The 56,266-nt window shown below is 58.0% G+C and carries 52 protein-coding genes and 3 tRNA genes (2 of these 55 only partly in view); 26 read left to right on the top strand and 29 right to left on the bottom strand.

What is annotated here, in order from left to right:
• The 6 genes from ACR0NO_RS02265 to cobA all read right to left on the bottom strand — a co-directional run.
• Window positions 1-685, bottom strand: partial view of a ferredoxin--NADP reductase gene (locus ACR0NO_RS02265; RefSeq protein ID WP_480722824.1) — the 5' portion only. 167 nt of this gene lie to the left of the window's left edge; 685 of the gene's 852 nt are visible here — the first part of the coding sequence; it begins with the start codon at window positions 683-685; its stop codon lies off the left edge, out of view.
• Window positions 686-790: 105 nt separating this feature from the next.
• Window positions 791-1,198: a DUF934 domain-containing protein gene (locus ACR0NO_RS02260; RefSeq protein ID WP_480722823.1), complete on the bottom strand. Its 408-nt coding sequence runs from the start codon at window positions 1,196-1,198 to the stop codon at window positions 791-793.
• Window positions 1,195-1,956: a phosphoadenylyl-sulfate reductase gene (locus ACR0NO_RS02255; RefSeq protein ID WP_170467177.1), complete on the bottom strand. Its 762-nt coding sequence runs from the start codon at window positions 1,954-1,956 to the stop codon at window positions 1,195-1,197. The genes ACR0NO_RS02260 and ACR0NO_RS02255 overlap by 4 nt, the downstream gene beginning before the upstream one ends.
• Window positions 1,946-3,610: a nitrite/sulfite reductase gene (locus tag ACR0NO_RS02250; protein ID WP_480722822.1), complete on the bottom strand. Its 1,665-nt coding sequence runs from the start codon at window positions 3,608-3,610 to the stop codon at window positions 1,946-1,948. Before ACR0NO_RS02250 ends, ACR0NO_RS02255 begins: the two co-directional genes overlap by 11 nt.
• Window positions 3,611-3,675: 65 nt before the next feature.
• Window positions 3,676-3,990, bottom strand: a complete 315-nt coding sequence (locus ACR0NO_RS02245; RefSeq protein WP_170718074.1) for a DUF2849 domain-containing protein — start codon at window positions 3,988-3,990, stop codon at window positions 3,676-3,678.
• Window positions 3,990-4,766, bottom strand: coding sequence for a uroporphyrinogen-III C-methyltransferase (cobA, locus tag ACR0NO_RS02240; RefSeq protein ID WP_480722821.1), 777 nt, complete (start codon window positions 4,764-4,766; stop codon window positions 3,990-3,992). Before cobA ends, ACR0NO_RS02245 begins: the two co-directional genes overlap by 1 nt.
• 141 nt (window positions 4,767-4,907) lie before the next feature.
• On the opposite strand from cobA, the gene ACR0NO_RS02235 reads away from it, so the two are divergent.
• From ACR0NO_RS02235 to ACR0NO_RS02205, 7 genes are all read left to right on the top strand, one after another.
• The gene (locus ACR0NO_RS02235; protein ID WP_170373577.1) at window positions 4,908-5,387 is read left to right on the top strand and encodes an Lrp/AsnC family transcriptional regulator; all 480 of its coding nucleotides are present in this window, start codon (window positions 4,908-4,910) and stop codon (window positions 5,385-5,387) included.
• Between the two features lie 266 nt (window positions 5,388-5,653).
• Window positions 5,654-7,387 (top strand): sensor histidine kinase, encoded by a 1,734-nt coding sequence (locus ACR0NO_RS02230; protein ID WP_480722820.1) that lies wholly within the window; start codon window positions 5,654-5,656, stop codon window positions 7,385-7,387.
• Complete coding sequence (locus ACR0NO_RS02225) at window positions 7,384-8,613, top strand: sigma-54-dependent transcriptional regulator (protein WP_480722819.1); 1,230 nt, start codon at window positions 7,384-7,386, stop codon at window positions 8,611-8,613. Before ACR0NO_RS02230 ends, ACR0NO_RS02225 begins: the two co-directional genes overlap by 4 nt.
• A gap of 355 nt (window positions 8,614-8,968) precedes the next feature.
• Window positions 8,969-9,970, top strand: a complete 1,002-nt coding sequence (locus ACR0NO_RS02220) for a DctP family TRAP transporter solute-binding subunit (RefSeq protein WP_170458080.1) — start codon at window positions 8,969-8,971, stop codon at window positions 9,968-9,970.
• Window positions 9,971-10,085: 115 nt separating this feature from the next.
• Complete coding sequence (locus ACR0NO_RS02215; RefSeq protein WP_170373581.1) at window positions 10,086-10,763, top strand: TRAP transporter small permease; 678 nt, start codon at window positions 10,086-10,088, stop codon at window positions 10,761-10,763.
• A complete protein-coding gene (locus ACR0NO_RS02210) occupies window positions 10,763-12,139 on the top strand; it encodes a TRAP transporter large permease (RefSeq protein ID WP_170549035.1) in 1,377 nt (458 codons plus the stop codon). The genes ACR0NO_RS02215 and ACR0NO_RS02210 overlap by 1 nt, the downstream gene beginning before the upstream one ends.
• Window positions 12,140-12,293: 154 nt before the next feature.
• Window positions 12,294-12,605 (top strand): DMT family transporter, encoded by a 312-nt coding sequence (locus ACR0NO_RS02205; RefSeq protein ID WP_480722818.1) that lies wholly within the window; start codon window positions 12,294-12,296, stop codon window positions 12,603-12,605.
• A 6-nt stretch (window positions 12,606-12,611) separates the two neighbouring features.
• Here ACR0NO_RS02205 and tpiA read toward each other — a convergent pair whose 3' ends face one another.
• Entirely contained in the window at window positions 12,612-13,361 is a 750-nt protein-coding gene (gene tpiA, locus ACR0NO_RS02200) for a triose-phosphate isomerase (RefSeq protein ID WP_480722835.1), read from the bottom strand.
• Between the two features lie 127 nt (window positions 13,362-13,488).
• Here tpiA and ACR0NO_RS02195 point away from each other — a divergent pair, with 127 nt between their 5' ends.
• Complete coding sequence (locus tag ACR0NO_RS02195; protein WP_480722817.1) at window positions 13,489-14,400, top strand: isopenicillin N synthase family dioxygenase; 912 nt, start codon at window positions 13,489-13,491, stop codon at window positions 14,398-14,400.
• On the opposite strand, the gene ACR0NO_RS02190 is transcribed toward ACR0NO_RS02195, so the two are convergent.
• Complete coding sequence (locus ACR0NO_RS02190; protein ID WP_480722816.1) at window positions 14,397-14,762, bottom strand: HesB/IscA family protein; 366 nt, start codon at window positions 14,760-14,762, stop codon at window positions 14,397-14,399. The two genes, ACR0NO_RS02195 and ACR0NO_RS02190, sit on opposite strands and share 4 nt — an antisense overlap.
• Window positions 14,763-15,032: 270 nt before the next feature.
• Here ACR0NO_RS02190 and ACR0NO_RS02185 point away from each other — a divergent pair, with 270 nt between their 5' ends.
• The gene (locus tag ACR0NO_RS02185; RefSeq protein WP_480722815.1) at window positions 15,033-15,308 is read left to right on the top strand and encodes a hypothetical protein; all 276 of its coding nucleotides are present in this window, start codon (window positions 15,033-15,035) and stop codon (window positions 15,306-15,308) included.
• A 213-nt stretch (window positions 15,309-15,521) separates the two neighbouring features.
• Here ACR0NO_RS02185 and ACR0NO_RS02180 read toward each other — a convergent pair whose 3' ends face one another.
• The 3 genes from ACR0NO_RS02180 to ACR0NO_RS02170 all read right to left on the bottom strand — a co-directional run bounded on the left by ACR0NO_RS02180 (window position 15,522) and on the right by ACR0NO_RS02170 (window position 17,143).
• On the bottom strand, window positions 15,522-15,884 hold the full coding sequence (locus ACR0NO_RS02180; protein WP_480722814.1) for an SUF system Fe-S cluster assembly protein: 363 nt from the start codon (window positions 15,882-15,884) through the stop codon (window positions 15,522-15,524).
• A 90-nt stretch (window positions 15,885-15,974) separates the two neighbouring features.
• Window positions 15,975-16,253 carry an NfeD family protein gene (locus ACR0NO_RS02175; protein WP_480722813.1) on the bottom strand — a complete coding sequence of 93 codons (279 nt, stop codon included), beginning with the start codon at window positions 16,251-16,253 and terminating at the stop codon, window positions 15,975-15,977.
• On the bottom strand, window positions 16,253-17,143 hold the full coding sequence (locus tag ACR0NO_RS02170) for an SPFH domain-containing protein (protein ID WP_170373587.1): 891 nt from the start codon (window positions 17,141-17,143) through the stop codon (window positions 16,253-16,255). Before ACR0NO_RS02170 ends, ACR0NO_RS02175 begins: the two co-directional genes overlap by 1 nt.
• Before the next feature lie 175 nt (window positions 17,144-17,318).
• Between ACR0NO_RS02170 and ACR0NO_RS02165 the strand changes: the two genes are divergently transcribed.
• From ACR0NO_RS02165 to lon, 3 genes are all read left to right on the top strand, one after another.
• On the top strand, window positions 17,319-18,230 hold the full coding sequence (locus tag ACR0NO_RS02165) for a nucleoside hydrolase (protein ID WP_480722812.1): 912 nt from the start codon (window positions 17,319-17,321) through the stop codon (window positions 18,228-18,230).
• 63 nt (window positions 18,231-18,293) lie between these two features.
• A complete protein-coding gene (tgt, locus tag ACR0NO_RS02160) occupies window positions 18,294-19,424 on the top strand; it encodes a tRNA guanosine(34) transglycosylase Tgt (protein WP_480722811.1) in 1,131 nt (376 codons plus the stop codon).
• A gap of 203 nt (window positions 19,425-19,627) precedes the next feature.
• Window positions 19,628-22,036, top strand: a complete 2,409-nt coding sequence (gene lon, locus ACR0NO_RS02155) for an endopeptidase La (RefSeq protein ID WP_480722810.1) — start codon at window positions 19,628-19,630, stop codon at window positions 22,034-22,036.
• A gap of 39 nt (window positions 22,037-22,075) precedes the next feature.
• Here the strand turns inward: lon and ACR0NO_RS02150 are convergent, their stop codons facing one another.
• The 3 genes from ACR0NO_RS02150 to ACR0NO_RS02140 form a co-directional block, all read right to left on the bottom strand.
• Window positions 22,076-23,662 (bottom strand): APC family permease, encoded by a 1,587-nt coding sequence (locus tag ACR0NO_RS02150; RefSeq protein WP_480722809.1) that lies wholly within the window; start codon window positions 23,660-23,662, stop codon window positions 22,076-22,078.
• 90 nt (window positions 23,663-23,752) lie between these two features.
• Window positions 23,753-23,827: transfer RNA gene (locus tag ACR0NO_RS02145), tRNA-Val, on the bottom strand.
• A gap of 91 nt (window positions 23,828-23,918) precedes the next feature.
• The gene (locus ACR0NO_RS02140) at window positions 23,919-24,638 is read right to left on the bottom strand and encodes a porin (protein WP_480722808.1); all 720 of its coding nucleotides are present in this window, start codon (window positions 24,636-24,638) and stop codon (window positions 23,919-23,921) included.
• Between the two features lie 289 nt (window positions 24,639-24,927).
• On the opposite strand from ACR0NO_RS02140, the gene ACR0NO_RS02135 reads away from it, so the two are divergent.
• From ACR0NO_RS02135 to uvrA, 3 genes are all read left to right on the top strand, one after another.
• Window positions 24,928-25,004, top strand: a tRNA-Asp gene (locus tag ACR0NO_RS02135).
• Window positions 25,005-25,049: 45 nt separating this feature from the next.
• A tRNA-Asp gene (locus tag ACR0NO_RS02130) sits at window positions 25,050-25,126 on the top strand.
• A gap of 175 nt (window positions 25,127-25,301) precedes the next feature.
• Complete coding sequence (gene uvrA, locus ACR0NO_RS02125; protein ID WP_480722807.1) at window positions 25,302-28,160, top strand: excinuclease ABC subunit UvrA; 2,859 nt, start codon at window positions 25,302-25,304, stop codon at window positions 28,158-28,160.
• Window positions 28,161-28,240: 80 nt separating this feature from the next.
• On the opposite strand, the gene mmsB is transcribed toward uvrA, so the two are convergent.
• The 4 genes from mmsB to ACR0NO_RS02105 all read right to left on the bottom strand — a co-directional run bounded on the left by mmsB (window position 28,241) and on the right by ACR0NO_RS02105 (window position 32,529).
• Window positions 28,241-29,113: a 3-hydroxyisobutyrate dehydrogenase gene (gene mmsB, locus ACR0NO_RS02120; protein WP_480722806.1), complete on the bottom strand. Its 873-nt coding sequence runs from the start codon at window positions 29,111-29,113 to the stop codon at window positions 28,241-28,243.
• A gap of 3 nt (window positions 29,114-29,116) precedes the next feature.
• Complete coding sequence (locus ACR0NO_RS02115) at window positions 29,117-30,157, bottom strand: enoyl-CoA hydratase/isomerase family protein (RefSeq protein ID WP_480722805.1); 1,041 nt, start codon at window positions 30,155-30,157, stop codon at window positions 29,117-29,119.
• A gap of 7 nt (window positions 30,158-30,164) precedes the next feature.
• Entirely contained in the window at window positions 30,165-31,307 is a 1,143-nt protein-coding gene (locus tag ACR0NO_RS02110) for an acyl-CoA dehydrogenase family protein (RefSeq protein WP_480722804.1), read from the bottom strand.
• Between the two features lie 106 nt (window positions 31,308-31,413).
• The gene (locus tag ACR0NO_RS02105) at window positions 31,414-32,529 is read right to left on the bottom strand and encodes a carboxylate-amine ligase (RefSeq protein WP_480722803.1); all 1,116 of its coding nucleotides are present in this window, start codon (window positions 32,527-32,529) and stop codon (window positions 31,414-31,416) included.
• A 150-nt stretch (window positions 32,530-32,679) separates the two neighbouring features.
• On the opposite strand from ACR0NO_RS02105, the gene ACR0NO_RS02100 reads away from it, so the two are divergent.
• Window positions 32,680-33,531: a class I SAM-dependent methyltransferase gene (locus ACR0NO_RS02100; protein ID WP_480722802.1), complete on the top strand. Its 852-nt coding sequence runs from the start codon at window positions 32,680-32,682 to the stop codon at window positions 33,529-33,531.
• A gap of 71 nt (window positions 33,532-33,602) precedes the next feature.
• Window positions 33,603-34,079: a fasciclin domain-containing protein gene (locus ACR0NO_RS02095; RefSeq protein WP_480523799.1), complete on the top strand. Its 477-nt coding sequence runs from the start codon at window positions 33,603-33,605 to the stop codon at window positions 34,077-34,079.
• 71 nt (window positions 34,080-34,150) lie between these two features.
• Here ACR0NO_RS02095 and ACR0NO_RS02090 read toward each other — a convergent pair whose 3' ends face one another.
• Window positions 34,151-34,735: a L,D-transpeptidase gene (locus ACR0NO_RS02090; RefSeq protein ID WP_170641445.1), complete on the bottom strand. Its 585-nt coding sequence runs from the start codon at window positions 34,733-34,735 to the stop codon at window positions 34,151-34,153.
• 202 nt (window positions 34,736-34,937) lie between these two features.
• Window positions 34,938-36,437: a CoA-acylating methylmalonate-semialdehyde dehydrogenase gene (locus ACR0NO_RS02085; protein ID WP_170467131.1), complete on the bottom strand. Its 1,500-nt coding sequence runs from the start codon at window positions 36,435-36,437 to the stop codon at window positions 34,938-34,940.
• 103 nt (window positions 36,438-36,540) lie between these two features.
• Between ACR0NO_RS02085 and ACR0NO_RS02080 the strand changes: the two genes are divergently transcribed.
• The 3 genes from ACR0NO_RS02080 (at window position 36,541) to coaD (ending at window position 38,515) form a co-directional block, all read left to right on the top strand.
• Window positions 36,541-37,443: a LysR family transcriptional regulator gene (locus ACR0NO_RS02080; RefSeq protein ID WP_480722801.1), complete on the top strand. Its 903-nt coding sequence runs from the start codon at window positions 36,541-36,543 to the stop codon at window positions 37,441-37,443.
• A gap of 60 nt (window positions 37,444-37,503) precedes the next feature.
• Window positions 37,504-37,941: a CBS domain-containing protein gene (locus ACR0NO_RS02075; RefSeq protein WP_170659465.1), complete on the top strand. Its 438-nt coding sequence runs from the start codon at window positions 37,504-37,506 to the stop codon at window positions 37,939-37,941.
• Between the two features lie 82 nt (window positions 37,942-38,023).
• Window positions 38,024-38,515 carry a pantetheine-phosphate adenylyltransferase gene (coaD, locus tag ACR0NO_RS02070; RefSeq protein ID WP_170373601.1) on the top strand — a complete coding sequence of 164 codons (492 nt, stop codon included), beginning with the start codon at window positions 38,024-38,026 and terminating at the stop codon, window positions 38,513-38,515.
• Here the strand turns inward: coaD and gap (ACR0NO_RS02065) are convergent.
• The 3 genes from gap (ACR0NO_RS02065) to gap (ACR0NO_RS02055) form a co-directional block, all read right to left on the bottom strand.
• A complete protein-coding gene (gene gap, locus ACR0NO_RS02065) occupies window positions 38,507-39,511 on the bottom strand; it encodes a type I glyceraldehyde-3-phosphate dehydrogenase (RefSeq protein WP_480722800.1) in 1,005 nt (334 codons plus the stop codon). The two genes, coaD and gap (ACR0NO_RS02065), sit on opposite strands and share 9 nt — an antisense overlap.
• An 82-nt stretch (window positions 39,512-39,593) precedes the next feature.
• Entirely contained in the window at window positions 39,594-39,737 is a 144-nt protein-coding gene (locus ACR0NO_RS02060) for a hypothetical protein (RefSeq protein ID WP_170458101.1), read from the bottom strand.
• Between the two features lie 71 nt (window positions 39,738-39,808).
• Complete coding sequence (gene gap / locus ACR0NO_RS02055) at window positions 39,809-40,810, bottom strand: type I glyceraldehyde-3-phosphate dehydrogenase (protein ID WP_480722799.1); 1,002 nt, start codon at window positions 40,808-40,810, stop codon at window positions 39,809-39,811.
• A 181-nt stretch (window positions 40,811-40,991) separates the two neighbouring features.
• Between gap (ACR0NO_RS02055) and ACR0NO_RS02050 the strand changes: the two genes are divergently transcribed.
• Window positions 40,992-41,963, top strand: coding sequence for a DUF808 domain-containing protein (locus tag ACR0NO_RS02050; protein ID WP_170373605.1), 972 nt, complete (start codon window positions 40,992-40,994; stop codon window positions 41,961-41,963).
• Between the two features lie 77 nt (window positions 41,964-42,040).
• Entirely contained in the window at window positions 42,041-42,841 is an 801-nt protein-coding gene (locus ACR0NO_RS02045; protein ID WP_480722798.1) for a thioesterase family protein, read from the top strand.
• Window positions 42,842-42,891: 50 nt separating this feature from the next.
• On the opposite strand, the gene tkt is transcribed toward ACR0NO_RS02045, so the two are convergent.
• Entirely contained in the window at window positions 42,892-44,913 is a 2,022-nt protein-coding gene (gene tkt, locus ACR0NO_RS02040; protein ID WP_480722797.1) for a transketolase, read from the bottom strand.
• Window positions 44,914-45,149: 236 nt separating this feature from the next.
• Between tkt and ACR0NO_RS02035 the strand changes: the two genes are divergently transcribed.
• Genes ACR0NO_RS02035 through ACR0NO_RS02025 form a run of 3 tightly spaced genes read left to right on the top strand, consistent with a single transcriptional unit; the run spans window position 45,150 to window position 46,737 of the window.
• Window positions 45,150-46,001: a hypothetical protein gene (locus ACR0NO_RS02035; RefSeq protein ID WP_480722796.1), complete on the top strand. Its 852-nt coding sequence runs from the start codon at window positions 45,150-45,152 to the stop codon at window positions 45,999-46,001.
• Window positions 46,001-46,393, top strand: a complete 393-nt coding sequence (locus ACR0NO_RS02030) for a cell division protein ZapA (RefSeq protein ID WP_170373609.1) — start codon at window positions 46,001-46,003, stop codon at window positions 46,391-46,393. Before ACR0NO_RS02035 ends, ACR0NO_RS02030 begins: the two co-directional genes overlap by 1 nt.
• The gene (locus tag ACR0NO_RS02025; protein ID WP_480722795.1) at window positions 46,390-46,737 is read left to right on the top strand and encodes an MliC family protein; all 348 of its coding nucleotides are present in this window, start codon (window positions 46,390-46,392) and stop codon (window positions 46,735-46,737) included. Before ACR0NO_RS02030 ends, ACR0NO_RS02025 begins: the two co-directional genes overlap by 4 nt.
• 7 nt (window positions 46,738-46,744) lie before the next feature.
• On the opposite strand, the gene grxD is transcribed toward ACR0NO_RS02025, so the two are convergent.
• The 5 genes from grxD to ACR0NO_RS02000 form a co-directional block, all read right to left on the bottom strand.
• A complete protein-coding gene (gene grxD, locus ACR0NO_RS02020) occupies window positions 46,745-47,107 on the bottom strand; it encodes a Grx4 family monothiol glutaredoxin (protein WP_170373611.1) in 363 nt (120 codons plus the stop codon).
• Between the two features lie 248 nt (window positions 47,108-47,355).
• The gene (locus tag ACR0NO_RS02015; protein ID WP_170373612.1) at window positions 47,356-47,592 is read right to left on the bottom strand and encodes a BolA/IbaG family iron-sulfur metabolism protein; all 237 of its coding nucleotides are present in this window, start codon (window positions 47,590-47,592) and stop codon (window positions 47,356-47,358) included.
• Between the two features lie 138 nt (window positions 47,593-47,730).
• Window positions 47,731-49,890, bottom strand: a complete 2,160-nt coding sequence (purL, locus tag ACR0NO_RS02010; protein WP_480722794.1) for a phosphoribosylformylglycinamidine synthase subunit PurL — start codon at window positions 49,888-49,890, stop codon at window positions 47,731-47,733.
• A gap of 189 nt (window positions 49,891-50,079) precedes the next feature.
• Window positions 50,080-52,341, bottom strand: a complete 2,262-nt coding sequence (locus tag ACR0NO_RS02005) for a mechanosensitive ion channel family protein (RefSeq protein WP_480722793.1) — start codon at window positions 52,339-52,341, stop codon at window positions 50,080-50,082.
• A gap of 300 nt (window positions 52,342-52,641) precedes the next feature.
• On the bottom strand, window positions 52,642-53,550 hold the full coding sequence (locus tag ACR0NO_RS02000; protein ID WP_480722792.1) for a LysR family transcriptional regulator: 909 nt from the start codon (window positions 53,548-53,550) through the stop codon (window positions 52,642-52,644).
• A gap of 169 nt (window positions 53,551-53,719) precedes the next feature.
• On the opposite strand from ACR0NO_RS02000, the gene ACR0NO_RS01995 reads away from it, so the two are divergent.
• Window positions 53,720-56,266 carry the 5' portion of an indolepyruvate ferredoxin oxidoreductase family protein gene (locus ACR0NO_RS01995; RefSeq protein WP_480722791.1) on the top strand. The gene runs 873 nt beyond the window's last position, so only the first 2,547 of its 3,420 coding nucleotides appear in the window; it begins with the start codon at window positions 53,720-53,722; its stop codon lies off the right edge, out of view.

Here is a 56,266-nt window from a genome sequence, read left to right as displayed (position 1 = left end):
CGGCAAACACGGTGCCGTCTTTCAGCAGGTTTGTGATGCGGCCCATCTTTGGGCTCTCTTCCCGGGTCGTTGTTGGGTAGTACCGGATCTTGTCGGCAAAGCCTTCACCCATCAGCTCGGCCAGCATTTCGTCCTGACGGATGTTTTCGATCAACTGGCGGCCATATTCCAGCTCGGCCACTTCGCGGCAGGTGTGGGTGATGATCACCTCATCGTAGTCCTCATAAGTTTGAGGCTCGCGCAGCAGCGAGGCAAAGGGGGCAAAGCCGGTGCCAGTGGCGAAGAACCACAGGCGTTTGCCTGGAAGCAGGGCGTCATGCACCAGTGTGCCCACGGGCTTGGGTCGCAGGATGATCTGATCGCCGGGCTGGATGTGCTGCAGCTTCGAGGTCAGCGGGCCGTCCTGTACCTTGATCGAGTAGAACTCCAGCTCTTCGTCCCAGGACGGAGACGCAATCGAATAGGCGCGCAGCAGCGGTTTCTGCCGACCGGTTTTGGGATCAGGATCGCCCATCAGGCCGATCATCACGAACTCACCCGAGCGGAAGCGCAGCGTCGCAGGGCGCGTCACCCGGAACGAGAACAGGCTGTCGGTCCAGTGTTTGACCTCGGTCACGGTCTGGGCGTCCGGCAGAACGGGGGCCTTTACGGCGGTTGCTTCACTCACGGGCTTCATCTCTGTCATCGTTTCGCTATCGGTCTGCTAAACCGACATCTCCGTTTAATCTTTGATCCAAGTCAGGAAAAGGGGCGAAATGCCCCTTTAATGTCACAAGCTGGCGATGGCGGGTCAGCCCCGCAGGCGGGCCTGATAGTTGTTTTCTTCCCAGTTGGCACGGGCCAACCACTGATCTTCGGGCTGGCGTGAGGCGAGGGCGTCGTCGATCTCGACTTCGTCAAAGCCGCTGCGGCGGGCCATGGCGTATTGATCGGCCAGAACGTGCCCTTTGGCGCGCAAACGGCCCGTATAGCCTTTCAGGCGCAGCACGCGGGCAATGGTGAAACCGCGACCATCCGCCGAGGACGGGAAGTCCACCCGAACCATCTGGGCGTTGCCGAGACGGTCGATCAGCTCGTCCGGGTCGGTGTCCGAGGCCACATCAAGCGCCACAACATCATTGGCCGCGTCCTCAAGCGTGACAAAGCCGTCGGTCCAGTCATCGGGGGAGAACCCCTCATCCGATACAATTACGTTCATGTTTTCTCTCCGGCGCGCACCATTTTGCCATCGACAAAATGGATGCCGCATTCTTCTTTTTTCTGGTCGCGCCAACGTCCGGCGCGGGGGTCTTCGCCTTCCTTGACCGGAGAGGTGCAGGGCGCACAACCGATCGAGGGGTAACCTTTGGCCACCAGCGGGTGGCGGGGCAGGTTGTTTTCATCCATATAGGCGCGCACGTCCTCGGGCGCCCAATGGGCCAGCGGGTTGACCTTGATCCGGCCAGTGCCGTCCTCGACCTCAAAGAACTCGAGCGCGGCGCGGGTGCCGGCCTGAAACCGCTTGCGACCGGTGATCCAACCGCAATAGCCGGCAAGGGCCTGTTGCAGCGGAAAGGTCTTGCGCAGGTTGCAGCACGCATCCGTATCCCGCAGACGCAGCGCGCCATAGGGGTCTTCACGCTGAATGTCCTCATCCTCGGCGTGGATGATCTTGACGTTCTTCAGGCCGAGGCGTTCGCTGACGTCTTGTTGATATTCAAGCGTTTCCGCAAACAACATCTGGGTGTCAACGAACAGAACCGGCGTCATCTGGTCGACAACGGCAGCCATGTGCAACAGAACAACCGACTCGGCCCCAAAGCTTGAGACCAGAGCCAGATCGTCAATTTCCTCAATCGCTCCGTGCATGACATCATGCGCCGAGTGATGGCGGAACCGGGCGTTCAACGCGTTGACCTTTTCGGTCAGTTCAGCGCGGTCTTTACCCAGTTCCGTCTGGATCAGGTCAAGCGGCATTGGCCTGTGCCTCGGGGTAGAGTGCAGCCTTGAAGGGCGCCATACCGACCCGGCGGTAGGTTTCCAGGAAGGTTTCTTCAGCGCTCTCCCGCTGGTTCAGATAGGTGTCGACGATGCGCTCGATGGCCGGAACGATCTCATCATAGGCGAAGCCCGGACCTGTACGGTCGCCAATAGCCGCGGTCTCGGTGCCGTCGCCGCCCAGAGTGATCTGGTAGTTTTCGACGCCAGCGCGATCCAGACCCAGGATACCGATATGGCCGACATGGTGGTGACCACAGGCGTTGATGCAGCCCGAGATCTTGATCTTCAGGTGGCCGATATCATGCTCCAACTTCAGCTCGTCAAAGCGGGTCGCGATCTGTTCCGCAACCGGGATCGAGCGGGCCGTGGCCAGTGCGCAATAATCCATGCCTGGGCAGGCGATGATGTCGCTGATCAGACCGATATTGGCTGTGGCTAACTCGTGCTCTTTCAGCTTCGCGTGGATCGCGGGCAGGTCCGATTTGTGGACATGCGGCAGGATCACGTTCTGCTCATGGCTGATGCGCAGCTCGTCATAGGCGAATTCTTCGGCCAGATCAGCCATGACGCGCATCTGCTCGGCGGTTGCATCGCCCGGCGTTTTGCCGTGCTTCTTGATTGAGATCGTGACGATCGCGTGGTCCGCGTTTTTATGAGGCGCGATGTTGGTGTCGACCCACGACCGGAAGACCGGATCGTTGGTGTAGGCCGACTCAAAGGAAGCAACCGAACCTCCGCGGAAGGCAGGAGCCGCAAAATGGCCCTTGATCTCTTCGAGCAGAGCCATGTCGGCGCCTTTGAACTGTGGGCGAACCTGCAGGAAGCGCTCGTTGACCTTGGCACGGATGGCGTCGATCCCATGTTCGTGCACGGTGATCTTTATACGTGCCTTGTACTTGTTGTCACGGCGGCCGATCTGGTTCCACACGGAGACAGTGGCTTCCAGATAGGCCAGCAGGTCGTCGAAAGCGACGAACTCGGACAGTTCCTTGCCGATCATCGGGGTCCGGCCCAGACCACCGCCTACGATCACGCGGGCGCCCAGAACGCCGTCACGCTCAACCAGTTGAAGGCCGATATCGTGCGCTTTGATCACGGCGCGGTCGTTTTCCGAGCCCGTGATGGCGATCTTGAACTTACGCGGCATGAACTGGAATTCCGGGTGGTCAGTCGACCACTGACGCAGCAGTTCGGCATAGGGGCGCGGGTCTGCGACTTCATCCGCGGCGGCACCGGCGAAATGGTCGGCGGTCACGTTGCGGATCGTGTTGCCCGAGGTCTGGATGGCGTGCATGCCAACCTCAGCCAGCGCGTCCAGCATATCCGGCACGTCTTTCAGTTTCGGCCAGTTGTACTGGATGTTCTGACGGGTGGTGAAATGGCCATAGCCCTTGTCCCACTTCTCGGCCAGCAGAGCCAGTTGGCGCATCTGCGCGCTGGACAGCGTGCCATAGGGAATAGCAACCCGCAGCATATAGGCGTGCAACTGCAGATACAGACCGTTCATCAGGCGCAGCGGCTTGAATTCATCTTCCGTCAGTGAGCCGTCGATGCGGCGTTCGACCTGTGCACGGAACTGACGGTTGCGCTCGGCCAGGAATGCTGTGTCAAACTCGGAGTAGCGATACATGTGTAGCTGTCCTTAAATGCAGCCCCGAAACCTTGGGGCCTAAATGGGGAGATAGGGGCCGGAGGTCAGGCCCGGGGCTGCGACTGTGTTTCCTGCTTGCCATGGGCATAGTTCGAGGGTCCGGTGCGGCGGAACTCCTCTCGGAAATGGGTGGGTTCGGGGCCGTTTTCACCAGCCGCGGCATCGGCCAGATACGCGCCGACGATCTTGTTCGCCTGACGTGCCGCATCCAGCAAACGGACCTGCGCATGTGCTTCGTCGGTGATCAGCTCGGCCTCGGACAGTTCACGCGACCAGCGGTCATCTTCGGTCTGATAGATCACGTCGCCTTCCAGCAGATCGTTAGCGGTGACAACTTTGGGCGTAAAAGCGCGGGCCATCAGGCATGCTCCTTTTTGAATTCGGTCAGGGCCAGGGCCGCTTGGCGCGGGGCGAGGCCATAAAACATAAGGGCTGGGCCTTCCATCTCGGCAGCAGCCAGATCTTTCGGCAAACGATCCAGATTGGTTTCCATAATGCGTTGGTCGAGGCGCGAGGCGTTCTCGATCAGCGTCACAGGCGTCTGGCGGTCGGCACCGTGCATGATCAGGCGGCCCTGAATGAACCGCGCTGATTTCTTGCCCATATAGACCGCCGCAACAGATCCTTCGCGCGCAAGGGCGGCCCAGTCGTGATCCGCGAACCCCTTCATATCGTGGCCGGTCAGAAATCGAACCGAGGAGTTGCGACCACGACGCGTCAGGCTTTGACCAATCCCGGCCACGGCGGCAGAGGCCGCAGTGATACCCGGCACAATCTGCCACGAGATACCTGCGGCCGCGACGGCCTCAATCTCTTCGTCCAGACGTCCGAAAACGGTCGGGTCGCCGGATTTCAACCGCACAACACGCTGGCCTTTGAGAGCATGTGAGACCAGCAGCGCGTCGATGTCGTCCTGTTTCCACGAAGGCCCGAAACCGGCCTTGCCCACATCGACCAGAACGGCGGACTGACCAGCCAGTTTCAGAACCTCTGCGCTGATCAGGCGATCATGAAGCACGACATCGGCCCGCTCAAAGGCTTTGACCGCCTTGAGCGTAAGCAAATCCGGATCACCGGGTCCTGCGCCGACAAAATCGACGTGGCCTAGGATATGTTGTGACTCCGACTGCGCCATCTTCTGTTCCAGTTGGTTTGACTTGTCCTGATATATAGGAAATATTCCCAGTATAGTGCCATATGTCGTGCCAAATAAGAACATTTGTTCTTTTGGATTTGAAATTTGGAACGCTGGTTTCGAAACGTAAGGAAAATTGGAATGTCGGTGCGAATAGACGACACAGATCGGAAAATTCTGGCTGAGCTGCAGCGCGATGCCAGCCAATCTCTGGACGAAATAGCGGCCCAGGTCGGCAGTTCCAAGACGCCTGTTTGGAATCGAATCCGCAAGTTGAAGGGTGCCGGTATCATCGGTCAACAGACCGTTTTGCTTGATGCCGAAGCGCTGGGTTTCGAGGCCACGTTCTTCGTCTTGATAAGGACCTCTGAGCATGAGGCCGAATGGCAGCGCAAATTCCTGAAGGCCCTGCGCGATCAACCCGAAGTCCAAGAGGCCCATCGGCTGGCAGGGGACATCGACTACATCCTGAAAGTGAGAGTCAAGAATGCCCGTGCCTATGATCAGTTCTACCAACAACTGATCTCAGAGGTGCGTGTTCACAACGTGACTGCCCTTTTGTCGATGGAAGAGATCAAGTCGACCACGATGCTGCCTCTCAACGCTTTAGTGGAAAGCTAGGAAGAGATTGGGGGGCGCTGCCCCCGCCGCCCCTCAAGGGGCGACTCCCCCGAGATATTTTTAGCCAGATGAAAAAGGATCTCATGCTTCATCTGGCCCTAAATATCCCCGCCGGAGGCATCGCGCGCCCGCGCGATTTTCCTGAATCTTTCGCCCGCCCGGAGGCAGATTTGTATCGCCTTCGCGATGGGTTGCAGTCTGGCGCAAAGCTTTTTGGAAGTTGTGCAGGCTTGCCATAAGACGCCGCCAATGCAAGACCTTAGGACATGCAACGCATTTTGGTCATTGCCGGATTTCTAATGATGGTCGGAGTTTTGTCTTCGGCTGTATGGTTCTACGGCTACCGGCAGGCTGTGTTTCAACTCAGCGAAAAGGCCGAGGCGGATTTGGATCTGGCGGCGGATCGGTTGACGACACAGTTGCAAGTCTATCAGGAACTGGCGGTGCTGATGGCCAGCCACCCCGTGCTTGAAGATCTCAATACGCTATCCGGTCGGGCCACCGCACAGGCTTTGCTATTGGAGGTCGCGGATAAAACGGCGGCGGTCGATGTAATTTATGCCGACCGGTCCGGGACGGTTCTGGCTTCTGCGCATGAAGGTGTCGCAAGCTCGGTCCAAGACAATCCAGCTTTCATACGCGCTATGCAAGGCGCATTGGGTAGCGCACATGGTATTCTGCCGGGACCCGGCAATCGCATATTCACCTATGCTGCACCCGATTTCGATGAGAGCGGTGCGGTGATCGGGGCTTTGATCGTGATTGCTGACGTTGAGGATATCGAACAAACTTGGCGTGGCAGCACCGAAGCGGTGTTCTTTGTCGACTACTCCGGCGTGGTCTTTATCTCGAACCGGCTGGAGTTGCTGTTTTGGCAACGCGTGGGCGCAGAGATTGGCTTGACCCCTCCGGATGGTGAGACGGTTTCTTTTCAGGCGCGGAGCTTGGGGCCGTATGAACTCTGGACGCTGGATTGGAGTCCATATCTGCCGCGCAGAGCTTTGCATCTTGTCAAGGAATTGCCGGTCATCGGCATGACTGGTGAGGTCTTGATGGATGTTGCTCCGGCCCGGCGACTGGCGGGTTTGCAGGCCGCGACAGTCGCAGCCCTCTGTTTGGCTTTTGGCGCGTTGTTATTTCTGGCGACCGAACGGCGGCGTACGCTGACAGAGGCAAACGCAGTGCTGGAGACCCGTGTGGCAAAACGCACCAAAGATCTGACGAAAGCAAACGCTGCGCTGCGCCGCGAGATTGCAGAGCGGCAGGAGGCCGAAGCCGCCCTAAAACGCGCGCAAGCCGATCTTGTTCAGGCTGGTAAGCTGAGCGCTTTGGGACAGATGTCCGCTGGGATCAGCCATGAATTGAACCAGCCTTTGATGGCCATCCAGCAGTTTGCCGACAATGGCTCAGCCTTTATGGAGCGGGGTAAATCCGAGAAAGCCGCAGAAAATCTGGGTCGAATTTCCCAGATGGCGACGCGCATGGCGCGGATCATCAAGAACCTGCGCGCATTTGCTCGCAATGAAAGCGAACCGATGGGGCGCGTGGATCTGGTGCAGGTTATGAACGCTGCTGTTGAGTTGACCGAGGCTCGGCTTCGTTCCGAAAACGTCTCGCTGGACTGGACCGCGCCCGAACATCCTGTCTTTGCCTGGGGTGGCGAGGTCCGTTTAGTGCAAGTTTTTGTGAACCTGATCAACAACGCAGCCGATGCAATGAGCCAGCAGGAAGATCGCCGTATTCAGATCGAGATTCATCCCGGCGAAAGGCTTTTAGTTACCGTGCGGGACATCGGACCGGGGATTGAGAACACGGAAAAGCTGTTCGAGCCATTTTATTCCACCAAGGCCGTTGGCTCTTCAGAAGGAATGGGGCTTGGGCTTTCGATCTCCTACGGTCTGGTCCAGAGCTTCGGGGGCAACATCCGTGGGATCAACACGGAAGAAGGGGCAGAGTTCACGGTCGAGTTGGAGCCTTGTGAGAAGGAAAAGGCGGCATGACTCGGGTCGTTTTGCTGGTGGACGACGACGCTGCTGTGCGTGAGGCATTGGCCCAGACCCTCGAACTGGCGGAGTATCAACCGATTGCGGCGGGATCTTTTGTGGCGGCCAAAGACCACATTCGATCTGATTTCCCGGGTGTAATCCTGTCAGATATCCGGATGCCCGGGCGGGATGGCTTTCATCTGCTTAGTTACGCACAAAAGATCGACCCGGAGTTGCCGGTGGTTTTGCTGACGGGTGAGGGTGACATTCCGATGGCGGTTCAGGCCATGGGGCAGGGGGCGTTCGACTTTTTGGAGAAACCCTGTGCTGCGGCGGACCTTCTGGCGGTGCTGGACCGGGCGTTTGATGCCCGAGCGCATATCATCCAACAACGCGCGCTTAAATCAGAGCTGGAACGCGGAGACCCTGCGGCGCGGCTTTTGTTCGGCCTCTCCCCTCAGGCCGAGACCTTGCGTGAGCGGGTGCGCAGTGTTGCTCCGACGGGCGCCGAGGTGCTGGTCACCGGCCCGGCGGGCAGCGGGATTTCCAAAGTCGCCGAGGTCGTGCATCTGATGTCGCCCGTTGGGCAGGGACCTTTCGTCAAACGCGCGGCGGCTGGGTTGAGTGTTCAGGACTTCACCCAAGCCTGCGAAGATGCAAAGGGCGGGTCCCTGTTTCTGGACGAGATATCGGCCATGCCGCAATCGACTCAGTATGAAGCGCTGGACGTGATTGAGCGCGGTGCAGGGGCGCGGATTATTGCGGGCACGACCTCGGACCTGTCTGCGATCTCTGCCGAGGGCCGATTCAACGCCGATCTCTACTACCGTTTGGATGTGATGCGGGTGCGCATACCGTCTCTGGCGGAGCGCCCCGAGGATATCCCGACCCTCTTTCGTCACTATGTTGCCCAGGCCGCCGAGCAGGCGGGGATCGCTGAGCCGGACGTGTCACCTGAGCTTCTTGCAGCGTTGATGGCCAGCGATTGGCCGGGCAATGCGCGCTCTTTGATGTCGTCGGCCATGCGGTTTGTTTTAGGGATGCCCGAGGAGGTTACCGAGACGACGGATCTGGGCTTGAACGAGCAGATGGCACGGGTAGAGCGTTCGTTGCTGATCGCTGCGTTGGGGCGGCACAACGGAAAGGCCTCGGACGCGGCGAAGGCGCTGAAGCTGCCGCGCAAGACGTTCTACGACAAACTGGCGCGCTATCAGATTCGGCCCGAGGACTACCGGCGATAGGGGGTACTCCCGCCAGCTTTGCCCGCATTTGCATTCGGTTAAAGCCGTTGGGCCGAGCAGTCCGCCAAGGCGTACTGCGGGTGGTGCCAGAGCGATTCGGGGGTGATTCGAAAAACTGTGCGGGATTCCGCACAGCGCCGTCGAGAGATGTGCGGGATTTCGCACATGTGCGCTAGAGGCCGAACTTCGTGTTTTAGACTTAGGTTGTAATGCTTTGTTGTAAAACGATAAATCTTGACACCGCAAAGTCTGTTACAAATTGTTGTTTCGTCGTGAAGCAGTCGGTTCACTGCCGTCCATACGGTGCCGAGATGGGGCCGATGAGACAATTCGAGGAAGTCTGGGAGGAAAACAGATGAAATTCCTAACAACAGCAGCCACAGCGCTGGCTTTGACGGTAACGGCGACGGCGGGCATGGCTGCGTGTGACGACGGTGAGATCGTTGTGAAGTTCGCGCATGTGACGAACACCGACAAGCACCCAAAGGGCATCGCAGCGTCGCTGCTGGAACAGCGCGTCAATGACGAGATGCAGGGCGTTATGTGCGTTGAAGTTTATCCGAACTCGACGCTTTACAATGATGACAAGGTTCTTGAGGCGATGCTTCAGGGCGACGTTCAGCTGGCCGCACCCTCGCTGTCCAAATTCGAAAAGTTCACCAAGCAGTTCCGCCTGTTCGACCTGCCTTTCATGTTCAAGAACATTGACGCAGTGGATGCCTTCCAGGCCTCGGATGCCGGTCAGGCAATGAAAGACAGCATGCAACGCCGCGGTCTGCAGGGGCTGGCGTTCTGGCACAATGGCATGAAGCAGATGTCGGCGAACAAGCCGCTGGAAACTCCGGCTGATGCAGATGGTCTGAAGTTCCGCGTTCAGTCCTCGGACGTGCTGGTTGCGCAGATGGAAGCTATCGGTGGCAGCCCGCAGAAAATGGCGTTCTCGGAAGTTTATGGCGCGCTGCAACAGGGCGTTGTCGACGGGCAGGAGAACACCTGGTCCAACATCTACGGCAAGAAGTTCTTTGAGGTGCAGGACGGTATCACCGAGACCAACCACGGTATCATCGACTATCTGGTCGTGACCTCGGTGGATTGGCTGGACAGCCTCGACCCCGAAGTACGTGACCAGTTCCTGACCATCCTGGCTGAAGTCACCGAGACCCGCAACAAAGAGGCCTTTGCCGTGAACGAAGCCGCCAAAGCCTCGATCACCGAAGCGGGTGGCATCATTCGTCAGCTGACGCCCGAGCAGCGTCAGGCCTGGGTCGACACAATGAAGCCGGTTTGGGACCAGTTCGCGGATGACGTAGGTCAGGACAAGATCGACGCCGCTCAGGCCATAAACGCTGGGTTCTGATCCCGGTTCAGGCCGCGCGCTGGGGACTGGGGAGTAATCTGCGCGCAGGCCGGGCGGGCCAAACAAAGGCCCGCCCCAACACTCTCATCATCATAAAAAATGTGGGGACAGATAGATGTCTGGTGCGAAATCCGGCCCGGCTGGGCTGGTCGACCATATCGAAGAAACCCTGATCGCGGTGCTGCTTGGCCTGATGACGGCCGTGACCTTTGCCAACGTGATCGCGCGGTTCTTCTTCAACTCGAATATCCTGTGGGCGCTTGAGCTTACGGTCTTCCTGTTTGGATGGCTGGTGCTTTTGGGGGCGTCCTACGCCGTCAAGAAACACGCCCATCTGGGCGTTGATGCCATCCTGAACATGCTGGCCCCTGCGCCGCGTCGGATTCTAGCGCTGATCTCTGTGGCCTGTTGTCTGGCGTTTTCGTTGCTGTTGCTGAAGGGGTCCTATGATTATTGGGCTGTCTTCGCGGATCTGCCGCCAACCTCGGGACGCTGGTTTCCCACGGGTCTGAACTTCGACGCGCGCAGTCAGAGCTTTTACGAGGTTGACGATATCCCGATGATCGCGCCGTTCCGCTTTCTGGAGGACTTAATCAACTACGGCGAATATTACGAAAAGCTGCCCAAAGTTGTTCCTTACTTCATCCTACCGCTGTCGATGTTGCTGCTGGTGATCCGCTTTGCGCAGGTCGCTGTGCAGATCTGGCGTGGTGAAGCGGACCGTCTGGTCGCCAGTCACGAGGTTGAGGACGAGATCGAAGAGGTTCGTGCGCAGCAAGGAGAGCATGACTAATGGACGTTGTACTTCTATTTTCCATGGTCATCGGCCTGCTGCTGATCGGGGTTCCGATTGCGGTGGCACTTGGCCTCAGCTCGACCCTGTTCCTGCTGATATACTCAGACAGCTCACTAGCTTCGGTTGCAGGCACGCTGTTTGAGGCGTTCGAGGGGCACTTCACCTTGCTGGCGATCCCGTTCTTCATCCTCGCGTCGTCCTTCATGACGACCGGTGGGGTGGCACGGCGGATCATCCGGTTTTCGATTGCCTGTGTGGGACACCTTCCGGGCGGTCTGGCGATTGCGGGCGTGTTTGCCTGTATGTTGTTCGCAGCGCTTTCGGGGTCTTCTCCTGCAACAGTGGTGGCCATCGGCTCGATTGTCATCGCGGGAATGCGTCAGGTTGGCTATTCCAAGGAGTTCGCCGCTGGTGTTATCTGTAACGCCGGTACGCTGGGTATCCTGATCCCGCCGTCGATTGTGATGGTTGTCTATGCGGCCGCCGTTGAGGTCTCGGTCGGGCGTATGTTCCTTGCAGGGGTCATCCCTGGCCTGATGGCGGGTTTGATGCTGATGATCACCATCTACGTCATGGCCAAGGTCAAGAACCTGCCCAAGGGCGATTGGAAGGGTTGGGGTGAAATCTTTGTCTCTGCCCGCGAGGCCGGTTGGGGCCTGTTCCTGATCGTGATCATCCTCGGCGGTATCTACGGGGGCATCTTTACCCCAACTGAGGCTGCTGCGGTGGCTGCTGTCTATGCCTTCTTCATCGCGAGTTTTGTCTACAAGGATATGGGCCCGCTTAGCACCGAAGAAGGTACGCAGAACCTGTCGCTGCTGAAAAAACCCTATGCGTTGCTCACGGCTTTTTTCCACCCTGATACCAAGCACACGCTGTTCGAGGCCGGCAAGCTGACCGTCACGCTGTTGTTCGTGATCGCCAACGCGCTGATCCTCAAGCACGTGCTGACGGATGAGCAGGTGCCGCAACATATCGCCAGCGCCATGCTGTCGGCCGGGCTGGGTCCGGTGACCTTCCTGATCGTGGTGAACGTGATCCTGCTGATCGGTGGTCAGTTCATGGAGCCCTCGGGCTTGCTGGTGATCGTGGCACCGCTGGTGTTCCCGATCGCGATCGAGTTGGGTATCGATCCGATCCATCTGGGGATCATTATGGTGGTCAACATGGAGATCGGGATGATCACGCCTCCGGTCGGACTGAACCTGTTCGTGACCTCGGGCGTTGCCGGGATGCCGATGATGGGCGTTGTGAAGGCCGCGCTGCCGTTCCTGGCTGTGCTGTTCGTCTTCCTGATCATGGTGACGTATATCCCGTGGATATCGACCTTCCTGCCCAACACCTTCATGGGACCGGAAATCATAACGAACTAGAAATGGCTATCGAGTGCGAACCGGGCGAGTTTTCTCGCCCGGTTTTTTCGTGCCTTGAAGAAGGGTGCAGAGTACCTAACTAGAGCGTCAGAGGACGACCTCCCCACAAAGGGTGATCATTCGGGACGACCCGAAAATCTAAAAGGGGTCCTCGATGTCCTGGATTTTTCTTTTACTTGCCGGCCTGTTGGAAATTGTCTGGGCCGTTGCCATGAAGCAATCGGCCGGTTTCACGCGGATTTGGCCCACGGCTGTGATGGGCGTTTCAATGATCGGGTCCTTCGCGTTACTGGCGCTTGCGATGCGAACCCTGCCACTGGGGACGGCCTATGTAATCTGGACAGGTATTGGCGCGGTAGGCGCGTTTCTGGTTGGCATCATGTTTCTGGGCGAGGCCGTCACCGCCACGCGTATCTTCGCAGCAGTTTTGATTGTTGCGGGCCTGATCACGATGAAACTGGCCTGAGGGTCCTTAGGCCGTTTCCAGCGCTTCAACGATGCCCGAGAAATCGGCTGCTTTCAGGCTGGCCCCACCGACCAACGCGCCATCCACATTGGACACGCCAAAAATCTCGGCTGCGTTGGACGGTTTGACCGAACCACCATAGAGCAGACGCACCGAGCGCCCGACGCCCTCGCCAAAACGGCGCTCAAGTCGGGCGCGGATGAAGTCATGGACCTCTCCGATCTCGTCCAATGTCGGAACCTTGCCGGTGCCGATGGCCCAGATCGGTTCGTAGGCGACAATCAGGTTCTCACCGGTGGAGCGGTCCGGGATCGACCCCGACATCTGACCTCCGATGATGTCCAGCGTATTGGCGGCCTCGCGCTGTTCAAGGCTTTCGCCGACGCAGATGATCGCCTGGAGGCCAGCCTCCATCACGGCGTTGGCCTTGGACCGCACATCTTCGTTCTGTTCGCCATGGTCCTCGCGCCGTTCGGAATGCCCTAGAATCACGGCAGTGGCCCCGGCGTCTTTCAGCATCTCGGCGCTGGTGTCGCCGGTATGCGCACCCGAGGGTGCGGCGTGGCAATCCTGTCCACCGACGGCAACGCCCGTGCCTCGGGTGCGTTCCGCGGCCCGGTGCAGCAGCGTGGCGGGGGGGCAGATCAGAACATCAACGCTGGGCGAGGGGTGTTTCAGGGCCAATGCGTCCAACTCGCTCAGCGCAGCGCTGGTTCCGTTCATTTTCCAGTTTCCAGCCGCCAGTTTGCGCCGCATCTCCGCGTCTCCCTTGTCGCTATCTTGAGGTTTTTCCATGCGATATCACCCTTGGCCCGGCCTTACAATTCCGGTTGCAGTTCTGATACTGGAAAGGCAGGGTCCGCGCAGCGATTCCGAGGGTCCCATGATCGACAAACTTAACCTTGAAAAATTGGACAATCAGGACATTGATGAGCTTGCCAGATTGCTGCGGGCCGTCGGACAGGTGGGGTTTCTGACCGTCGGCAACACCGGGCTGAGCGCCGAGCGGGTTCAGGACGTGATTGAGGCCTACAACGCCTTTTTCCATTTGCCTGAGCAGGAGAAGAAGTCGGTCGATATGGCTTCAACCGGGTCGAACCGGGGCTGGGGCGCGCCGAAATCCGAACAGGTCGATCCAAACGCAAATCCCGATTTCAAGGAAGTGTTCGATTGCGGTTTTGAACTGCCTCTGGAAAACCCATATCGCGTTGAGAATCTCAGCGTCTATGCCCCTAACCTTTGGCCCACGAAGCCCGAGGGGTTCCGAGAAGCTATTCAGTCCTACTACACCGACGCCTGCGATGTCGCGATGCGTGTTCTGCGCGCAATTGCGGTTGCTCTGGGGCGCGGCTCGGACAGTTTTGACGACGCTTTTGACACGCCCATGGCTTTGCTGCGCGGCAACTACTACCCGCAGCGCCCAGATTGGGCCGGAGAGAAGGATTTCGGAATCGGCGCGCATACCGACTATGGCTGCGTGACCCTTTTGGCGACCGATGGCACGGCGGGGCTTGAGGTGCGGATGCCCGATGGCAGCTGGGAAAAAGTCGAAGCCGAACCGGGCGTGTTCATCATCAACTTTGGTGAAATGCTGGAATTCTGGACCGCTGGGCGCGTCAAAGCGACCGAGCATCGGGTGGTTGGCGGCACGAAGGAGAGGATCTCGGTCCCGCTGTTCTTCAACCCGTCCTACCACACGAATGTGGCCCCTCCGACGTCAGATCAGGTGATCACTGCCGGAGAGCACCTGACCCGGCGGTACAACGAGACCTACGTTCACTTGAATGCAAGTTAGGATTGCTGGGCGAGGGTTTCGTCGAATTTGATGGATTCGCCACACCCGCAGGCGTCGACCACATTGGGGTTCTTGAACTTGAACCCGGATTCCAACAGCGAGACTTCGTAGTCGATCTCGGTGCCGAACAGGAACATCTGCGCCATTGGGGCAATCATCACGCGCGCACTGTCTTGCTCCACGACCTCGTCATGGGGATCGGCTTCATCCACGTAGTCCATGGTATATTCCATGCCCGCGCAGCCACCTTTCTTCACGCCGATGCGCAGACCGGCATGGCCGCCGGATTTCATCAGGCGGGTGATCTGCTCTGCCGCTTTGGGCGTCATGGTCACGGCTTGTTTGCCGGGGATGCCGAACATCTGAGTCTCCGTCGTCGCGCGATAGATGTAATTTAGGGTCGTCTTTCAGTAGGCTCAAGTCAGAGCGCCCTTAGAAAATGAAATTTGATACTGAAAGGACAGCCGTGTCAGTGTTGCTTTCGCATTGAGGATAGGCATAGCCTGTTTCTGGGTGATCGCAGCCACGCGCTTGAGATCAGAGATCTTTTTTGGGGATAATATATTAAAATGAATAGGGTAGAAGGTAAAGTGAAGGTGAGTTTAAGGGCTTTTTTGGTTGGTGGGAGTCTTGTGGCCCTGTCGGTTCCAGCTACAGCCGATGAAACTCTGAAACGACATCCTATCAACTGCGCAACCGCCGAAGGCGATCTGCGTGCGATTGCAGCTGAGAAGAAACACGCTGAGGACAAGCAATTGGAAAGCGTTGCCGCTATCACTCCTGCAGGCGCTTTGCTGGGTTTGGTGACCGGGACCGAGGGCAAGCGGTTGCAGATGCTGTCGGGCGACTACGTCAAGCAGCTCGATGCGCGATCGGACGAAATCAAGACCAAGTGCGGGGTAAGTTAGGTCTTAAAAAAAAGACCGCCCTCGGGCAAGGGCGGTCCAATTTCGGGGCCGATATCATGGGGGGCGGTGTCTTCCAGTCAGGCCCGTTTGCGAGAGCGTTTGGGAATACAAACACTTGCGCCGCATGTGTCCCGCAGTACTGTGACAGTAGCTCTACACTTTGGTAACAGAAGGGTTAACCTTTTGTGACAAAGGCTTAGCTAGGTGCTGATGCTACATAAAGCCTAGCTCAAGCCGCGCTTCGTCTGACATCATCTCCATTCCCCAAGGCGGTTCCCAGGTCAGTTCGACGTCAACTTCCTTCACGCCAGCGACGGGTTCGATGGCGTCCATGATCCAGCCCGGCATGTCTCCGGCGACGGGGCAGCCCGGCGCGGTCAGGGTCATGATCACCTTAACGGCGTTGTCGTCCTTGATGTCGATCGTGTAGATCAGGCCCAAGTCGTAGATATTGACCGGGATTTCCGGATCAAAGACCGTCCGGCACGCTTCGACCACCGGATCGTACAGGGGGTGTTCAATGCTCGATGGCGCAATCAAGGGTGTGCCTTCTAACTGTTCACTCGGGTGAGTCATCTTTGCCTCGGGTCAGTTGCCTGAGTGTTTATATAGGGAACAGGTCTAGCAGCGTCCAGTCGTGCAGTGACTCTTGGGCGCTGCCTGTGCTTAGTCGTTGATATCACGTTCAAACGTTTTCACCTGCCCATGCGGGTGCGCGAAGGTCTTGCGCAGGGCCAGCCATGCAACCAGCGACAGAACCGCGAAGATCAGCATCAGAATCGGCAGAGAGAGTGCAAGACCCGGGATCAATAGCAGCAGGCCAGTGCCCGCCGCCCCGATGGCGAATCCGAGAAAGATGAACCCGGGCAGGACGATCTCCAGAATGCCGAGCGCCAGAGCGCCCGCCATCCAGATCCACCACGTCATCCAAAACGGGTCAGCCATCATTTAACCCCTTTAAGCATTTTGAACGCATCGCCAAACGCCTCAAGCGCATTGGCCGGCACAACAATCGTCTGTTTACCTGTACCATTGCCCAGAGCGTTCAGAGATTCCACCTGTTTCAGAGCGACCTGGTACTGAGCGGCCTCGATACCGTTGTCCTGAATGGCCTTGGCAACAACGCCGGTTGCATAGGCTTCGGCTTCGGCTTCAATGCGGCGGGCTTTTGCGGTTTGCTCGGCCGCGTAGAGTTCAGCGTCCGCCTGCAGCTCAACCGCGCGTTTCTGACCTTCTGCCTCAGTGACCTGAGCGCGACGCGCGCGTTCAGCATTCAACTGCTGCAGCATCGCATCGCGAGTGGCCTGATCCAGGTTCACGTCCAAAATCTCGGCCCGGGTCACTTCGATACCCCAGTCATCGACAGCGGTTTCGACGCTTGCCTGAATTTGCGCAATCAACTGCGCGCGGTTTGATTGGACCTCATCCAGGTCCATCTTGCCGATTTCGGCCCGTACGATACCTGCGACCGTGGTCGCAATCGCGCCGTCCACATCGCGGATACGGTAGACGGTCTTTTCCGGCTCCAGAATGCGGTAGAAGACCGAGGTGTCGATTTGCACCAGCACGTTGTCCTTGGTGATCGCGTCCTGCGTTGCATTGGGCAGCTGACGCTCAAGAATGGATATTTTGTGACGTGCAACATCGAGAAACGGAACGATAAAGTTAATCCCCGGCCCAAGGACCGAGTGCAGGCGTCCGAACCGCTCCACCACGTATTTCTCAGATTGGGGAACGATTTTGATACCTTTGAAAATAACGACCACCACCAGAATGGCGGCCAACAGGTAAATGATATTCGACGAAAGCAATCCGATGATCTGCTCTTCTGTCATAACTGTCCTCTTTTATTGTGTACTATAGTATACATTTGGGGATTGAGTCGCCCGATTTCAACTCTGGTATGGCGGGAACCGGGGTTGTTGCAAATCCAGAATACCCGAAATTTACGGCTGAACCTAAAGACAGTGGCCGCTTTGCATCTGTGAATGCTTGCGCTATCGGGTGAGGATGAAACTGATAATCGACACAGACCCCGGCATCGACGATGCAATGGCGATCGCCTACGCTGCGGCCGCGCCCGAGATTGACTTGATCGGGCTAACCACCGTTTTCGGAAACACTCATGTTCATCAATCCAGCCGCAACGCGCGTTATCTGGTTGATAAGCTTGGATTAGCTGTCCCCGTGGCGCAGGGTGCCCCCTTTGCTCATGGCGAGGACGACCATCGCCCATCCGAGCATGTGCATGGGCCGGAAGGCTTTGGTGATCTGACCGAAATCCCTGAGATTGGGCAGAACCACAACCTGAGCGCGGCCGCTTTTCTGGTCGATATGGCACGCCAACATCCCGGAGAGCTTGTCGTGTGCGCGGTCGGCCCGTTGACCAATATCGCGGATGCCATGGCATTGGATCCCGAATTCGCCTCGAACCTTAGGCGCCTGGTGATTATGGGCGGCGCAGTCTATTGCCCCGGCAACATCACGGAACATGCCGAAGCGAATATTTTCCACGACGCCAAAGCTGCCGATGCGGTGTTTTCGGCACCGCCTGAGACTGTTCTGGTCGGTTTGGATGTGACGCTGAAAACACTCTACAAGAGCGCGGATTTTGAGGATCTAGCCCTGAAATCGCCCGATATGGGAGCGTTTCTGCGCGATATCTCTCGATTCTACCTGAAATTCTACAAAGAGATCGGAGGGTTGGAGGGCTGCGGCTTGCACGACTCGACCGCTGTCATCGCCTGTACCCATGATCATATGTTTGACTCCGTTCAGACCGGATTGAAGGTGGCAACTGAAGGCGAGGCAATCGGAGCCACAGTGCCGGAAGAAGGGCGCCCCCCGGTTTGGGTTTGCCGGGACGTTGACGGGGCAGGGGTTGTTGATCTCTTTACGGCCCGCGTGGCCTCTCTGCCCTGACGGGTTGCAAAGACCCGGCGGATCGGGCAAAGCCTGCCCGGTTCCGCGATCCGAGATGATGACATGACCCAGCAGTTTTCCTTTGACCTCAAAGCAACCGACGGCAAAGCCCGCACCGGCGTGATCAACACGCCACGTGGCGAGGTTCGTACGCCTGCCTTCATGCCGGTTGGCACCGCAGCGACGGTCAAGGCGATGATGCCGGAAAGCGTACGTGCGACCGGGGCCGATATCCTGCTGGGCAATACCTACCACCTGATGCTACGCCCCACGGCCGAACGGATCGACCGTTTGGGAGGGCTGCACAAGTTCATGAATTGGGAACGTCCCATCCTGACCGACTCGGGCGGTTTTCAGGTCATGTCTCTGGCAGGGTTGCGCAAACTGACCGAAAAGGGCGTGACCTTCAAATCCCATATCGACGGCTCCAAGCATGAGCTGACACCGGAACGGTCAATGGAGATTCAACGCCTTCTGGGGTCGGACGTCGTGATGTGTTTCGATGAATGCCCTTCACTGCCTGCGGACCGGAAACGTATTGCCGAGTCGATGCAGCTGTCGATGCGTTGGGCGCAGCGGTCCCGCGATGCGTTCGGGGATCGCCCGGGCCACGCTCTGTTCGGGATCATGCAGGGCGGGCTGGAACAAGACCTGCGCGAAGAAAGCGCCGAGGCGTTGAAAGCGATCGGCTTTGAGGGCTACGCTATCGGCGGTCTGGCCGTGGGTGAGGGGCAGGAGGCGATGTTTGACTGCCTCGATTTTGCCCCCGATTTCCTGCCCACCGACAAGCCGCGTTACCTGATGGGTGTAGGGAAACCGGATGATATCGTAGGCGCTGTGGCGCGCGGTGTGGACATGATGGATTGCGTTTTGCCGTCCCGGTCCGGTCGCACCGGTCAGGTGTTCACGCGTCACGGCGTGGTGAACATCAAGAACGCGCGCCATGCCGATGATCCACGCCCGCTGGACGAAGAGTGCACATGCCCGGCCTGTTCGCACTACTCGCGCGCCTATCTGCACCATGTTTTCCGCTCGAACGAGATGATCTCGGGCATGCTGCTGACCTGGCATAACCTGCACTACTTCCAGGAAATCATGCAGGGTATGCGTGACGCGATTGCGGCAGGAACGTTTGAGGCCTGGCGGGCCAATTTCCATGCGCAGCGCACGCAGGGCGATATTGAGCCGATTTAGCAGGCACCGGCACAATTTCGGTGGATATCTTCCTAGCGCGCCTTGCGGTCCGCAGAACCTTTGGTCATGCTGCGAATTGAGACACGGTGGTGAGGTTGAAATAGGGCGGTAACAGCCCCACCTTAAACCATCCAAGACAGGAGACGGCCAGTGGTTGCCTCAAGCAGGGACCAGAGCTGTCTTGCCAATGATAAGGATAGAGCATGCAAGAGCCTCTGAATTCCTCATACCCCGTCCTGCCGCTGCGCGATATTGTGGTGTTTCCACACATGATCGTGCCGCTCTTTGTGGGCCGAGACAAATCGGTCCGCGCGCTGGAAGAGGTGATGCAGGATGATAAGCAAATTCTGTTATCCAGCCAGATCGACCCGAGTGTCGATGATCCGGATGTAGATGGTATCTATCAAGCCGGTGTTCTGGCCAATGTGCTGCAACTGCTGAAATTGCCCGACGGCACCGTCAAGGTGCTGGTCGAAGGGCAGGCGCGCGTGCAGATCACGGAGTTCCTTGAAAACGAACAGTTTTTCGAGGCCCGTGCCGAGTATCTGACTGAAATTCCGGGCGATGTCACAACGACTGAAGCGCTGCTGCGCACTGTCGCGGATGAGTTTGAGCGCTACGCCAAGGTTCGCAAAAACATCCCCGAAGAAGCTTTGGCTGCCGTGGGTGAGACCACCGAGCCCGCCAAACTGGCCGACCTCGTGTCGGGTCATCTGGGCATTGAGGTCGAGCAAAAGCAGGAACTGCTTGAAACGCTCTCGGTCAGCGAGCGGCTCGAGAAGGTCTATGGCCTGATGCAGGGCGAAATGTCGGTTCTGCAGGTCGAGAAAAAGATCAAGACCCGCGTCAAATCCCAGATGGAGAAGACGCAGCGCGAGTATTATCTGAATGAGCAGATGAAGGCCATTCAGAAGGAGCTTGGCGATGGCGAAGACGGCAGTAACGAAGTCGCCGAACTGGAAGAGAAGATCAATGAGACCAAGCTGTCAAAAGAGGCCCGTGAAAAGGCTGAAGGCGAGCTGAAGAAGCTGCGCAACATGAGCCCGATGTCGGCTGAGGCCACCGTCGTGCGTAACTATCTGGACTGGATCTTGTCCTTGCCGTGGGGCACCAAGTCCCGCGTCAAAAAGGACTTGGGCCGCGCGCAGGACATTCTGGACGCCGATCACTATGGGCTTGAGAAAGTCAAAGAGCGGATCGTTGAATATCTGGCGGTTCAGCAGCGTTCGAAAAAGCTGAAAGGCCCGATCCTATGCCTTGTTGGCCCTCCGGGCGTGGGTAAAACCTCACTTGGCAAATCGGTTGCCAAAGCCACGGGGCGCGAGTTCATTCGCATCTCGCTGGGTGGTGTGCGCGACGAATCCGAGATTCGGGGTCACCGTCGGACTTACATTGGCTCGATGCCCGGTAAGATCATTCAGGCGCTGAAAAAGGCGAAAACCACGAACCCGCTGATCTTGCTCGATGAGATCGACAAGATGGGGCAGGATTTCCGTGGTGATCCGGCCTCGGCAATGTTGGAAGTATTGGACCCGGAACAGAACAGCACGTTCATGGATCACTACCTTGAGGTCGAATATGACCTGTCCAACGTGATGTTTCTGACCACCTCGAACAGCTACAACATGCCTGGGCCTCTGCTGGACCGGATGGAGATCATCCCGCTGGCCGGTTATACCGAAGAGGAAAAATCCGAGATCGCCAAGCAGCACCTGATCAGCAAGCAGGTCAAAAACCATGGCCTAAAAGCTAAGGAATTTGAACTGACCGATGAGGCGCTGCAGTCGATCATCCGCACCTACACCCGTGAGGCGGGCGTGCGGAACCTCGAACGGGAAATCGCAAAAGTGGCGCGGAAGTCGCTGACCAAGATCATCAAGAAAGAGGCTGACTCGGTTACCGTGACGCCTGAGAATCTGGATGATTTCCTCGGCGTGCCCAAGTTCCGCTATGGTCTGGCTGAACAGGACGATCAAGTTGGCGTCGTGACCGGTCTGGCGTGGACGTCGGTTGGTGGAGACCTTCTGCATATCGAGGCGCTGAAATTGCCCGGCAAGGGGCGGATGAAGACCACCGGTAAACTGGGCGATGTGATGAAGGAATCCATCGACGCAGCCTCGTCCTATGTGCGCTCAATTTCGCCTCAGATCGGGGTGAAGCCGCCTCAGTTTGACAAGATCGATATCCACGTGCACGTGCCGGATGGCGCGACGCCTAAGGATGGCCCTTCGGCTGGTTTGGCGATGGTGACTTCGATTGTGTCCGTGCTGACTGGCATTCCAGTGCGCAAGGATATCGCCATGACGGGTGAGGTCTCACTGCGCGGGAATGCGATGCCGATCGGTGGTTTGAAGGAAAAACTGCTGGCGGCTCTGCGCGGTGGCATCAAGACGGTTCTGATCCCGGAAGAAAACGAAAAGGATCTGGCCGACATTCCGGACAACGTGAAGGAAGGGTTGGAGATCATCCCGGTCAAACACGTCTCGGAAGTGCTGAAACAGGCGTTGGTCGAGGAGCCCGAGCCCATCGAATGGGACGAAGCCGCAGAAGAGGCGGCGGCTGCGGCAGCAAAAGCGGCTGAAAGCTCTGGGCCGTCTGCAACGGCGCACTAAGACACGAAGAAAAAGGCGAGGCTGGTCCCCGCCTTTTTTCTATAGCCCGACAACTGGTTGTTTCGGTTCCAAAATTTCCTCTTCTTCGATGTATTTCTGAAACTTTTCGTCGGCCAAGGACGACCGGACAGCGATCATGAATATCCCCGTCGAGAACAGAATGCAGACCAGAATATCCCAGCCGAACGGGATGAATTTTAGAGCACCCTCTCCGAACTGGCCAAATATTGAAATTACACCGATGCCGACGAAATAGGGCATCAGCCAACGCGCTTCGGCCACGTCCATTTCATCCAGACGATTGTGAAAGCGGATCAGCAACAAGATCATTCCGATGATCAACGCGACGCCCAAGCGCCAGACGGTGTCCCATCCGCTCCAATAAACGATCAGTGTCGCTATGGCGAAGGCCAGTGCGCCTACGAAACGGACAGCGGGGATTCGGATTGAGCGTGGGTGATCTGGCATCAGCTTTCTAAGGCATACGACAGCGATCGGCCCTACCGCGAAAGACAAGACAATTGCCGCCCCGTTCAATGCGATGACCGTGGTAAACGGGACCGAAAGCAGGAACAAAACTCCGATCCCGAAATTCAGCACAAGCGCCCAGAAGGGTATTCCAAAAGAAGACAACTGCATGATGCGTTGGGGAAGAAAACCATTCTTCGACAGGGCCATAGCGATCCGGGCATTCGAACCTGTTGCAACAAGCCCGTTGCCGAATGGCCCTATGACTGAACCGACATTCAATACGCTTAGGAACCAGACAATGCCCACGGACACTATCACGGCATCCAGCGGACCTTCTCCGCCGAAGTTGAGACTGGACCAGCCTTGTGCCAGCGAGGTTGGGTCGAGGGCGCCGATGAATGCGATCTGTAGGGCTAAATAGAGTGCCGCACACATCAAAACTGAAAGAACCAGCGCGGCTGGGATTGCGAATTTCGGGTTGCGGACCTCGCCGGCCATATCGACGATGTGACGAAATCCGATGAAGGAAAAGATCACGCCCCCAGTCGACACCGCAGCCATGATGCCCTGCAGCCCATATGGGGCGAACCCGTCGGGTCGGCTGAAGTTTTGAACCTCAAACCTGCTCACGATCAAGAGTACTGAGAGAATAACCGGAATCGCTATCTTCGCCCAAGTTAATGTGGCGTTGACACGTGTGAAGAATTTGACGCCCAAGGCGTTGACGGCAACGAACAGAAGCATGAAGGAGAGAGCAACCAGCACACCTGCGCTCGTTAGATCTCCGCTCTCGGAATTGTGCAGCCAGGGCGCGTAAGGGGCTAAGTACTTCAACATCGCTTCAACCTCTATTGGCGCAGTGGTGTTGTAGCCGATCCAGGCCGTCCAACCCATTGCCATCGCGACGATGTTGCCATGCGAGAATTGGGGAACCCGGGCGATACCGCCCGGAATTGGCAGCATGGCCGAGATTTCAGCGAATGTGATGGCCAGAACAAACATGGCCACCGCGCCAATGATCCACGACAGAACCGCAGCTGGTCCTGCGTGTTGCACAGCCAAGAGCGGGCCGAACAACCATCCAGAGCCTATAATGCCGCCAACGGAAATGAAGGTCAGACCCAGTAGGCCAATGTCACGCTTCAATTTGGCCATCCGCGTCAACCCTTTACACTGCGTATGTCAAAGATACGCCGGCGGATTCTGGCCTGACAAGCGTTGTCTGGAGGTGTAAAAAATAGGAGGTGGTGGGTGATAAGAGATTTGAACTCCTGACATCTTCGATGTGAACGAAGCGCTCTACCACTGAGCTAATCACCCATTGCCCGGCGTTTTATCGCAGCTCATTCCCGGCTGCAAGACTTATAGGGGCAGGACCCCGGCCAGTCTGTAAGCCGGGGTCTGATGTTTTTTAGAGGCCGGGCAGCTTGTCCAGAACGCCACGGCGACCGAAGGTTGTGCCGCGCTCGTTGCCCAGATTGATACGGACACCTGCGCCTAGGAACGGTTCGGTGCTGCTGGCGCTGCCGATAGATAGGTGGGCCGCGCCGAATTCGCCGTAAACCTGTGCGTTGGTGCCAACATTATAGGTCGCGCCAATCGAAAATGCGCTGACGTCCAAAGCACCTTCAATGTCGTTCAGGTAGTCGTACTTACCGATCACAGTCCATTTGTCATTGACGGCCCCTCCGGCTGAGAAGCCCAGAATTACGCCATCCGCGCCCGAGGCTTCCTTCAGGTCTTGAAAGCCCAGGTACCCTTCGATCTGTGCAGGGCCTGCGCCGAAGCCGGCCTCAACGCCATAGAATTGGAACGTCTCGTCTTCGATATGGTCCTGCCCATAGAAAGCACCGAACGAAGCGGTTTGCGTGTGCAGGTTGGCGTGCAGGGTGACGTTTGTGCCGTTATAGTCCTCGTCCTCGAACCGGTAGCCGCCCGCATCCAGTTGCAGGCTGAAAGCGCGGGAAAACGCCAACTCGCCCGCGCCGTTAAGGTTGTAGACGTCGCCAAGATCGCTGTCTGTGAAGGTAGAATAGCCCAGGTCCACATATCCGCCAGTTACCTCGACGGCATATGCCACGCCGGTCAGTAGAAGGCTGCTCAATGCACTGGTAGCAATGATTTTTTTCACGTTTCTGCTCCGAATTGTGTTTTTGTTGGCGCGGGTCAAAATGAGACTAACGCGCATGAATATCTGGTTAGTTTTTATCGTTAAGGATGAGTAGAGGTTTGGCGCGATTTCAATATGCTGTTGCAGGTGGAGCACAAATGCGCGGACGCACGGGCCGCGCCTCGAAGGATGGCCGAGGAGCGGCCGCAAACAAAAATCAGGCTTCAGGCAAAAAACTTCAAAACGCCGCTTGACGATGCCCGAGCGTAGCCATAATACACCCCAACGTTCAGCAACGAACGGGCAGCGGGCGGTTGTAGCTCAGTTGGTTAGAGTACCGGCCTGTCACGCCGGGGGTCGCGGGTTCGAGCCCCGTCAACCGCGCCATCGCTGCCAGACTTGGTCCAGTTTAAAGGCCACGAAAATAGATGCGCGGTTGTAGCTCAGTTGGTTAGAGTACCGGCCTGTCACGCCGGGGGTCGCGGGTTCGAGCCCCGTCAACCGCGCCATTTTCCCTCGAATGTTTCGAAAATCATAGGTATTTGGCGCGAGGCTGGCGTTGTTTCGGGCTGATGTCAGGATGTGTCGGCAATAATCTGTTCGTTCTCAGTTTGTTCTAACTTTTCTGTTGGAGACTCAGCGCCGCTCGCCTATCTCTGAGGGACGTGTTTGTTGGGGGCCAGAATGGCTGAGTTGAAGAATATCGAGGTGCGCGGCGCGCGCGAGCATAACCTCAAGAGCATTGACGTGGATATCCCGCGTGACCAGCTGGTGGTGATCACCGGTCTGTCTGGCTCCGGTAAATCCTCGCTGGCTTTTGACACGATCTACGCCGAGGGTCAGCGCCGTTATGTCGAAAGCCTCTCGGCCTATGCGCGGCAATTCCTCGATATGATGGAAAAGCCGGATGTGGACCATATCAGCGGTCTGTCTCCGGCGATTTCGATCGAACAGAAGACCACGTCAAAGAACCCGCGCTCGACCGTTGGGACGGTGACCGAAATCTATGACTACCTGCGCCTGCTGTTTGCACGTGCGGGGACACCTTACAGTCCTGCAACTGGTCTGCCGATCGAAGCACAGCAAGTACAGGACATGGTCGACCGGATTATGACGATGGAAGAGGGCACGCGCGGCTACCTGTTGGCCCCCATCGTGCGCGACCGGAAGGGCGAATATAGGAAAGAGTTCCTCGAACTGCGGAAGCAGGGCTTCCAGCGCGTCAAGGTGGATGGTGAGTTCTATGAACTGGATGAACCGCCGACGCTGGACAAGAAATTCCGCCACGATATCGATGTGGTTGTGGATCGTCTCGTCGTTCGCGAGGGGATGGAGACGCGTCTAGCCGACAGCCTGCGCACCGCTCTGGATCTGGCTGATGGCATCGCAATTCTGGAAACAGCTCCGCGCGAAGGGGATCCTGAACGGATTACTTTCAGTGAAAACTTTGCCTGCCCGGTAAGCGGGTTTACGATTCCCGAAATTGAACCGCGCCTCTTTTCATTCAACGCCCCGTTCGGGGCCTGCCCGGATTGTGATGGACTTGGCGTTGAGCTGTTCTTTGACGAACGCCTTGTGGTGCCGGATCAGACACTGAAACTATATGACGGGGCCCTGGCACCGTGGCGAAAGGGGAAATCTCCGTATTTCCTGCAAACCATCGAAGCCATCGCGCGCCACTATGAGTTCGACAAGAACACGCCGTGGAAAGACCTGCCCAAGAAGGTGCAGCAGGTGTTTCTGCGCGGCTCTGGGGATGAGGAAATCCAGTTCCGCTATGATGAGGGTGGGCGTGTCTATCAGGTAACGCGCAACTTCGAGGGCGTGATTCCGAATATGGAGCGCCGCTACCGCGAGACCGACAGCGCCTGGATTCGGGAAGAGTTTGAGCGCTACCAGAACAACCGTCCGTGCGGCACCTGCGAAGGCTACCGCCTGCGCGCGGAAGCCTTGGCCGTGAAGATCGCTGACCTCCACGTGGGGCAGGTAGTCGAGATGTCGATCCGTGAGGCTCTGGCCTGGGTCGAGGACGCGCCGAACCATCTGAGCGTTCAGAAAAATGAGATCGCGCGGGCGATTTTGAAGGAGATTCGCGAACGCCTCGGATTCCTGAATAATGTGGGATTGGAATACCTTACACTGTCACGTTCAAGTGGTACTCTTTCTGGTGGTGAAAGCCAGCGTATCCGGCTTGCCAGCCAGATCGGATCGGGCCTGACTGGCGTTCTCTATGTTCTGGACGAGCCGTCAATCGGCTTGCACCAACGGGACAATGATCGCCTGTTGGGCACGCTGAAAAACCTGCGAGATCAGGGCAATACGGTGATCGTCGTCGAACACGATGAGGAAGCGATCCGTGAGGCCGACTATGTGTTCGACATCGGTCCCGGAGCGGGTGTCCACGGTGGGCAGGTCGTCAGCAAGGGAACGCCAGCCGAGATCACGGCAGATGCGGCCTCCGTTACGGGGCAATATTTGGCCGGTACGCGAGAGATTGCGGTGCCCGCGGAGCGGCGCAAGGGCAACAAGAAAAAGCTGACCGTGGTGAAGGCGACGGGCAACAACCTTAAGAACGTAACGGCCGAGTTTCCTCTGGGCAAATTCGTCTGTGTCACGGGCGTGTCGGGTGGGGGCAAGTCGACGCTGACGATTGAGACGCTGTTCAAAACGGCCTCGATGCGATTGAACGGTGCGCGCCAGACGCCTGCGCCCTGCGAAACTATCAAAGGGTTGGAGCATCTGGACAAGGTCATCGACATCGACCAGCGTCCCATCGGGCGTACTCCGCGTTCGAATCCAGCGACTTACACCGGGGCGTTCACGCCGATCCGTGACTGGTTTGCGGGATTGCCCGAGGCCAAAGCGCGCGGCTACAAGCCCGGGCGGTTCAGTTTCAACGTCAAGGGCGGTCGATGTGAGGCGTGTCAGGGCGACGGCGTCATCAAGATTGAGATGCACTTTCTACCGGATGTCTACGTCACCTGCGAGACTTGCAAGGGCGCGCGGTACAATCGCGAGACGCTGGAGATCAAATTCAAAGGCAAGTCCATCGCCGATGTGCTTGATATGACGGTCGAAGACGCGCAGGAGTTCTTCAAGGCCGTGCCGTCGATCCGCGACAAGATGGATGCTCTGGCGCGGGTTGGGTTGGGCTATATAAAAGTGGGACAACAGGCGACCACGCTGTCCGGAGGTGAAGCGCAGCGAGTCAAACTGTCGAAGGAGCTTTCGAAACGCTCAACCGGGCGGACTTTGTATATTCTGGACGAGCCGACCACGGGTCTGCATTTCGAAGACGTACGTAAGTTGTTGGAAGTGCTCCATGAACTGGTCGATCAAGGGAACACGGTTGTCGTGATCGAACACAATCTGGACGTCGTGAAAACCGCGGACCACATCATTGATATCGGCCCGGAAGGTGGCGATGGCGGTGGCGAGATCGTTGCCACCGGAACACCGGAAGAAGTGGCTGAAGTCGAGCGGAGCCACACCGGGCGTTACCTCAAGCCGATGCTTTCAGGCACACGTGTCGCGGCTGAATAGGCTGCGACACGGTTTTTTGCGAGGCTCTGCCTCGCGCTCCGGGAAATTTTTTGGCCAGATGAATGAAGGATCCTTGTGCCTTATTCTCGGCGGCGTTTTTCAAATCTGGTCAGCATGGCTGAGAAGTCCTGGCCCAAACCACCTTCGGCTTCAACGAACTGCTGATAGAGCGCAGTTGCGGCTTGGCCCATCGGGGTGTCGGCATCGGCGCTTTCGGCAGCTTGCTGGCTGAGGCGCAGGTCTTTCAACATCAATTCGGCGGCGAAGCCCGGCTGATAGTCATTATCCGCAGGGCTGGTGGGACCAACTCCGGGGGCGGGGCAATAGGCGTTCATGGTCCAGCTGTAGCCGGAGGACGTGCTTACCACGTCGAACATCTTTTGCCGATCCAGACCCAGTTTGTCGGCCAAGGCGAAGGCTTCACAGGTTGCGATCATGGTGACGCCGAGGATCATGTTGTTGCAGATTTTTGCCGCTTGTCCAGCACCGGCCTCACCGCAATGCACGGCTTTTTGACCCATGATGTCGAAGAGCGGGGCGGCTTTGGCGAAGGCGTCGGATGTTCCGCCAGCCATGAAGGTCAGGGTGCCGGCCGAGGCCCCTCCGATTCCGCCGGAAACTGGCGCGTCCACGGACAGAAGATGCGCAGCGATGGCTTGCTCTGCCACGGCTCGGGCGCTGTCTACGTCAACGGTCGAACAGTCTATCAACACCGCGCCCTGTTGCATGGTCGGGATGATCTGGTTTGCGACCGCGCGCAGGATGTCACCGTTCGGCAGCATGGTGATGACGGCATCAGCGCCCGAGACGACCTCCGTTGCGAATTGCGCTTGCTTCACGCCATCAACGCTAACGCCCGCCGTGTCGAAACCTGTCACCTGATGCCCGGCCTTCGCAAGGTTGGCCGCCATCGGCGCGCCCATATTGCCCAAGCCGATAAAACCGATTTGCATCTCTTAATCCTCCTGAAAAGTCAGTGCGTTCGCGCCAAGCGGTTGCAGCATTTTCGAGACCGCAACAGCGGGTACTTTCATATCCGGGTACTGCCAACTTGGGTTACGATCCCTATCTATGATCAGCGCGCGAATACCTTCGATGAGATCTCCGTGTTCCTGCGCGCGATAGGTGAAGCGATACTCCATATCCAATGCACGATGCATGGTCAGGGACGGGCCGCGGAGACGGTGGATCATCTCAACCGTGCAGGCCATGGAGAGCGGGGCATGCTGGCCCATCATGTCCAGCGTTTTCGATGTGAAATCAGTATCTTCTGAGCGAAGGGTTATGAGGATATCCTCGAGTGTCTCGCCTGCAAAATACTGGTCAATCTCGGGTTGCATCTGCTGCAGTTTCCCGTCGGGTGCGGGTTGGGCGTGATCGTTGACAAGCTCGGCATTGCCCGACGCCTCTAGCAGTTCGATTAGGTCCGGCCACGTGGCCGGAGGGATGAAGTGATCGGCGAAACCGGCGTAAATGGCATCCGCCGGTCCCATTCTGAAGGCGGTGAGGCCCAGATATTCGCCCAGCCGCCCTGGTGCCAAGGCCAACATCAACGAGCCGCCGACATCCGGAACCAGTCCGATCGCGCATTCCGGCATCGAGATTTTCGACGTCTCTCCGACCACGCGATGGGTTCCGTGGCAGCCGATGCCGACACCGCCGCCCATGGTGAAGCCCTGCAGAAAGCTGATGATGGGTTTGGGGTATGCGAAGATCAGCGCATTCAATCGGTATTCATCGCGCCAAAAGGTTTGCCCGTGTGAGAAATCCCCTGCGAGTCCAGTTTCATACAGTTTGGCAATGTCGCCGCCTGCGCAAAAGGCTTTGTCGCCCTCGGCGTCGATGATGATCAGGTCGACATCGTCGTCTTCGCGCCAGTTGCGCAGGGCGGTGTCGATGGCTATGCACATCTCATAGCTCAGGGCGTTCAATGCCTTTGGGCGGGTCAGGGTGATGCGCCCGGCGCGACCGGTAGTGCGAATGTCGATGTCAGGCATGATCCCCTCAGGTTCCGGCCAGCAGGTGGCGCGCCACGATCACGCGCATGATTTCGTTTGTGCCTTCGAGTATCTGATGCACCCGCAGGTCGCGCACAAGCTTTTCGATGCCATAATCGGCAAGATAGCCATAGCCGCCATGCAGTTGCAGGCATTGATCCACAACATTTGAGCCGGTCTCGGTCACGAATTTCTTGGCCATTGCGCAGAATTTCGACGCATCCGGTGCGCCTTGATCCAGTTTCCAGGCGGCCTGTCGCAGGAAGGTGCGCGCGGCCTGCAATTCGATCTCCATGTCGGCCAGGCGGAATTGCAGAGCCTGGAACTGGTCAATGGATTGCCCGAACGCCTTCCGTTCAGACATATATTGCAGGGTCATGTTCAATCCGGCCTGCGCAGCCCCAAGCGAGCAGGAGGCGATGTTCAGACGCCCTCCATCAAGGCCCATCATCGCGTATTTGAAACCGTCCCCTTCGGTACCGACCAGATTGCCCGCTGGGATGTTGCAATCGTCGAACTGGACCTGCGCAGTGGGTTGGCTTTTCCAGCCCATCTTCTGTTCCAACGCTCCAAAGCTCAGACCCGGTGTGCCGTCTTCGACATAGACCGTCGAGATTCCCTTAGGGCCGTCCGCGCCCGTGCGGACCATGCAGACGTAAGCATCCGAGTACCCGCCGCCCGAGATAAAGGCCTTGGTGCCGTTCAGAGTGTAGCCCTCGTTCGTACGCTCGGCTCGCGTCTTCAACGCGGCGGCGTCCGAACCGGAGCCTGGTTCGGTCAGGCAGTAGCTCAGCACTGTTTTCAGGCTCAGAACGTCGGGCATAACCCGCGTTTTCAGCTCATCACTGGCGAAACTGTCCAGCATCTTGGCGCACATATTGTGGATCGACAGGAACGCCGCGACCGAGGGGCAGGCCATGGACAGCGCCTCAAACACGAGGGTGGCGTCAAGTCGGCTGAGGTCGGCTCCGCCGCTGACTTCCGAGACGTAGAGCGCGCCAAAGCCAAGCTCTCCGATACGGGGCCAAAGCTCTTTGGGGATTGTGCCTTCGGCCTCCCACTGGCGGGCGAAGGGGGCGATGTTGTCCTGCCCAAATCCATAGGCCATATCGAAAATGGCTGTTTGTTCCTCGGTCAGCCCGAAATCCATTGCGCACCCTCCCACAGGCAAAGAATTGAACGATTGTTTATTTCGCAATCGTTACAGAACTATTTCAGGAGGGGCAATCCTGAGAGCTTTTTGAGTGTAGGGTTCGCTAGAGGTCCGCGTGAAACTCTTCGATCAGATGGCGGACAACGGCCTGGCCAGGGTCTTCGCCTTTGGCGACAGCCTCGGCATGAACGCGCCGTTGGCGGGTGGCAGAGGTGCCTGTCTCGGCGATCTGACGCAGGCGGGCCAGTTCGGTCATGGTCCCCAATGCCTCGGCATCTTCTGCCAGCATCCCCATGAGTTCGCCGATCAGCTCGGCCATGGGTTTGATCGACCGATCCCCAAAATCAATCAAACCTTCGCCGACCCCATAGCGTTGCGCACGCCAGCGGTTTTCACCGATCAGGAAGCGGTCATACTGTCGCCAGCGCAGATTACGGGCCTTGAGGCGACACAGCATACGGGTCAGCGCCTGCACGAGGGCGGCCAGCGATAAAGTGTGCTCAAGCCGCGGCTGCACGTCCATAATCCGGGTTTCCAGCGTCGGGAACCGATGTGAGGGGCGCAGATCCCACCATATTTTCGAGGTGTCTTCGATCACGCCCAGTTCGACCAACACGCCGGTTGTGCGTTCGTATTCGCTCCAACTGTTGTAGACCGGCGGCAATCCCGTACGCGGTAGATTGTCGAACACGGTCAGGCGATAGGAGGAAAGCCCCGTATCCTCGCCATTCCAAAACGGGGAGGACGCCGAAAGAGCCAGCAGATGGGGTAGGAAGTAACTGAGTTGCGGCATCAGGTCTGCGCGTAGGGCAGGGTCCTCGACCCCCACATGCACATGCATCCCGCAAATCAGCATCCGCCGTGCAACGCCGCCCAATGCGTGTTGCAGCGCGTCGTAACGCTCTTTCCGTGTGTGGTGCTGCTTTTTCCAATCGGCAAACGGATGGCAGGACACTGCGATCGGGCTGAGGTTATACTCGGCGGCCCGTTTCGAGACACAGGAGCGCAGACGCCTGAGATCTTCGCGCGCGCTTTTGACGGTCGTGTGGGGGCGGGTTCCAACTTCGATCTGGCACTGCAGGAATTCGGGGCTGACCTGTCCTTCGAAATCAGCCTGGCAGGCCTCCATCATTGCGGCCGGGGCCTCGGCCAGATGCAAGCTGTCGCGGTCGACCAGCAGGTATTCTTCTTCAATGCCGATCGTGAAATCTTGTTGCATGGGCCTTCCTGCCGTCTTCCAATGCAATCAGTGAATACGTAAATCAACGTTTTGCCAAGGGTTTGACAGTGGTTTGTCGTGGGGCCGCTTGCAGAGCGACCACCAGCAGCGCTAAGGAACGGGCAGAAATGCGATAACGGAGCCGGCCTCGTGAAACCCAGAAAATTCCCGCAGATCAACGCAGCCCTTGATGAGCTAGGGGTGAAGCTGGTCGACAAGGTGACCGAACAGGACGAACGCGCCCGGCTGGAGGCGTTCGAGCGGGCAGGCGGGCTGGAGCGCCCCGCTTACACGCTGTCACCGGGCATGGAAAGCTTCGACATCGCGCAATTGGTCGCTGAATACGACCAGCACAAGGAGGCGCTGGAAGCGCTGAAGGACCCGGCCCGGAACCAGACCGGTTACCGGCTGGGCAATGGCTACTATGACAGCCCGGATGCTGACGCTCTGTATCTGATGATCCGCAGGTTCAAACCGAAACGCGTGATCGAGGTCGGCTGCGGCAATTCAACCCGCGTGACGCGGCAAGCCATCCTTGACGGAGCGTTGGACACGCAGATCACAGCAATCGACCCTTACCCGCGCGCAGATATCGCTCATGTGGTCGATGCGTTCGAACAAAAAAGGCTGGAGGAGGTCGATCCGGCGCTGTTCGAACAGCTTGAGGCCGGGGACGTTCTGTTCATCGATTCCAGCCATGTTGTTCGGATGAGCAATGACGTCGCGCATCTGTTCTGCCGCATCATCCCGACGCTGAAACCGGGCGTTGTTGTCCACGTGCATGATGTTTTTTTACCTTATGAGTATCCTAAGCGTTTCTTTTATGATTGCCCCGGTTGGGGTGAGCAATACATGCTGCACGCTTTGCTGCAATCCGGCGCGTTTTCAATGCTTTGGCCGGGGTATTACCTGCAACAAGACCGCCCTGATGCCTGTGAGGCGCTGCCGTTTCTGAATGATGGTCGGGCGCAGAGTATCTGGGTTCAGATCAAAGAACAGTGATCCTAAAGTGATCCGGTGCGAAACATGCGCCGTAAACCTTTCCATAACAAGCTGGAGAGGAGAAGACAGCCATGTTTCGTCGCACATTGATGGGCGCTGCCGCCGCCGTTGCACTTGCCATGCCGATCAAGGCTCAAGCTGCTGACATCGTTGACACCGCAGTATCTGCGGGATCGTTCACCACACTGGTCGCAGCCGTCCAGGCCGCCGGTCTGGTCGACACGCTGAAAGGCAGTGGCCCGTTCACCGTTTTTGCACCGACGGATGAGGCGTTTGCTGCTCTGCCTGAAGGCACGGTGGAAAGCCTGCTGCTGCCTGAAAACAAGGACAAACTGGTTGAGATTCTGACCTACCACGTTGTGCCTGCCAAAGTGATGTCCGGCGATATCGCTGGCAAGCGCGCGAAGGTTCTGACCGTTCAAGGCGATCGTCTGAGCGTCAATGCCAAAAACGGCGTCCGTGTGAATGGCGCTGATGTGGTGCAGGCCGACATCGAAGCCAGCAATGGCGTTATCCATGTGGTCGATGAGGTTATTCTGCCCGAATAACCTTGGCGCCCCGCTAAACAAAAAGCCCCGGTCCTGATGGCCGGGGCTTTGCTGTTCCTGGGTTTTGAACCTCAGACCAAACGTACCTGCGTTCCGATTTGGACCAGCGGGTACAGTTCTTCCACATGTTGGTTGTAAAGGCCGATGCAGCCCGACGAACTCTGCCGTCCGATCTTGCGGGTGTCGTGGGTTCCATGGACCAGATAAGCTGGCCAGCCCAGATACATCGCGCGCGTGCCCAGCGGGTTGCCGGGGTCACCACCCTCCATTCGAACGGGCAGAGACGGATCGCGTTCCCGCATTGAGGCGGTCGGCGTCCATGTCGGGTATTCGGCCTTGCGGACAACCTTGGTATAACCGCGCCTAGTCAGCTCTTCACTCATCGGAACCGAACTGGGGTATAGTTTATACGTCCCGTCCGGCCCCCAATAGTGAACCGCGCGGCTGGTGATGTCGGCCAGCAGGCAGCCCGCACCCAGCTGATCAAAATGGTCTTGCCAGTTCTGCTGCGAGAACGACGAGACATTTCGGCGTACCGGCAGTTGCGTGCTGATCGCATCTTCGCTTTGCGGGAAGGCGTCAGAACTTTGCGCGCGCACGAGGGCAGGCGTGGCCAGAACGGATGCAGCCCCCAAAAGGGCCGAACGGCGAGTCATGTTGGATTTGGACAAGGCGACCTCCGGAGGTTCTATCTGCTCGAATATATAGTTGCGCCGAAAATATTTGCCAGGCTCGCAAATAGCCAGCCTCCACAGTTTGAATTTATCGTGAGATTCCAGATTTTGGAGGGCTCTGGCGGAACCCCGCCAATGAAAAACCCGGCCAAAGCGGCCGGGGTTTAGTAGATTTGGCTTTGGATCAGTCCATAGCTTTGAAGTTGAACTCACCACCTTCCTTGATGCCCGACGGCCAGCGGGCCGTGACAGTCTTGGTGCGGGTGTAGAACTTGAAGCTGTCCGGGCCGTGCTGATTAAGGTCACCGAACATGGATTTCTTCCAGCCACCAAAGGTGTGGTAGGCCAGCGGAACCGGGATCGGGACGTTGATGCCAACCATGCCGATGTTGATCCGGCTGGCGAAGTCACGTGCAGTGTCGCCATCGCGCGTGAAGATCGCGGTGCCGTTGCCGTATTCGTGGTCCATCGCCAAGCCAATCGCCTCTTCGTAGGAGCCTGCGCGAACGGTCGACAGGACCGGGCCGAAGATTTCCTGCTTGTAGATATCCATGTCAGGCGTCACGTGGTCGAACAGGTGCGGGCCGACAAAGAAACCGTCCTCATAGCCCTGCAAGCTGAAATCGCGGTTGTCGACGACCAGCTTCGCGCCTTGCTCAACGCCCGAGTTGATCAGGCCGAGGATGCGCTCTTTTGCAGCTCCGGTCACAACGGGGCCCATGTCCACGTCGTCTCCGGCTGTGTAGGGGCCGACTTTTAGCTTTTCGACGCGCGGGATCAGTTTCTCGATCAGACGGTCCGCGGTTTCTTCACCCACAGGAACGGCGACCGAGATCGCCATGCAGCGTTCGCCCGCCGCGCCAAAGCCCGCACCGACCAGCGCGTCTGCGGCTTGGTCCAGATCCGCGTCTGGCATGACGATCATGTGGTTCTTGGCACCACCAAAGCACTGCGCGCGTTTGCCGTTGGCCGTTGCGCGGCTGTAGATGTATTGCGCGATCGGAGTCGAGCCAACAAAGCTGACGCCCTGAATGATTTCGCTGTCGAGGATGGTGTCTACGGCCTCTTTGTCGCCATTGACGACCTGGAAGACGCCCTTGGGCAGGCCTGCCTCGATGAACAACTCGGCAAGCATCAGCGGAACCGAGGGGTCACGCTCGGACGGTTTCAGAACCACGGCGTTGCCGCAGGCCAGCGCCGGGCCAACGTGCCACAGAGGCATCATCGCCGGGAAGTTGAACGGCATGATCGAACCGACAACGCCCAGAGGCTGGCGCATCGAGTACATGTCGATACCGGGGCCTGCGCTGTCGGTGAACTCACCCTTCAGCATTTGTGGTGCGCCGATGCAGTATTCGATCACTTCCAGTCCGCGCTGCAGGTCGCCCTTGGCGTCAGGGATGGTCTTGCCATGCTCACGGCTGAGCGCTTCGGCCAGTTTGTCCATGTCGCGGTTCATCAGGCCGACCATGGCCATCATGACGCGCGCGCGCTTCTGCGGGTTGGTCGCGCCCCAAGCGGGCTGAGCGGCTGCGGCGGCTTCAATCGCCGCGGTGGTTTCGGCCGCGCTTGCCATTGGGCATTTGTACTGAACTTCACCCGTTGCCGGGTTGAAAACGTCATCAAAGCGACCCGAGGTTCCGGCCACGTTCTCGCCATTGATGAAATGAGTCAGATCTTGCATTGCAAACTCCTCCAATATGTTTGCGCGCAGAATAGGCTTGCAGAAATAACCTGAACAGAGGCAATGTCTCAAAAGAGCTTTGCAAAAATGCAAGGGGGGCGGGATGACGCCAAATTGGGATGATATGCGCGTTTTTCTTGCCGTCGCGCGTGAGGAAAGCCTGTCGTCAGCGGGGCGGATTCTCAAGATTGACCCCGCTACCGTTGGCCGGAGGATCGCCCGGTTAGAAGGCAGTCTGGACGCGCAGCTGTTCACTAAGTCGCAACAAGGCTACATTTTAACAACCGCCGGAGAACGCCTGCTGGATCACGGTCTGCAAGCCGAAGAGGCGATGCGCGCCGCCGCTGGCGCCGTGGTTGGATCGACCGAGTCGCTGAGTGGTCAGATTCGGATTGGTGCTCCGGATGGTTCGGCAAACTACCTTTTGCCTCAGGTCTGCGCGAAGATCAGCGATGCCAATCCGGATTTGGATATTCAAATCCTGGCGCTGCCGAGGATCATTAACCTGTCGCGGCGTGAGGCGGATATGGCTATCACGGTCAGCTCTCCGACCGCAGGCAAACTGCTGGTGCAAAAGGTCAGCGACTACAAACTGCATTTGGTTGCGGCGCAGGACTATCTGGACCGACACGCCCCGATCCAGACGGTCGAGGATCTAAAAGCCCACCGTTTGATCGGCTATATCCCGGATATGATTTTTGATCGCGAGCTGGACTACCTCAACGATCTGGGGATTGACCGGGTGGCGCTTGCATCGAACTCGGTACCTGTTCAATTGCGTCAGGCGGCGCTTGGGGCGGGGATCTGTGTTGCGCATGACTTCACGCTTCCGTTTCATCCGAACCTGCGCAGGTTGTTGACTGATCAGGTCAGTCTGACCCGCAGCTTTCATCTGGTTCGGCATCAAGGCGATCAGCGAAACGAACGCCTCAACCGCTTTGCGCAGGCATTGACCCGTGGGATTCGCGACGAAGTTGCACGGCTTGAGGCGGAAGCAGGAACTTGACACACATGACCATTCCGGCAACGCTTTGGAAAACAGTACGTTATTGCCGGAGGTTTTTTTATGCTCGTTCAAGCCATTCTGACATCCAAAGCCACCGATGAGGTGGTGACCGTCGCTCCATCCGCGACTGTGTCCGAGGCGGCGAAGATACTGGCGGAAAGACGCATCGGTACAGTTGTTGTCTCAGAGGACGGAGGCAGCACGGCCGTCGGTATCTTGTCCGAGCGCGACATTGTCCGAGAGCTGGCGGCCAGCGGCAGCGGGTGCCTGAACCAATCGGTCGACAGCTATATGACCAAGGACCTGATCACTGCGACACGACAGGAATCGGTCGAAGATATTCTGGCCCGCATGACCGAAGGCCGGTTCCGCCACATGCCGATTGTCGAGGATGGCAAGCTTGTCGGAATCGTCACCCTTGGGGACGTGGTCAAGGCGCAACTGACCGAGCTTGCAATGGAAAAAGACGCCCTGCAGGGCATGATCATGGGGCATTGAGGGGGCAGGGCATAACGCCCTCTTGCACCTGCAGCATGATTGTGTTTGCTGTCGCCGAGTTTTTTGAACGCAGGAGAGCGTGATGCGGGTTGGCCTTTATCCCGGAACTTTTGACCCGATCACCTTGGGGCATATCGACATAATCCGTCGGGCTTCGGCGCTGGTGGACAAGCTGGTAATCGGCGTGGCCATCAACCGCGATAAGGGACCATTGTTTTCGCTGGAAGAACGTGTTGCCATGATCGAAGCGGAATGCGCGCATCTGTCAGAACAGACGGGGACCCAGATCGTGGCGCATCCGTTCGAGAACCTGCTGATCGACTGCGCGCGGGATGTGGGCGCGCAGGTTATCGTGCGTGGGCTGCGGGCCGTCGCGGATTTTGAGTATGAATTCCAAATGGTTGGAATGAACCGGGCTCTGGACGATTCCATCGAGACCGTGTTCCTGATGGCCGAAGCGCGGCATCAGGCTATTGCTTCGAAACTGGTGAAAGAGATCGCGCGGCTGAACGGGGACGTGTCGAAATTCGTCACGCCCCGCGTGAACGTGGCCCTTAAAGAGCGGTTAGGATAACGCGCCCATCGCGGCGGCTGTGTCCAGCATCCGGTTCGAGAAGCCCCATTCGTTGTCATACCACGCCAGAACACGGACCAGCGTGCCATCCGTGACCTTGGTCTCCGCCAGCGACACAGTCGAGCTATGGGCATCGTGGTTGAAATCGATCGAGATCAGCGGACGGTTTTCGGCTGCCAGAACGCCAGGGATTTTGGCAGCGGCCTCAACAAACAGGGCGTTGACCTCCTCCTCGGACGTCGGGCGCGAGACCTCGGCCACCAGATCAACCACCGAAACATTTGGGGTCGGCACGCGGATCGCCTGACCGGTCAGTTTGCCCGCCAGCTGAGGAAGAACCAGCCCCACGGCTGCAGCAGCACCAGTGGTTGTCGGAATCATCGACAGAGCTGCCGCGCGCGACAAGTAGGGGTCTTTACCTGCGGTGTCATGCACCGGCTGGCTTGCGGTATAGGCGTGAACGGTGGTCATGTTTCCATGCACGATCCCCAACCCAGCATCCAGCGCCGCAGCAACAGGCGACAGGCAGTTGGTTGTGCATGAGGCATTCGACACAATCGTGTCCTCGGCAGTCAGTTCGGAATCGTTGACCCCAAATACGATCGTCTTGACGCCGCCGTCTCCACGGGCAGGGGCCGAGATCAGAACCTTCTTGGAGCCGTTCTTCAGGTGACGCTCAGCCGCTTCTCGGGTCCGGAATACGCCGGTGCATTCCAGCACGACATCGACATCCGACCAGTCCAACGCTTCGGGATCGCGTTCGCTGGTCAGTCGGATCGGACCCGCGCCAACGTCGAGACCGGCCTCGGACAATGTGACGGGCTTTGAGTAGCGGCCATGAACACTGTCAAACTCGAACAGATGGGCGTTCATTTCCAGCTTGGCCAGATCGTTGATCGCAACGATTTCAACGTCGGTCCGTCCCGACTCCATAACCGCGCGCAAAACGCCGCGCCCGATACGTCCAAATCCGTTAATGGCCAGTTTAAGTGTCATGTCCTGCTCCGTCAGAGTCTCTGCTCAAAATGAGTTAGCGCTAACAAAGCGAGATCGGCGAGAAAGTCAAGTAAAACCTTGCTCAGCGCCAGAAGGCGAGCCAGTCGAGAAAGTCGTAAAGTTTCTTGCCGAGGAACAGAAAATGCTCGGTCCCGAACAGGGCATAGTCCAGCATGATTGCGCCAAGGATCAGCAGCGCCAGCCAGATGGCGATTTGATTTGTCATGAGGGCCCCGAACAAAAACGCCCGCCCAGATAACCTGAGCGGGCGAAGCTGTTCAAGCGATCATGGGGAAATCAGTTAAGGCGCCCCATGGCGACGGCGACATCGGCCATACGAACCGAGAAGCCCCATTCATTGTCATACCACGCCAACACGCGGACCATGCGGTTGTCCACCACGCGGGTCTGGTCCGGGGCGAAGATCGAGCTTTCCTCAGTGTGGTTGAAATCGGTCGAGACCAGCGGCGCAGGCTCATAGCCCAGAACGCGCTGCATCGGGCCTTTGGCGGCCTTTTCAACGATCGCGTTGACCTCTTCGACTGTCACATCGCGCGAAGCGCGGAAGCTCAGGTCTACTGCCGATACGTTCGGAGTAGGGACGCGGATCGCCGAGCCGTCCAGACGACCTTTCAAGTTGGGCAGAACCTCGCCCAAGGCAGCCGCTGCACCAGTCGAGGTCGGGATCATCGACATCGCCGCCGCGCGGGCGCGGTACAGGTCGCTATGGCGACGGTCCAGTGTCGGCTGGTCGCCAGTATAGGCGTGGATGGTGGTCATGATTCCGTGCTCAATGCCAACACCTTCGTCCAGAACCTTGGCAAGCGGAGCAAGGCAGTTCGTGGTGCAAGAGCCGTTCGAGACCATGTTGTCATTTGCGGTCAGCGTGTTGTGGTTCACGCCAAACACGATGGTCTTGTCGACATTTTTGCCGGGGGCCGACAGCAGAACCTTCTGCGCGCCGCGATCCAGGTGGGTTTTTGCCTTGGTGCCGTCGTTGAACTTGCCGGTGCATTCCAGAACGACGTCGCAGCCTTCCCAATCCAATTCGTTCATGTCGTAGGTCGAGAACATCTGCATCGGGCCTCGGCCCAGATCCATGGTGTCGCCTTCGATCGACACTTCGCGCGGGAAACGGCCGTGAATGCTGTCATATTTCAGCAGATGCGCCGATGTTTCGAGCGGGCCGGTGGCGTTGACTTTGATCACTTCGATGTCGTTGCGGCCCGAGGCGGCAATGTGCGACAGGGTACAGCGGCCAATGCGGCCAAAACCATTGATACCGACCTTGATGGTCATGTGACGTCTCCAAATGCGCTTGCGTTTGAGGCCATATAGCCTTGAAACCGGAATCTCAAAAGGGCAAAAACGGCATATTTTTAAGGTGTTAGCGCAAACCTGGGCAGATTGCGCTAACGCTTGCGCTAGCTGTTGGATCGGGTAGGGTCCGTTTGCGGCAGGTGACAGGAAAGGACACGCGATGAGCGGACTGTTGGCCCTTTTGGATGATGTGGCGGGGATTGCCAAGGTGGCTGCGGCCTCGGTGGATGATGTCGTGGCGGCTGCTGGCAAGGCAGGGGCCAAAACGGCCGGGGTGATTATCGACGACGCTGCGGTTACGCCGAAATACGTACAGGGCTTCGCGCCCGCGCGTGAGTTGCCGATCATTTGGCGCATTGCCCGTGGGTCGGTTTTCAACAAACTCATTCTGCTACTACCAGTCGCCTTGTTGCTTGCGAATTTTGCGCCGTGGCTGATCACACCTTTGCTGATGCTGGGTGGGTCATATCTGTGTTTTGAAGGGGCCGAGAAAATTTTCCATGTTCTGTTCCCGCATGGTAGCCACGCCATCGAAAAGGACATGGATGTGCGTGATCCGGGCCATCTTGAAGAACAGAAGGTCAAGGGCGCAATCAAGACGGATTTCATCCTGTCGGCTGAGATCATGACCATTGCGCTGGCCGCGATTGAGGCCCCGAATGTGTGGATGCAAGCGGCGACTTTGGCCGTTGTCGGGCTTGGGGTGACTGTGGCCGTTTATGGCTCGGTCGCCTTGATCGTGAAAATGGACGATGTCGGGTTGTATCTGGCCGGAAACGCTCCGACGCCGGTGGGCCGAGGGTTGGGGCGCGGATTGGTCAAGGCCATGCCCACGGTGATGAAAACCCTTTCGATCGTCGGAACGGCGGCCATGCTGTGGGTGGGCGGATCAATCGTCATCCACGGGATGGAGGTTCTGGGCTTTGGCTGGCTGGGGCATCATATCCATGACTGGGCCTATGCGGTTGGTCATTCGGTCTCGGCGCAGTGGGAGGCCGCGGCGGAGTGGATCGCCAAGGCGACGATGGACGGCATCTTTGGTCTGGCCTGGGGGATGGTCTTGATCCCCCTGGCAACCAAGGTCATCGGGCCCGTGATGGGGGCGTTTTCAGGTTCATCCAAAGAACACTAGGCGATGACGTTAGGTCCTGCTGGCCTCCCCTTGCGGTCAGATTATCCTCGACGTGCCAATAGCTAAGTGGAATTCCCATGTCCGAGCCATCCCTTTTCGATGTCCTCAGCGCCGCTGAGGCGCAAGGCGATTGCCTCTGCTACCCGGTGCCGCAGAACTGGAAGCAAGGCCGCACAACATTCGGTGGATTTTCGTCGGCCCTAATGCTGTCAACGGTTTACAATCGGCACGAAGATTTACCGCCCCTCAGATCGGCTCTGGTCAATTTCACGGCGCCGATCAGTGATCCGCCGCAAATCAGAACGGAAGTCTTGCGCGAGGGGCGCAATGTGACGACCATCAACGCTCGTGCCGAAATCGGTGGCAATGTTGCGGCGCAAGCGACATTTTCTTTTGGCTGTGCGCAAGACAGCCATGTCGCGTTCGATTGCCCGGCCAAGCCCGTAGATGCGCCCGAGATGACGGAGTATTATTTCCCTCCAGATTTGCCGCGACCGCCGATACCTTTCCTTACAAACTTTGACGTCAGAAAGGTCGAGGGTGAATTGCCTTTCATGGGGGCAGATCGCGGGTATCTGCGCCTTTGGGCCCGACACAACGATCCTCGGATGTGGAACAGGACGGAGGGGTTGATTGCAATCGCTGACCTGCCACCGCCAGCTATCTACCCCGCACTGAAGAAACCCGGACCAAATTCGTCAATGAACTGGATTTTCAACGTGTTGTCCGAAGATATTCAAACACGCGACGGTTGGTTCTTACTGGAGCACCAACTTACCGCAGGCCGCGACGGCTATAGTTCGCAGGTCATGCGCGTTTGGAACACAGAAGGCGATTTGATCGTGGATGGAATGCAGTCTGTGATCATCTTTGTCTAAGAAAAAAGCCCCGGTGTGGACCGGGGCTTTTCATTTTGTGGCAGGCTGGTTTAGCCCAGAAGTTCCTTGACCTTGGCAACGGTCGCTTCGGCGGTTATGCCGAAATGCTTATACAGCTCACCTGCCGGGGCAGAGGCACCAAAGCTCGACATGCCGATGAAACCTGCCTTGGCTTCACGACCACGCTCACCCAGCAACCAGCGGTCCCATCCACCGGCGCGCACGGCGGCCTCGATTCCGACGCGCACGGCACCGGCGGGCAGCACGCGCTTGCGGTAGGCTTCGTCCTGCTCGGCGAACAGTTCCATGCAGGGCATGGAGACGACGCGGGTGCCGATGCCTTCGGCTTCAAGCATCGCTTTGGCTTCCATCGCCAAGGAAACCTCAGAGCCGGTAGCGATCAGGATCGCCTGACGTTTGCTCTCGGCTTCGGCCAGAACATAAGCGCCCTGAGCGGTCAGGTTCTTGGCCTTGTGATCCTTGCGCACGGTCGGCACGCCCTGACGGGTCAGCGACAGGACTGAGGGGCTGTCCTTGAAGGTCAGCGCCAGTTCCCAGGCTTCAGCGGTCTCGACGGTGTCGGCGGGGCGGAACACATAGGTGTTCGGCGTCGCGCGGCTGATCGCCAGATGCTCGACGGGCTGGTGGGTCGGGCCGTCTTCACCCAGACCGATCGAGTCATGGGTCATCACGAAAACCGACGGGATTTTCATCAGCGCGGCCAGACGCATGGACGGGCGGGCATAGTCGGTGAAGGCCATGAAGGTACCGCCATAGGGGCGGATGCCACCGTGTAGCGCCATACCGTTCATCGCGGCGGCCATGCCGTGCTCACGGATACCGTAGTGGATGTAGCGACCCTTGCGGTTTTCCGGCAGGAACACACCCATATCAGCCGATTTGGTGTTGTTCGAACCGGTCAGGTCAGCCGAGCCGCCCACGGTCTCGGTCATGATCGGGTTCACAACGTTCAGAACCTTTTCGGACGAGGCGCGGGTGGCCAGCTTGGGCTGATCCTCCGACATCTGTTTCTTGAAGGAACGGATCGCACCGGCCAGTTTCTTGGGTGCTTCAAACGCGTAGGCTCGGTTGAACTCGGCCTGTTTGCGTTCCGAGATTTGCGCGAAACGCTCTTCCCATTCTGCGCGCTCGGCGGCACCACGGGCGCCGATGGCTTCCCAAGCCGATTTTACATTGGCAGGGATTTCGAATGCGTCATGCGGCCAGCCATAGCCTTCTTTGGCGGCTTTCAACTGCTCCTGATCCGTCAGTGCGCCGTGACCTTTCGAGGTGTCCTGTGCGGCGTGACCCAGAGCGATGTGGCTTTTGCAGGCAATCATCGAAGGTTTTTTCGATTTTTTCGCCTGCGTGATCGCCGCGTCGATGGCCTGAGGATCATGGCCGTCGATCTCGACCACGTGCCAGCCCGAGGCTGAAAAACGACGAACCTGGTCAGTGCGGTCGGCGATATCCACGGTGCCGTCGATGGTGATGTTGTTGTCGTCCCAGAAGACGATCAGTTTGCCCAGCTCATGGCGGCCGGCCAGAGTGATCGCTTCTTGGCTGACGCCTTCCATCAGGCAGCCGTCGCCTGCGATCACATAGGTGTAGTGATCAACGATCTTCTTGCCGTAATGCGCGCGTTGGATTTCCTCGGCCATGGCAAAGCCCACAGCGTTTGAGATGCCCTGACCAAGCGGGCCGGTGGTGGTTTCAATCCCGTCGACCAGGAAGTTCTCTGGGTGACCCGCAGTTTTCGCACCCAGCTGACGGAAGTTCTTGATCTCGTCCAGCGTCACATCCGCGTGGCCGGTGAGATACAGCAGCGAATAGATCAGCATCGAGCCGTGGCCCGCCGACAGAATGAAGCGGTCGCGGTCCGGCCAGTTCGGGGCAGAGGCGTCGAATTTCAGATGCTTTTCGAACAAGACGGTCGCAACATCGGCCATGCCCATCGGCATACCGGAATGGCCGGAATTGGCGGCGGCGACGGCGTCAAGGGTCAGGGTGCGGATGGCCGCAGCTTTGTCCCAGTGTTCGGGGTTTGCATTGCGCAGCGCAGTCAGGTCCACGGGCGTTGTTCCTTTGGGTTTGAAGCAGATTGCGCGCTCAATAGCATTCAGCCCTCAAAGTGCAAGCAGAACCGGGCGAAACAAGGTCGCACCGCTTGAAGAGAGCTGTCCAAGCCTTTGAAACCAAACAGTGGGTATTTTCTGTCACATTCCGCTAGACTGGGGTCAAGCGGGACCGATTCTTGATTCGGGCGGTTCGGCAACAGAATGAACCTTGGTTAAGAGGTGACAGGGGCATGAGCCAGATTGAAGAGTTACAGCAACGCATTCTTGCCGCGATGGAGCGAATTGGCACGGGCGTGACAGCCCTGCAAAATGCGCCGGCGGGCGATGCAGATGAAGGGTTGCAAGCAGCGCTGGACGATGAACGTGTTGCCAACGCACAGCTGCAAGAGCGCCTGACTTCGTTGAAGGAACGCCACGAGCAGGAAGTTGACGGTATGCGCGCCGATATGGAGGCGCTGCGTGCTGCGCCAGAGCCTACGGCCGATGTGGACGCGCTGCGGGCTGAGTTGGCCGAAGCCGCAACTAAGCTTTCTGCAGTCGAGGCTGCGCGGGCCGAACTGGCTGAGGCAAAGGCGGCACTGGAAAACACCGAGGAATTGGACGCTCTGAAAGCCGAGAACGCGCAATTGCGGGCTGATCTGGAAGGTCAGGAAGACCCGGCCGCGCTGCGGGCCGAGATTGAAGAGATGAGGGCTGCTATTTTGCGGGCTGGAGACATCGAGGCCGAAAATAGCCGTTTGCGGGCCGAATTGGCTGATAGCGAAAGGGTGGCCGAACTGAACGCGGAGCTGGAGATGCTGAGGGCCGAGCGTGCAAGCCACGGGGCTGCCATGTCACGTCTTGATGATGATCTGCAGAGGATGCGGCAGGCGAATGAGCAACTACGCAACTCGGTTGATGCCCTGCGCGCTGCGGCGCAAGAGGGAGTTCAGGACGCGGAGCTGTTGAATCAAGCGACTGTGGCGGAGTTGGAAGCAACGCGCGCGGCGCAAGCGACCGATGCGGCCGAGGCGCGGGCTGTTCTGGCTCGCCTTGAGCCTCTGCTATCGCAGGCGAAACTGGCAGAAGGTGAGGTTGAGTAATGCCCGAAGTGACCATTCATATCGGCGGGCGCGGGTTTGACGTGTCCTGTCAGGACGGGGAAGAAAGCTTTCTGCAGGCTGCCGCTAAAATGCTGGATGACGAAGCGCAGGTGCTTTCGGATCAGATCGGGCGTATGCCGGAATCCCGCATGTTGTTGATGGCCGGTCTGATGCTGGCGGACAAAACAGCCGCAACTGACGACAAGGTCAAAGCGCTTGAGGCGAAACTGGCGGAAACCGAGGCCGAGCTTCAAACGCTACGCAGCGCGCCTGCACCTGAACCCGAACGGATCGAGGTCGCTGTTGTGCCGCCTTCGGTTACAGATACACTGGCCGAATTGGCCGCACGGGCCGAAGCCCTGGCATCAGATATCGAGGAAAAAGCGAAATGAAACGAGCATGCGGCTTGATCTGTGGGGCCGTGGCCCTTGTGTGTACATCCAAGGCGATGGCCGAGATCGACATACTGACGGTGACGTTCAACTGCGAGAACGGTATTCCGCTGCCAGTGACGTATTTCAACGCATCCGATGGCTCGGGCGCCGCGGCGACGATGGTCGACAATTCACTGGTCGCAATGCGTCAGGTCGAGAGCGGCTCGGGCATTCGGTACGAATCCGTGGATACGAACGGAACCTATATCCTGCGGTCAAAAGGGTGGAATGCCACAGTGAGCTTCCTGGCGACAAACGCCGCCAGTGAGCAGGTCATTTTTCAGGATTGCTCCAGCCGTTAATGCCGGGTCAGGCGTTAGCCTCACGGATTTTGTCGGCTGCTTCCTTGTTGTAGCCGACATTGTTTTCGTCAAACAACGTGTCCAATTCACCCGAAAGGGTCATTTCGGTGATGATATCGCAGCCACCGACAAACTCGCCTTTTACATAAAGCTGCGGCACGGTCGGCCAGTCCGAATAGTCCTTGATGCCTTGACGGACTGCTTCGTCGGCCAAAACATTCACATCAGCGTAGTCGACGCCCATGTAGTTCAGCACACCTGCCACACGGGATGAGAAACCGCACTGAGGCATCTCTTTGGTGCCTTTCATATACAGCACTACGTCGTTGGCTTTGACGGTTTCGTCGATCTGGGTCTTCACGTCGGTCATTTCGCGTTTCCTTTGCTCTTCGGCATCATAGCTTTGGCGTAATCTTGCGTATCCTTGGGGATATAGGCTCTGCCGAGCTGATTGCACTGTCATGTGATTTATAGGAGGACTGCAGTAGGTGTTTTCTCTGTCACGGCGGCGATCCTCGCCTAGTCTTGCGCCCAGTCTTTGATTTGTTCCGCGCCAACAGCGTGATGAGCAGAACAAAGACGGAAACCGCAATTGAGATTACAATCGCATGTTCCATTCTACTCCGGCACTTTGGTGGTCAGCGCCAGCGCGTGCAGGTCACCGTCCGGGCCGTCCATTTTACCTTTCAAGGCCGCATAAACAGCGCGCTGTTGCTGGACGCGGTTCTTGCCGCGAAAGCTCTCATCCACGACCATGGCGGACATGTGAACGCCATCGCTGCCGCCAACCTGAATTTCCGCGTTGGGAAAGCTCTCGCGCAGCAGGGTTTCAATCTCGTGGGCGCTCATTGGCATCTAGGCTTACTCCTGAAGGTCTTTCCCAAGATGTAGAGCGATGGGAAGGCGCGTGCAAGATGTGGAAGGTCTTTCAGATATGCAAATCCCGCACCGATCAGGGCGCGGGACTATTCGTTTGTAGAAAGAGTAGTGTGATCAGGCGACCGCGGTGGCAAAGCTTTGGCGGAAAACCTCAGTCAATTCGGCCAGAGGGGCTTCGGAACTGCCGATCTTGACCGTCTCGCCCGTAAAGCGACCAACCGAGGTCAATGGGACGCCAGCCTGACCAGCTGCGATCATCAATGCCTCGGCCTGATCAAAGTTGCAGGCCACCAGATAACGGGCTTGATCTTCGCCGAACAGCACCTCGGTCGAGGCATCGTCGAGGTGAACGCCAACGCCCGCCGCTTCGGCCAGTTCAAACGCGGCCAGTGCCAGGCCACCGTCGCTCAGGTCGGTGCAGGCCTTGATCATCTCGCGGTTGGCGCGGATGAAGTCGCCGTTGCGCTTCTCGGCCTCAAGATCCACGTGGGGCGCATCGCCTTCTTCGCGGTTGAACACCTCGGCCAGAAGGGCGGATTGGCCCAGATGGCCTTTGGTTTCCCCGATCACGAGGGCCACGTGACCTTCACGCACCTCGTTTCCAATGATCTCATTGGTGTGGTTGAGCAGGCCAACGGCGCCAATGGTCGGGGTCGGCAGGATCGCCTGACCGTCGGTCTCGTTGTAGAGCGAGACGTTGCCGGACACGATGGGCACATCGAGCGCGCCAACGGCGGCTCCGATGCCTTGAATCGCGCCAACGAACTGGCCCATGATCTCGGGCTTTTCAGGGTTGCCGAAATTCAGGTTGTCGGTTGTGGCCAGCGGTTTGGCCCCGACAGCGGTCAGGTTGCGATAAGCCTCTGCCACCGCTTGCTTACCACCTTCAACCGGGTTGGCGCGGACATAGCGCGGCGTCACGTCTGAGGTAAAGGCTAGAACCTTGTCGGTGCCGTGAACACGCACCATACCGGCACCCAGACCCGGCGTGCGGGCGCTGTCAGCCATAACCATGGTGTCATACTGCTCATAGACCCACTGCTTGCCCGCATAGTTGGGCGAAGAGAGCAGGGCGCGCAGACCATCAATCGGGTCGATCTGCGGGACGTCGGCCAATTCCTCAGCCTCGGGTGTCGCGACCCATGGGCGGTCATATTCCGGCGCGGTCGACGAGAGTTTCGACAGGACCAAGTCAGCTTTCACCTCGCCATTGTGCATAATCAGAAAACGGTCTTCGGCGATAGTTTCGCCGACGATGGCAAAGTCGAGGTCCCACTTTTCGAACACGGCCCGAGCTTCAGCCTCAAGCTCGGGTTTCAGAACCATCAACATGCGTTCCTGAGACTCGGACAGCATCATCTCATAGGCTGTCATGTTCTCTTCGCGCTGCGGTACGTTTTCGAGGTCCAGACGGACACCCAGACCACCTTTGTCGCCCATCTCAACTGCCGAGCAGGTCAGGCCTGCCGCGCCCATGTCCTGGATCGAAATCACGGCGCCGGTTTTCATCAACTCCAGCGTCGCCTCCATGAGGCGCTTTTCAGTAAAGGGGTCGCCGACCTGAACGGTGGGACGTTTCTCTTCGATGGTATCGTCGAACTCGGCCGAGGCCATGGTCGCACCGCCAACACCGTCACGTCCAGTTTTGGCACCGAGGTACACGACGGGCATTCCGACGCCAGAGGCCGCCGAGTAGAAGATTTTATCGCTGTCTGCCAAACCTGCCGCGAAGGCGTTCACAAGACAGTTGCCGTTGTAGGCCGGGTGGAAGCGGACCTCGCCACCGACGCAGGGCACGCCGAAGCAGTTGCCGTAGCCGCCGATACCTTCGACCACGCCGTTGACCAACTGGCGGGTCTTGTGGTGGCCGGGCTCACCAAAGGACAGGGCGTTCATCGAGGCGATCGGGCGCGCGCCCATGGTGAAGACGTCGCGCAGAATGCCGCCAACGCCGGTTGCCGCACCCTGATAGGGTTCGATGTAAGACGGGTGGTTGTGGCTTTCCATCTTGAAAACAACTGCTTGCCCGTCGCCGATATCGACCACGCCTGCATTCTCACCCGGGCCGCAGATCACCTGAGGGCCGGATGTAGGCAGGGTGCGCAGCCATTTCTTGGAGGATTTATAAGAGCAATGCTCGTTCCACATAGCCGAGAAAATGCCAAGCTCGGTGAATGTCGGCTCACGCCCGATGATCTCGAGGATCATGTCGTATTCCTCGGGCTTCAACCCGTGGGCGGCAATCAGATCAGGTGTGATGGCTGGCTCTTGCATCCTGTTTCGGTCCCCGAGATGGCAATGTTTGGCGCCTTTTAGGGGAAGGGACCGCCGGGGGGAAGAGAAAAGGCACTTTCCAAGCGTTGTCCTGTTGCAAACCGGACAAAGGTGCAATTAGCGCGGATCGGACAGAGCTTCAAATGAGGTACCGGCACGCGACAGAGACAGCGGCGTGCCGGGTTGAGTTTACTTCTGCTGGTCTTGTTGCTGCGCCTGCTGAGCAACAGCCCCGGCGGCGGCCCCAACGGCTGCTTTCTGGTCGTCACTCAGGTGTTCCGCATCATCCAGACCGGGGATGGCGACACGCACTTCGCGGCGTGCGAAGTCAATGCCGTTTTCCTTGAAGGCCGCCTTCACGCGGTTGAAGATCTCTTTGCGCAGTGTGAACTGCTTTCCGGGTTTGGCCATGAACTTGCCCCGGATGATCATGCCGACATCGTCAAAGTCGAACACACCCTGAGACTTGAACGGCTGCAGGAAGCCATCCTTGTGGGTCTCGTCCTCCATCATCTCGGCGCCGATCTTCTTGAAGATCTTCTTCACCTTGTTGGGATCAGTATCGAAAGGCACGGTAAACTTCAGCTTCATGATGACCCAGTCGCGGCTGTAATTGGTCAGCTTCTGAATCTCACCATAGGGGATGGTGTGGACCGGACCGCGATGGTGACGCAGCTGCATGGAGCGGATCGAGATCTTCTCGACCGTTCCGGTGGTGCCTCCCACATCGACATACTCACCAACGCGGAAGGCATCATCGATCAGGAAGAAAATCCCGCCAACGATGTCGGATACCAGCTTTTGCGCGCCGAAACCGATGGCCAGACCCAGGATACCGGCACCAGCCAGAAGTGGCGTGATGTCGAGCCCAAGGGCGCCCAATGCTAGCAAAACGAAGATGACGGCAATCGCCACCTGAGCCGTTACCCGCAGCAGCGGCAGAACCGTTGCTAGACGCGAGCCACCAGCACCGCCGCCTTCGCCGGCTTCTTCGTCTGGGCTTTGCGCGGCCGTCATCTCTTTTGCCAGTCGGCGGTTGATCCAGAGCGAGACGACCTCATTGAGGATGTAGCCGACGGCGATGATGATGAAGAACTGCACCAGTTTGCTGCCGGAATCCGCGTCTCCGCCAGCAATTTCCTGCAGATCGAGATCCCAGGCATTGGCGATCATCAAGATGACCAGAATACCGGCCAGAACCCGACCGATACGGATGTAGCTGCGCTTGGTTGATTTATAGGCGCGTTCGGCCACCGAACCTTCGCCCTGCATCGGCGGCTGCAAATGCCGGACAAGCCCTCGGATCAAGGTGTCGAGCGCCGGGGCGATTAACAGCCAGAACATGGTGGTGAAATGCGCCCCCTGCACCAGCAGAGCCAGCGATGCCGGGTTGCGTTGAGCCACCAGAAACTCGACCAGCAGCCATGTCGCGGCCGAGACCGCAATGGCGAAGTAGGGGTAATAGTGTGCCACTTCCTCGTCGAATTTGGTGTGGTCAGGGTCAGTTCCCAGCATCATCTGCGACAGACCTTCGCGCGCTTTCCATGCGATCAGGCCGATATAGATGTGAATGCCTGCGTTCAGCCAGAATCCGATACGCGTATCATCTCCCGTGATGCCGTTCAGGCTGTTGAAGTGTAGCAGGAACAGGGTGAAACCGATCAGGATCAGCAACCCGATCAGGTTGCGATGCAGGTATTTGGCCCAATGATCGTCGATATTTACCAGACGGTAATGGGGTTTGTTCGGCGCCAGCACAAAGCGCGAGGCGGCGGCACCCAGCCGTGGTATCCAGATCAGGTAGAACACAAACGGCCCGGCATAGGTGATTTGCTCGGGCGTCAGCAGTCCACGCCCAACCGCGCGGATGACCACGTAAAAAACTACAAGCCCCGCGATTTCCCGACAGAAACGACCGAAAAGATAGCGGGCAGCGCCCCAGAGATCGCCTTCGGCTTCGGCCTCGGTCTGGACATGCCAGCGGCGGGTCAGAATCTCGAACAGTTTTTCGGCGATGAAGCCCACAACCAGAACACTTGCAACCAGCCCCATCAGAACCAACGCGCCATATGAGGTAAACGTGGTCGCAAAGTTCTTGATGGCGGTGGCTTGCGCGCTGAAGAGATTGGGGACGGTCGTTATGACATGCGTCCACGAGGCGACCATTTCGCTCCAGACTTCATTCAACTCGGTAATCGGATCCTCGCGATCCTCTGCAGCGGCTGCGTTTTTCTCTGCCACCGCGTCCAGACGCTCCAACAGGATAGAGCGGACCTGATCATCCGACATACGGGCGACCAGATCGTCCACTTGTTCGGGTGTCAGGTCCTCGGGGATATCGACGGTGGCAGGCGCGCTAGAGGTCGACGTGCCCGCAACTTGGGCATGCAGGGGGCCGACCAGTAAAAATAGTGAAAAAATCGCCGCCAGAAGGCGGAGGGGGCTTATCATGGTTCTGTCCTCGAACACGAATTTTTAAACGTTTTTTCGGATCATAGGCAGGTGTCGGAGAATTTCCCAGAAATTTCATCGCTCTGGGCGGTGAGATTGGGGAAAACTAAAAAATGATTTTTGAAGAAGCTAAAAAAAAAGGCCGAGCACTAAGCTCGGCCATAGTCCAACAGGGAGGTATGAAGATGATGAGCGTTTCAGCATCACCGCCTTCGAGTGCTCATTTAGGGGTCGGTTTGTGAACGTTCAAGAAGTTTTAATCTGATCGTTCAGCATTGCTGCTATGCTGCGAGTGCATAGCTAGAGTTTACCCATCATTTTCAGTTGTTTGCGTTGCGCGATGATCTCGTCCTGAACGAAGTCTCGGAACGCTCCGACCCGCTTGGAATGGCGCAATTCTTCCGGATAAGCGAGGTATACGGGAACGTCCGCGTTTTCGATTTCCGACAGGATCGGAACGAGGTGCGGGAAGTCCTGCGTCACGTAGTCGGGCAGGACGCCAATTCCCAAATTGTGCAACACGCCCTGAAGAACGCCGAAATAGTTGTTCACTGTCAGCAGGGACCCCGGATTGAAGGTCATCAGATGACGCACCATCGCTGCGCTTGCACCCACCTGCGGGGCAGAAGGGGTCTGGCAGATCAGGCGGTGTTCCTTGATCTCTTCCAGCGATTTCAGCATCCCGCCATGGGATTCTAGATACTCCTGCGTGGCATAGAGCTTCATTTGGACGGTCATCAGGCGTTTGCGGATCAGATCGGCCTGGCTGGGCTCTTTCATCCGGATGGCAACATCGGCCTCACGCATGGGCAGGTCCAGAACACGTTCCTCGAGCATTAGGTCGATGTTCAGATCAGGGTACTGTTCGTAAAGTTTGGGCAGGCGCGGGGCGAGCCACAGGGTGCCGAAGCCGAATGTGGTGGTCACGCGCAGGACGCCGAACACTTCCTCTTCGCTGTCGCGGATGCGGGCGGCGGCGGCGTCCAAACGTTTGGACATGGCCGAGGTGGCATCAAACAGCAACTCACCCTGTTCGGTGAGAATCAGACCGCGGGCGTGGCGGTGGAAAAGGGTTGCGTCGAGCGATTCTTCAAGCGCGCGGATCTGACGGCTCACGGCGGATTGAGATAAATTGAGCCTGTCCCCTGCATGGGTCAGGCTGCCGGCATCTGCCACCGCGTGAAATATTCTAAGCTTGTCCCAATCCATCGCCGCAACTTTCGTTATCCTCGTGAAGCCCTATATGAAATAGGTAACAAGTTCCACAATCAAACCATGAAATCCTTGGGATTCAGGGGATAATGGCTATACAGGTCAATAATTATGACCTAAAATGCGTGAATATAAAGCACACTGATCTGACGAGGGGAGACGTCTGATGAGTCAGCCACACATAACGCTGAACGACCGCTTCGATCTTGAGAAATCACCCGTTCTGTTGAACGGAACACAGGCGCTTGTGCGCTTGATGCTGATGCAGAAGGCCCGCGATCAACAGGCCGGGTTGAACACCGCCGGACTGGTGACCGGTTATCGTGGCTCACCTCTGGGTGCCGTGGATCAGCAGATGATGCGCGCCCAGCGCTATCTGACCGAAAGCGATGTGACCTTTCAATACGGCTTGAACGAGGATCTGGCCGCCACTGCGCTTTGGGGCAGCCAGCAGGCGGGCCTGCGCGGCGATGGCCGGTATGACGGCGTGTTTGGTCTTTGGTACGGCAAGGGGCCGGGGGTTGACCGGTCGGGTGATGTGATGCGTCACGCCAATATGGCGGGCACCGCGCAATATGGCGGTGTGCTGATGGCGATGGGGGATGACCACACTGGCGAAAGCTCGACCGTGTTGCACCAATCGGAATGGTCTTTGGTCGATATGTATATGCCCGTGGTCAGCCCTGCAGGCGTGCAGGAGATTCTGGACTACGGCATTTACGGCTTTGCGCTCAGCCGGTTCGCGGGTGTCTGGGTTGGTCTTAAAACGATGAAGGACACGATCGAGGTGACCTCGGTCGTCGATGGCAGGCCCGACCGGATGGGCGTCGTGATCCCCGAGTTCGACATGCCCGAGGGTGGGTTGAACATCCGCCTTGGTGATACGCCGCATCTGCAAGAGGCCCGCGTAATCGACTACAAGCGTTTCGCGGCCGAGACGTTCTCGCATGCCAACAAGCTGGACAAACGTGTCTGGGGCAAGCCGGGGGCCAAGATCGGGTTCGTTGCGGCGGGTAAAAACTGGCTGGACCTGACCCACGCGCTGTCTTTGCTGAACATTGATGAGGCCGAGGCGGAACGGCTGGGCATCACGACTTACAAGATCGGGCAGACGTTCCCGCTGGATATGGCCGGGTTCCATGATTGGGCTGAAGGACTGGACCTGATTGTGATCGTTGAAGAAAAACGCAAGCTGATTGAGGTGCAGGTCAAAGAGGCAATTTTTGACGACCGCCGGGGTCGCCGCGTTTATGGCTGGTACAAGGGCGGCGCCGGAACGCTGCATCGTGAGGAGTTGTTCCCCACACGCGGCGCATTGGACCCTATCATGATTGCCGAAAAGCTGGGTGACATCCTGATTGAAGAGGGGCGCGAAACGGATGGCGTCCGCGCAGGTCTCGCCAAACTGTCAGAGGCGCGGCGTGCAGACAACGCGCAAGAAATCGCGACGCGGTTGCCCTATTTCTGCTCGGGCTGTCCGCACAACAGTTCAACCAAAGTGCCAGAGGGTAGCCGCGCCTATGCAGGCATCGGATGCCACTACATGGTGCAGTGGATGGATCGGGAGACGACCGGCTTCACTCAGATGGGCGGCGAGGGTGCGAACTGGATTGGTGAGGCTCCGTTTTCGACCACCAAACACGTGTTTCAGAACTTGGGTGACGGTACGTATAACCACTCCGGCGTGCAGGCGATACGCGCGGCGCTGTCGGCGGGCACCAACATCACCTTCAAAATCCTGTTCAACGATGCGGTTGCGATGACTGGCGGGCAGGGGAACGAAGGTGATTTGACCGCTGAACGGATCGTGGACGAGGTGAAGGCCATGGGCGTGCAGCATGTGGCTCTGGTCTATGATGAAAAGGAAGACGTTAACCTTGGGGCTCTGCCGTCGGGTGTAGAGAGCTTTGAACGCGCCGAGTTGATGAAGGTGCAGGACCGCTTCCGCGAGATCGAGGGCGTCTCAGTCATCGTCTATGTCCAGACCTGCGCGGCTGAGAAACGCCGTCGCCGCAAGCGTGGTGAGTTCCCAGACCCGGACAAGCGCGTCTTCATCAATACCGATATTTGTGAAGGCTGTGGTGATTGCGGGGTTCAGTCGAACTGCGTCTCGATTGTGCCCAAGGAGACCGAACTGGGCCGCAAACGCGCGATTGATCAATCCAGCTGCAACAAGGATTTCTCGTGCCTGAACGGGTTCTGTCCGTCCTTTGTCACTCTGGAAGGGGCAAAGATCCGGAAAGAGGCGACCAAACAGCTTGATCTGCCCGATCTGCCCATGCCCGATCTGCCGCAGATCAATGGTACGCATAACGTGGTTATCACCGGAATTGGTGGCACAGGTGTCGTGACCCTCGGAGCGATTCTGGCGCAAGCGGCGCAAATCGACGGCAAAGGCGCGGGTATGATGGAGATGGCCGGCCTCGCCCAAAAAGGAGGTGCGGTTCACATCCATTGCCGTCTGGCGAACAAGCCGGAGGATATCAGCGCCATTCGTGTCGCAACGGGCGAGGCGCATGCGCTGATCGGCGGCGACCTCGTGGTCTCGGCCGGGGCAAAAACCCTGGGGCTGACTCGGGCCGGACAGACCGGCGCGGTGGTCAATAACCACAGCACAGTGACCGGCGATTTTACCCGCGATACCGAATTCCGCATTCCGAGCGACCAGTTGGAGCTGGCACTGCAAGCGCGGCTGAAAGACGGGGTGAGCCTG

This window comes from Ruegeria sp. CL3 (assembly GCF_056536505.1).
Note: the sequence above shows the minus strand (reverse complement) of the source record. Positions and strands in the feature narration are given on the sequence as shown.

Coding starts and splice junctions, on each gene's coding strand:
- ACR0NO_RS02175 (WP_480722813.1), bottom strand. CDS start 16,253: ATGGCTGACCCGTTTTGGATGACGTGGTGGATCTGGATGGCGGGCGCT.
- ACR0NO_RS02050 (WP_170373605.1), top strand. CDS start 40,992: ATGAGCGGACTGTTGGCCCTTTTGGATGATGTGGCGGGGATTGCCAAG.
- cobA (WP_480722821.1), bottom strand. CDS start 4,766: ATGGCGCAGTCGGAGTCACAACATATCCTAGGCCACGTCGATTTTGTC.
- ACR0NO_RS02000 (WP_480722792.1), bottom strand. CDS start 53,550: ATGGATTGGGACAAGCTTAGAATATTTCACGCGGTGGCAGATGCCGGC.
- ACR0NO_RS02150 (WP_480722809.1), bottom strand. CDS start 23,662: ATGGCCAAATTGAAGCGTGACATTGGCCTACTGGGTCTGACCTTCATT.
- purL (WP_480722794.1), bottom strand. CDS start 49,890: ATGCAAGAGCCAGCCATCACACCTGATCTGATTGCCGCCCACGGGTTG.
- ACR0NO_RS02220 (WP_170458080.1), top strand. CDS start 8,969: ATGAAATTCCTAACAACAGCAGCCACAGCGCTGGCTTTGACGGTAACG.
- ACR0NO_RS02245 (WP_170718074.1), bottom strand. CDS start 3,990: ATGGCCCGCGCTTTTACGCCCAAAGTTGTCACCGCTAACGATCTGCTG.
- ACR0NO_RS02205 (WP_480722818.1), top strand. CDS start 12,294: ATGTCCTGGATTTTTCTTTTACTTGCCGGCCTGTTGGAAATTGTCTGG.
- ACR0NO_RS02095 (WP_480523799.1), top strand. CDS start 33,603: ATGTTTCGTCGCACATTGATGGGCGCTGCCGCCGCCGTTGCACTTGCC.
- grxD (WP_170373611.1), bottom strand. CDS start 47,107: ATGACCGACGTGAAGACCCAGATCGACGAAACCGTCAAAGCCAACGAC.
- ACR0NO_RS02080 (WP_480722801.1), top strand. CDS start 36,541: ATGACGCCAAATTGGGATGATATGCGCGTTTTTCTTGCCGTCGCGCGT.
- ACR0NO_RS02090 (WP_170641445.1), bottom strand. CDS start 34,735: ATGACTCGCCGTTCGGCCCTTTTGGGGGCTGCATCCGTTCTGGCCACG.
- ACR0NO_RS02110 (WP_480722804.1), bottom strand. CDS start 31,307: ATGGATTTCGGGCTGACCGAGGAACAAACAGCCATTTTCGATATGGCC.
- ACR0NO_RS02075 (WP_170659465.1), top strand. CDS start 37,504: ATGCTCGTTCAAGCCATTCTGACATCCAAAGCCACCGATGAGGTGGTG.
- ACR0NO_RS02045 (WP_480722798.1), top strand. CDS start 42,041: ATGTCCGAGCCATCCCTTTTCGATGTCCTCAGCGCCGCTGAGGCGCAA.
- ACR0NO_RS02180 (WP_480722814.1), bottom strand. CDS start 15,884: ATGACTCACCCGAGTGAACAGTTAGAAGGCACACCCTTGATTGCGCCA.
- ACR0NO_RS02165 (WP_480722812.1), top strand. CDS start 17,319: ATGAAACTGATAATCGACACAGACCCCGGCATCGACGATGCAATGGCG.
- ACR0NO_RS02115 (WP_480722805.1), bottom strand. CDS start 30,157: ATGCCTGACATCGACATTCGCACTACCGGTCGCGCCGGGCGCATCACC.
- ACR0NO_RS02060 (WP_170458101.1), bottom strand. CDS start 39,737: ATGACAAATCAAATCGCCATCTGGCTGGCGCTGCTGATCCTTGGCGCA.
- tgt (WP_480722811.1), top strand. CDS start 18,294: ATGACCCAGCAGTTTTCCTTTGACCTCAAAGCAACCGACGGCAAAGCC.
- ACR0NO_RS02225 (WP_480722819.1), top strand. CDS start 7,384: ATGACTCGGGTCGTTTTGCTGGTGGACGACGACGCTGCTGTGCGTGAG.
- ACR0NO_RS02030 (WP_170373609.1), top strand. CDS start 46,001: ATGCCCGAAGTGACCATTCATATCGGCGGGCGCGGGTTTGACGTGTCC.
- uvrA (WP_480722807.1), top strand. CDS start 25,302: ATGGCTGAGTTGAAGAATATCGAGGTGCGCGGCGCGCGCGAGCATAAC.
- ACR0NO_RS02250 (WP_480722822.1), bottom strand. CDS start 3,610: ATGTATCGCTACTCCGAGTTTGACACAGCATTCCTGGCCGAGCGCAAC.
- ACR0NO_RS02260 (WP_480722823.1), bottom strand. CDS start 1,198: ATGAACGTAATTGTATCGGATGAGGGGTTCTCCCCCGATGACTGGACC.
- ACR0NO_RS02005 (WP_480722793.1), bottom strand. CDS start 52,341: ATGATAAGCCCCCTCCGCCTTCTGGCGGCGATTTTTTCACTATTTTTA.
- ACR0NO_RS02170 (WP_170373587.1), bottom strand. CDS start 17,143: ATGACAGAAGAGCAGATCATCGGATTGCTTTCGTCGAATATCATTTAC.
- gap (WP_480722800.1), bottom strand. CDS start 39,511: ATGACACTTAAACTGGCCATTAACGGATTTGGACGTATCGGGCGCGGC.
- ACR0NO_RS02215 (WP_170373581.1), top strand. CDS start 10,086: ATGTCTGGTGCGAAATCCGGCCCGGCTGGGCTGGTCGACCATATCGAA.
- ACR0NO_RS02195 (WP_480722817.1), top strand. CDS start 13,489: ATGATCGACAAACTTAACCTTGAAAAATTGGACAATCAGGACATTGAT.
- ACR0NO_RS02235 (WP_170373577.1), top strand. CDS start 4,908: ATGTCGGTGCGAATAGACGACACAGATCGGAAAATTCTGGCTGAGCTG.
- ACR0NO_RS02085 (WP_170467131.1), bottom strand. CDS start 36,437: ATGCAAGATCTGACTCATTTCATCAATGGCGAGAACGTGGCCGGAACC.
- ACR0NO_RS02015 (WP_170373612.1), bottom strand. CDS start 47,592: ATGCCAATGAGCGCCCACGAGATTGAAACCCTGCTGCGCGAGAGCTTT.
- ACR0NO_RS02255 (WP_170467177.1), bottom strand. CDS start 1,956: ATGCCGCTTGACCTGATCCAGACGGAACTGGGTAAAGACCGCGCTGAA.
- ACR0NO_RS02105 (WP_480722803.1), bottom strand. CDS start 32,529: ATGCAACAAGATTTCACGATCGGCATTGAAGAAGAATACCTGCTGGTC.
- lon (WP_480722810.1), top strand. CDS start 19,628: ATGCAAGAGCCTCTGAATTCCTCATACCCCGTCCTGCCGCTGCGCGAT.
- tpiA (WP_480722835.1), bottom strand. CDS start 13,361: ATGCGGCGCAAACTGGCGGCTGGAAACTGGAAAATGAACGGAACCAGC.
- ACR0NO_RS02035 (WP_480722796.1), top strand. CDS start 45,150: ATGAGCCAGATTGAAGAGTTACAGCAACGCATTCTTGCCGCGATGGAG.
- mmsB (WP_480722806.1), bottom strand. CDS start 29,113: ATGCAAATCGGTTTTATCGGCTTGGGCAATATGGGCGCGCCGATGGCG.
- ACR0NO_RS02210 (WP_170549035.1), top strand. CDS start 10,763: ATGGACGTTGTACTTCTATTTTCCATGGTCATCGGCCTGCTGCTGATC.
- coaD (WP_170373601.1), top strand. CDS start 38,024: ATGCGGGTTGGCCTTTATCCCGGAACTTTTGACCCGATCACCTTGGGG.
- gap (WP_480722799.1), bottom strand. CDS start 40,810: ATGACCATCAAGGTCGGTATCAATGGTTTTGGCCGCATTGGCCGCTGT.
- ACR0NO_RS02190 (WP_480722816.1), bottom strand. CDS start 14,762: ATGTTCGGCATCCCCGGCAAACAAGCCGTGACCATGACGCCCAAAGCG.
- ACR0NO_RS02025 (WP_480722795.1), top strand. CDS start 46,390: ATGAAACGAGCATGCGGCTTGATCTGTGGGGCCGTGGCCCTTGTGTGT.
- ACR0NO_RS02230 (WP_480722820.1), top strand. CDS start 5,654: ATGCAACGCATTTTGGTCATTGCCGGATTTCTAATGATGGTCGGAGTT.